The sequence below is a fragment of the Duodenibacillus massiliensis genome (genome assembly GCF_928721995.1).
GTDB classification, from domain to species: Bacteria; Pseudomonadota; Gammaproteobacteria; order Burkholderiales; family Burkholderiaceae_F; genus Duodenibacillus; species Duodenibacillus massiliensis.
The window spans coordinates 2,115,861-2,173,531 of sequence record NZ_OV788642.1 but is presented as its reverse complement, the minus strand read 5'-3'; the positions used below and the strand labels follow the sequence as shown (position 1 = coordinate 2,173,531).

General features: G+C 57.7%; 45 protein-coding genes, 2 tRNA genes and 3 rRNA genes (2 of these 50 cut by a window edge). 17 read left to right on the top strand and 33 right to left on the bottom strand.

The features are described from left to right. Window positions 1-96, bottom strand: the 5' portion of a protein-coding gene (locus NXF97_RS09980; protein ID WP_274955874.1) for a hypothetical protein. The gene continues 1,113 nt to the left of window position 1, outside the view; the window shows 96 of its 1,209 coding nt (coding positions 1-96); the start codon lies at window positions 94-96; the stop codon falls past the left edge of the window. A 27-nt stretch (window positions 97-123) separates the two neighbouring features. Beyond that, a complete protein-coding gene (locus NXF97_RS09975) occupies window positions 124-639 on the bottom strand; it encodes a hypothetical protein (protein ID WP_274955873.1) in 516 nt (171 codons plus the stop codon). A 189-nt stretch (window positions 640-828) separates the two neighbouring features. On the opposite strand from NXF97_RS09975, the gene NXF97_RS09970 reads away from it, so the two are divergent. Continuing rightward, entirely contained in the window at window positions 829-2,328 is a 1,500-nt protein-coding gene (locus tag NXF97_RS09970; RefSeq protein ID WP_274955872.1) for a C69 family dipeptidase, read from the top strand. 259 nt (window positions 2,329-2,587) lie between these two features. Here NXF97_RS09970 and NXF97_RS09965 read toward each other — a convergent pair whose 3' ends face one another. Then, on the bottom strand, window positions 2,588-3,991 hold the full coding sequence (locus NXF97_RS09965; RefSeq protein ID WP_274955871.1) for a flavocytochrome c: 1,404 nt from the start codon (window positions 3,989-3,991) through the stop codon (window positions 2,588-2,590). Window positions 3,992-4,090: 99 nt separating this feature from the next. Then, the gene (locus NXF97_RS09960) at window positions 4,091-4,924 is read right to left on the bottom strand and encodes a hypothetical protein (RefSeq protein WP_274955870.1); all 834 of its coding nucleotides are present in this window, start codon (window positions 4,922-4,924) and stop codon (window positions 4,091-4,093) included. A gap of 531 nt (window positions 4,925-5,455) precedes the next feature. Here NXF97_RS09960 and iscB point away from each other — a divergent pair. Next, entirely contained in the window at window positions 5,456-6,733 is a 1,278-nt protein-coding gene (iscB, locus tag NXF97_RS09955) for an RNA-guided endonuclease IscB (protein WP_274955869.1), read from the top strand. A 27-nt stretch (window positions 6,734-6,760) separates the two neighbouring features. After that, window positions 6,761-7,027, top strand: a complete 267-nt coding sequence (locus NXF97_RS09950) for a cytochrome c3 family protein (protein ID WP_274955868.1) — start codon at window positions 6,761-6,763, stop codon at window positions 7,025-7,027. Between the two features lie 98 nt (window positions 7,028-7,125). Here NXF97_RS09950 and ansB read toward each other — a convergent pair whose 3' ends face one another. From ansB to NXF97_RS09935, 3 genes are all read right to left on the bottom strand, one after another. Then, a complete protein-coding gene (gene ansB / locus NXF97_RS09945) occupies window positions 7,126-8,175 on the bottom strand; it encodes an L-asparaginase 2 (protein WP_274955867.1) in 1,050 nt (349 codons plus the stop codon). A gap of 266 nt (window positions 8,176-8,441) precedes the next feature. After that, window positions 8,442-8,786 carry a hypothetical protein gene (locus NXF97_RS09940; RefSeq protein WP_274955866.1) on the bottom strand — a complete coding sequence of 115 codons (345 nt, stop codon included), beginning with the start codon at window positions 8,784-8,786 and terminating at the stop codon, window positions 8,442-8,444. 3 nt (window positions 8,787-8,789) lie between these two features. Beyond that, window positions 8,790-10,043 (bottom strand): hypothetical protein, encoded by a 1,254-nt coding sequence (locus tag NXF97_RS09935; RefSeq protein WP_274955865.1) that lies wholly within the window; start codon window positions 10,041-10,043, stop codon window positions 8,790-8,792. A gap of 236 nt (window positions 10,044-10,279) precedes the next feature. On the opposite strand from NXF97_RS09935, the gene bcsA reads away from it, so the two are divergent. The 5 genes from bcsA to NXF97_RS09910 are packed head-to-tail and all read left to right on the top strand — an operon-like array spanning window position 10,280 to window position 20,977. After that, window positions 10,280-12,886 (top strand): UDP-forming cellulose synthase catalytic subunit, encoded by a 2,607-nt coding sequence (bcsA, locus tag NXF97_RS09930; protein ID WP_274955864.1) that lies wholly within the window; start codon window positions 10,280-10,282, stop codon window positions 12,884-12,886. A 21-nt stretch (window positions 12,887-12,907) separates the two neighbouring features. Next, the gene (gene bcsB / locus NXF97_RS09925) at window positions 12,908-15,115 is read left to right on the top strand and encodes a cellulose biosynthesis cyclic di-GMP-binding regulatory protein BcsB (protein WP_274955863.1); all 2,208 of its coding nucleotides are present in this window, start codon (window positions 12,908-12,910) and stop codon (window positions 15,113-15,115) included. Further along, window positions 15,115-16,224 (top strand): cellulose synthase complex periplasmic endoglucanase BcsZ, encoded by a 1,110-nt coding sequence (gene bcsZ / locus NXF97_RS09920; RefSeq protein ID WP_274955862.1) that lies wholly within the window; start codon window positions 15,115-15,117, stop codon window positions 16,222-16,224. The genes bcsB and bcsZ overlap by 1 nt, the downstream gene beginning before the upstream one ends. Window positions 16,225-16,233: 9 nt before the next feature. Continuing rightward, on the top strand, window positions 16,234-17,862 hold the full coding sequence (bcsG, locus tag NXF97_RS09915) for a cellulose biosynthesis protein BcsG (RefSeq protein ID WP_274955861.1): 1,629 nt from the start codon (window positions 16,234-16,236) through the stop codon (window positions 17,860-17,862). Next, window positions 17,846-20,977: a cellulose synthase subunit BcsC-related outer membrane protein gene (locus NXF97_RS09910; protein ID WP_274955860.1), complete on the top strand. Its 3,132-nt coding sequence runs from the start codon at window positions 17,846-17,848 to the stop codon at window positions 20,975-20,977. The genes bcsG and NXF97_RS09910 overlap by 17 nt, the downstream gene beginning before the upstream one ends. A 33-nt stretch (window positions 20,978-21,010) precedes the next feature. On the opposite strand, the gene panD is transcribed toward NXF97_RS09910, so the two are convergent. From panD to NXF97_RS09875, 7 genes are all read right to left on the bottom strand, one after another. Then, a complete protein-coding gene (panD, locus tag NXF97_RS09905; RefSeq protein WP_022373079.1) occupies window positions 21,011-21,400 on the bottom strand; it encodes an aspartate 1-decarboxylase in 390 nt (129 codons plus the stop codon). A gap of 23 nt (window positions 21,401-21,423) precedes the next feature. After that, the gene (gene panC / locus NXF97_RS09900; RefSeq protein WP_074009004.1) at window positions 21,424-22,269 is read right to left on the bottom strand and encodes a pantoate--beta-alanine ligase; all 846 of its coding nucleotides are present in this window, start codon (window positions 22,267-22,269) and stop codon (window positions 21,424-21,426) included. Window positions 22,270-22,281: 12 nt separating this feature from the next. Continuing rightward, window positions 22,282-23,139 (bottom strand): 3-methyl-2-oxobutanoate hydroxymethyltransferase, encoded by an 858-nt coding sequence (gene panB, locus NXF97_RS09895; protein WP_274955859.1) that lies wholly within the window; start codon window positions 23,137-23,139, stop codon window positions 22,282-22,284. Window positions 23,140-23,147: 8 nt separating this feature from the next. Continuing rightward, window positions 23,148-24,191 (bottom strand): DNA polymerase III subunit delta, encoded by a 1,044-nt coding sequence (locus NXF97_RS09890; RefSeq protein ID WP_274955858.1) that lies wholly within the window; start codon window positions 24,189-24,191, stop codon window positions 23,148-23,150. Continuing rightward, window positions 24,182-24,817, bottom strand: coding sequence for a dTMP kinase (tmk, locus tag NXF97_RS09885; RefSeq protein ID WP_274955857.1), 636 nt, complete (start codon window positions 24,815-24,817; stop codon window positions 24,182-24,184). The genes NXF97_RS09890 and tmk overlap by 10 nt, the downstream gene beginning before the upstream one ends. Window positions 24,818-24,847: 30 nt before the next feature. Continuing rightward, window positions 24,848-25,936, bottom strand: coding sequence for an endolytic transglycosylase MltG (gene mltG, locus NXF97_RS09880; protein ID WP_274955856.1), 1,089 nt, complete (start codon window positions 25,934-25,936; stop codon window positions 24,848-24,850). Between the two features lie 112 nt (window positions 25,937-26,048). Continuing rightward, window positions 26,049-26,522: a CYTH domain-containing protein gene (locus NXF97_RS09875; RefSeq protein WP_274955855.1), complete on the bottom strand. Its 474-nt coding sequence runs from the start codon at window positions 26,520-26,522 to the stop codon at window positions 26,049-26,051. A gap of 171 nt (window positions 26,523-26,693) precedes the next feature. On the opposite strand from NXF97_RS09875, the gene NXF97_RS09870 reads away from it, so the two are divergent. The 3 genes from NXF97_RS09870 to NXF97_RS09860 are packed head-to-tail and all read left to right on the top strand — an operon-like array spanning window position 26,694 to window position 30,984. Next, window positions 26,694-27,572 (top strand): YgfZ/GcvT domain-containing protein, encoded by an 879-nt coding sequence (locus tag NXF97_RS09870; RefSeq protein WP_274955854.1) that lies wholly within the window; start codon window positions 26,694-26,696, stop codon window positions 27,570-27,572. 2 nt (window positions 27,573-27,574) lie between these two features. Beyond that, window positions 27,575-28,411, top strand: coding sequence for a type I methionyl aminopeptidase (gene map, locus NXF97_RS09865; protein ID WP_022373086.1), 837 nt, complete (start codon window positions 27,575-27,577; stop codon window positions 28,409-28,411). Window positions 28,412-28,419: 8 nt separating this feature from the next. After that, window positions 28,420-30,984, top strand: a complete 2,565-nt coding sequence (locus tag NXF97_RS09860) for a [protein-PII] uridylyltransferase (RefSeq protein WP_274955853.1) — start codon at window positions 28,420-28,422, stop codon at window positions 30,982-30,984. Between the two features lie 58 nt (window positions 30,985-31,042). On the opposite strand, the gene NXF97_RS09855 is transcribed toward NXF97_RS09860, so the two are convergent. The 7 genes from NXF97_RS09855 to NXF97_RS09825 form a co-directional block, all read right to left on the bottom strand. Then, complete coding sequence (locus tag NXF97_RS09855; protein ID WP_022373088.1) at window positions 31,043-32,359, bottom strand: citrate synthase; 1,317 nt, start codon at window positions 32,357-32,359, stop codon at window positions 31,043-31,045. Window positions 32,360-32,696: 337 nt separating this feature from the next. After that, window positions 32,697-32,811: ribosomal RNA gene (gene rrf, locus NXF97_RS09850) — 5S ribosomal RNA — on the bottom strand. Between the two features lie 158 nt (window positions 32,812-32,969). Further along, window positions 32,970-35,852: ribosomal RNA gene (locus NXF97_RS09845) — 23S ribosomal RNA — on the bottom strand. A 265-nt stretch (window positions 35,853-36,117) separates the two neighbouring features. Beyond that, window positions 36,118-36,193, bottom strand: a tRNA-Ala gene (locus NXF97_RS09840). Window positions 36,194-36,214: 21 nt separating this feature from the next. Further along, a tRNA-Ile gene (locus NXF97_RS09835) sits at window positions 36,215-36,291 on the bottom strand. An 87-nt stretch (window positions 36,292-36,378) separates the two neighbouring features. Continuing rightward, window positions 36,379-37,912: ribosomal RNA gene (locus NXF97_RS09830) — 16S ribosomal RNA — on the bottom strand. The 16S, 23S and 5S rRNA genes sit together here with 2 tRNA genes alongside, the layout of an rRNA operon. A gap of 352 nt (window positions 37,913-38,264) precedes the next feature. Beyond that, window positions 38,265-38,711, bottom strand: coding sequence for a DUF1178 family protein (locus NXF97_RS09825; RefSeq protein WP_274955852.1), 447 nt, complete (start codon window positions 38,709-38,711; stop codon window positions 38,265-38,267). A gap of 346 nt (window positions 38,712-39,057) precedes the next feature. Between NXF97_RS09825 and NXF97_RS09820 the strand changes: the two genes are divergently transcribed. Then, on the top strand, window positions 39,058-39,519 hold the full coding sequence (locus NXF97_RS09820) for an META domain-containing protein (protein ID WP_022373691.1): 462 nt from the start codon (window positions 39,058-39,060) through the stop codon (window positions 39,517-39,519). A 55-nt stretch (window positions 39,520-39,574) separates the two neighbouring features. On the opposite strand, the gene polA is transcribed toward NXF97_RS09820, so the two are convergent. Next, entirely contained in the window at window positions 39,575-42,325 is a 2,751-nt protein-coding gene (gene polA / locus NXF97_RS09815; protein WP_274955851.1) for a DNA polymerase I, read from the bottom strand. A gap of 230 nt (window positions 42,326-42,555) precedes the next feature. Between polA and NXF97_RS09810 the strand changes: the two genes are divergently transcribed. From NXF97_RS09810 to NXF97_RS09800, 3 genes are all read left to right on the top strand, one after another. Next, window positions 42,556-42,984, top strand: coding sequence for a hypothetical protein (locus NXF97_RS09810; protein ID WP_074009013.1), 429 nt, complete (start codon window positions 42,556-42,558; stop codon window positions 42,982-42,984). Between the two features lie 21 nt (window positions 42,985-43,005). Then, window positions 43,006-43,983 carry a homoserine kinase gene (locus tag NXF97_RS09805; RefSeq protein WP_274955850.1) on the top strand — a complete coding sequence of 326 codons (978 nt, stop codon included), beginning with the start codon at window positions 43,006-43,008 and terminating at the stop codon, window positions 43,981-43,983. A gap of 62 nt (window positions 43,984-44,045) precedes the next feature. Further along, window positions 44,046-44,867: a BPSS1780 family membrane protein gene (locus tag NXF97_RS09800; protein WP_074009015.1), complete on the top strand. Its 822-nt coding sequence runs from the start codon at window positions 44,046-44,048 to the stop codon at window positions 44,865-44,867. Here the strand turns inward: NXF97_RS09800 and rfbB are convergent. The 3 genes from rfbB to NXF97_RS09785 are packed head-to-tail and all read right to left on the bottom strand — an operon-like array spanning window position 44,837 to window position 47,128. Next, on the bottom strand, window positions 44,837-45,847 hold the full coding sequence (gene rfbB / locus NXF97_RS09795; RefSeq protein WP_274955849.1) for a dTDP-glucose 4,6-dehydratase: 1,011 nt from the start codon (window positions 45,845-45,847) through the stop codon (window positions 44,837-44,839). The two genes, NXF97_RS09800 and rfbB, sit on opposite strands and share 31 nt — an antisense overlap. Window positions 45,848-45,857: 10 nt before the next feature. Then, on the bottom strand, window positions 45,858-46,550 hold the full coding sequence (locus NXF97_RS09790) for a nitroreductase family protein (RefSeq protein WP_274955848.1): 693 nt from the start codon (window positions 46,548-46,550) through the stop codon (window positions 45,858-45,860). 11 nt (window positions 46,551-46,561) lie between these two features. Beyond that, window positions 46,562-47,128, bottom strand: coding sequence for a nitroreductase family protein (locus tag NXF97_RS09785; RefSeq protein ID WP_022373698.1), 567 nt, complete (start codon window positions 47,126-47,128; stop codon window positions 46,562-46,564). 149 nt (window positions 47,129-47,277) lie between these two features. Here NXF97_RS09785 and rfbC point away from each other — a divergent pair, with 149 nt between their 5' ends. Next, window positions 47,278-47,832, top strand: coding sequence for a dTDP-4-dehydrorhamnose 3,5-epimerase (rfbC, locus tag NXF97_RS09780; RefSeq protein WP_274955847.1), 555 nt, complete (start codon window positions 47,278-47,280; stop codon window positions 47,830-47,832). On the opposite strand, the gene proC is transcribed toward rfbC, so the two are convergent. Continuing rightward, complete coding sequence (proC, locus tag NXF97_RS09775; RefSeq protein WP_074009233.1) at window positions 47,829-48,635, bottom strand: pyrroline-5-carboxylate reductase; 807 nt, start codon at window positions 48,633-48,635, stop codon at window positions 47,829-47,831. The two genes, rfbC and proC, sit on opposite strands and share 4 nt — an antisense overlap. 139 nt (window positions 48,636-48,774) lie before the next feature. Here proC and NXF97_RS09770 point away from each other — a divergent pair, with 139 nt between their 5' ends. Beyond that, entirely contained in the window at window positions 48,775-49,629 is an 855-nt protein-coding gene (locus NXF97_RS09770) for a sulfurtransferase (protein WP_274955846.1), read from the top strand. 6 nt (window positions 49,630-49,635) lie between these two features. Here NXF97_RS09770 and dusA read toward each other — a convergent pair whose 3' ends face one another. From dusA to nusA, 7 genes are all read right to left on the bottom strand, one after another. Further along, window positions 49,636-50,673: a tRNA dihydrouridine(20/20a) synthase DusA gene (dusA, locus tag NXF97_RS09765; RefSeq protein ID WP_274955845.1), complete on the bottom strand. Its 1,038-nt coding sequence runs from the start codon at window positions 50,671-50,673 to the stop codon at window positions 49,636-49,638. Window positions 50,674-50,705: 32 nt separating this feature from the next. Continuing rightward, on the bottom strand, window positions 50,706-51,110 hold the full coding sequence (locus NXF97_RS09760) for a YchJ family protein (RefSeq protein WP_274955844.1): 405 nt from the start codon (window positions 51,108-51,110) through the stop codon (window positions 50,706-50,708). Window positions 51,111-51,119: 9 nt separating this feature from the next. Continuing rightward, the gene (gene typA / locus NXF97_RS09755; RefSeq protein WP_022373703.1) at window positions 51,120-52,967 is read right to left on the bottom strand and encodes a translational GTPase TypA; all 1,848 of its coding nucleotides are present in this window, start codon (window positions 52,965-52,967) and stop codon (window positions 51,120-51,122) included. A gap of 29 nt (window positions 52,968-52,996) precedes the next feature. Then, window positions 52,997-53,911 carry a tRNA pseudouridine(55) synthase TruB gene (gene truB / locus NXF97_RS09750; protein WP_022373704.1) on the bottom strand — a complete coding sequence of 305 codons (915 nt, stop codon included), beginning with the start codon at window positions 53,909-53,911 and terminating at the stop codon, window positions 52,997-52,999. Between the two features lie 10 nt (window positions 53,912-53,921). Further along, a complete protein-coding gene (rbfA, locus tag NXF97_RS09745; RefSeq protein WP_274955843.1) occupies window positions 53,922-54,311 on the bottom strand; it encodes a 30S ribosome-binding factor RbfA in 390 nt (129 codons plus the stop codon). An 11-nt stretch (window positions 54,312-54,322) separates the two neighbouring features. Then, window positions 54,323-57,283, bottom strand: a complete 2,961-nt coding sequence (gene infB / locus NXF97_RS09740; protein ID WP_274955842.1) for a translation initiation factor IF-2 — start codon at window positions 57,281-57,283, stop codon at window positions 54,323-54,325. A 125-nt stretch (window positions 57,284-57,408) separates the two neighbouring features. Next, a protein-coding gene (gene nusA / locus NXF97_RS09735) for a transcription termination factor NusA (RefSeq protein WP_274955841.1) crosses the window boundary here: on the bottom strand, window positions 57,409-57,671 show its end. 1,222 nt of this gene lie beyond the right edge of the window; the window shows 263 of its 1,485 coding nt (coding positions 1,223-1,485); its start codon lies beyond the right edge, outside the window — the gene reads right to left on this strand; its stop codon occupies window positions 57,409-57,411.

Sequence of the window (57,671 nt, the reverse complement as noted above, 5' to 3'; positions counted from 1 at the left end):
GCGTGCATCGGAGAAGTAGGTCTCCAGTGCACTTTCCTGATCCTCTCCGGTTTTCAGGCCCAGCTCGATGACAAAGGACGGTGTGCGCGATTTCATAGCGGCTGAATATGCCTTAAGCGAAAACTATGTGCATGGTTTGGCTGCGTTTGCTCCAAGATTAAAAAATTTCGAAAGCCCGCATTCCTCCCGGGGCTCAAGCCCCGGGCTTCCTGCGGGAAATTCTGTGAGAGACTGAGGTTTCGGCTTGTTTGTTTTCTCGATGTTGGCGATGTACATCGGATTGCGGCCCATGGCAAGTGACATTGCCCTTCGGCTCATTCCGAGCGACTTCCGAAGGTTCGTAATCCATACGATCCGCGGATCAAGTGCTTTCTCTTCAGCGGCCTTGCCGTAGTAATCAACATCAGCCTTGTAACCGGCCGCGAGGTCCGGATCAATGCCGGAAATACCGGCAAGAGCGCTGAGCCGAAACATGCTTATTTCTCTCAGCCGTGCCGTACCTTTGCTGACGTAGTAGCGAAGATAGCCCTTACCGACCTCGAGCCTTTCTTCGAGTTTGGAGAGATCCTCAAGCCCGTGCTTCCTGATGAAAGCATTAAACGCCTCAGCACTTTTTGGGTACGTCCGTTTCTTTGGCATAGCGACCCCTCCTGCATACAAACATCTGATTCACAAAGGATTTTACAGGAGAAGCCGGGCCTGTTTCGAAGTTTCAGCTGAGTTGCCCACTGCCACACCTCCCTTCCGGGTACGGTCCAAGCACTGAGACAAACGTATGATTAGAATAGCTTAGGTTGTTTTGCTTATCTTTATTTAGAGAGGGTTGAAATGAAGCTCAATATGGTCGCCGCCGCACTCGCCGCGGCCTTGGTCTCGGGTGCAACGCTTGCCTGCACCACGGTTCTTGTCGGTTCGGAAGCCACCTCGGACGGCTCGGTCTTCATTGCGCGTTCGGTCGATTCGAGCGCACTCAATCCCTCGCTTCTCATCATGCACCCGGCAGCCGTCAACAAGACCGGTGCCGTGTACCGCGGGTCAGACAATTCGAAAAAGGAAACCTTTGAGTATCCGCTGCCGAAAAAGTCGCTCGGCTACTCCACAGGCCCGGACTGGGATTCGATGCGCTACGGCGGCTGCGGCTTTAACGATGCCGGGCTCGGTGTCTCCGCCACGGAATCGATCTACGCCCGCGATGATGTGTTAAAGCTCGACCCCCACACCAAGCTCGGCATCAAAGAGCGCGATATCACGGACGTGATCCTAGCGCAGGCCAAGACCGCCCGTGAAGCCGTCAAACTTCTCGGCCGGATCGTGGAAACCCAGGGCGCCGGTGAAAGTTTCGGTGCGGGGTTTGTGGATAAAAACGAGGCCTGGTACTTTGAGGCGGGTTCCGGCCACCAGTGGCTTGCGCAGCGCCTTCCCAAAGACAAGTACTTCGCTACAGGAAACCAGGGACGGCTGCAATCCTACGATCCCAAGAACCCTGACTTCATGGCCTCCAAGACCCTTGTGAGCTGGGCACAGGAACACGGCTTTTATGACCCCGCCAAAGACGGCGCCTTTAACTTTGCCAAGGCCTACATCCGTAACGATGAGCGCGACCTCACGTACAACTACCCCCGCGTCTGGCAGATTCAGAAGATGCTCACACCGTCACTGAAGCAGAACATCACACAGGGGACAACCTTCCCCGTGTTTGCAACGCCCGAAAAGAAGGTGACGCTTGCGGACATGAAGGCGATCCTGCGCAATCATTATGAGGCGGGCGAACTCATGAGCCACGACCCGTATTCCAAGGGCTTAAACAGCAAGGAAGAGTACCGCCCGGTGAGCGTCTTCCGTGCGCAGAACACCCACATTCTGCAGGTGCGCCCGGATCTGCCGCAGGCTATTGCCCAGATTAACTGGTTTGCGCTCGGCATGTCCGACCTCTCGGTCTATGTACCCTTCTACCAGGGGCTCTCAAAATTCCCGACAAGCTACACGGCTGCGACCGATGAAGCCGATGACGTGAGCGCCTACTGGAAATTCAGAAAGCTGCAGACACTGGTGATGACGGACTATCCGACGCTAGCGCCGATCGTCAAAAAAGCATTTGCCGAGTTTGAAGCCGAGACCGAGAAAAAGCAGGCCCGCTTTGAAGCCAAGTACGTGAAGCTCGTCAAGACCGATCCGAAGGCCGCCGCGAAACTTCTTGACGACTTTAACCTTGGGATCGCGGAAGACGCCGTGGCACTTGCAGGGCGCCTCACCAACAAGGTCTACACCCAACGTACGAAGGACATTCAGGCCACGGTTCCCTTTAAGAACCGCAAGAAGAACGACTGAGTCTGTTACGGCTGTCACGCCCGGTTTCTGTCGGTCCGATGACTCTCAGAAACCGGTTACACCTACAGCACAGAGAACTCAGGAGGCAGAGACCGGCGTTCATTAACCCCTGGCCCCGTCCTCCCGGGTTCCTCTCTTTTCAACGGGCTTAACCGCTCCTGATCAGTCAGGCATCAGGAACACGGATACCGAAGAACGGCAGCGGGTTTCAGCGCCGTATGGCTCACGAACCCCGCCCGCCGTCCGCACCAAAGCCTGCTTAGTGAGCCTTGGCGTAGGCTGCCGCATCCTTACCGGCAATACGCCCGAAGGTCACGATATCAGCCACCGCGTTACCGCCGATGCGGTTGCCGCCGTGCACGCCGCCCGTGACTTCACCCGCAGCAAAAAGCCCCGGAATGCTCTTACCGGCCTTGCTCTGCACTTCCGCCTTGGTGTTAATCGTGAGACCGCCCATCGTATGATGAATCCCCGGCGTGATCTGCGCGGCATAGTACGGCGCCTTATCCAGCGCAATCACCATTTCGGGACGCCCGAAAGCGGTGTCTTTCTGCGTGTCGTAGGCCTTCTTGTAGGCGGCAAACGTGGCTTTGAGCTTCTTTGCGGGCACCTTGATCTTCTGGGCGAGCTCATCGAGGTTCTCAGCCTTCACAGAGTAGCCGTCCTTGTAATAGCCGCGGGAGAGCTTGTTGCTATCAAAGATGCTCTGATCGTAGATGAGGTAGGCATAGCCGCCGGGCTGCTTCAAAACATGCTGGCTCACGACGTCGCGGGTGAGAAGTTCATTGCAGAAGCGTTCACCCTTTTGGTTCACCATAATCGCGCCGCGGGCACGCATGGATTCGGAAATCAGGTGACCGTCGCGCTTAATGACGGTCGGATGGATCTGAATCTGTTCGATGTCGGTAAGCGACGCACCGACGTCTTCACCGAGCTTAATGCCCTCGCCCAAAGCGCCCGGGTGGTTTGTGGTGGAAAAGCCCTTCAATTCCGGACGGTACTTCGTCACCATCGCCTGATTGGCGCCGAAGCCGCCGGTCGCAAGCACCACGGCCCTTGCGTCAATCGTCTTCACGCCGTCTTCGGTCTTAACCTCAACCCCGGCAACCGCGCCGTTTTTCATCACGATTTTGACGACCTGGTTTTCAGTGCGGATGGCAATCCCGTCCTTGGCCGCGCGCTCGGTGAGCACACGCAGGATTTCAGGGCCCACAGCCGAGCCGTCACAGGGGCCGTGACCGCGGGCAATGGACTGACCGCCGCCGCGGCCCTTGCGGAAGCAGAACTTCGCGCCAAGGTCTACGAGCCATTCTTCCGCGTACTTCGCGTTTTCCGTGAGAGTCTTCAGCAACGCAGGGTTATTGAGATTATGCCCGCCCTTCATCGTGTCCTTGTAGAAGAGCTCAGGGCTGTCCTGCGTCACTCCCGCTGCGAGCTGCTGCTTGGTGCCTGCGGCATTCATGCCGCCCGAAGCAAAATTGGAGTTGCCGCCGATGTAGGCCATCTTTTCCAGAACCACAACCGTAGCGCCGGACTCCTTGGCCGTAATGGCGGAGGAAAGACCTGCGCCGCCTGAGCCCACGACAACAACGTCAAAACCTTCGGCCATGGCGAAGGTGGAAACGGCGGAAAGCGTCAGAAACGCGATGTGTTTTAACTGCATATGATGGCTCCTTCTTTGGTTACCGGATCCGGATGATCCGGAATTTATAATTATCCTCATTTTGCCCAATGCCTGCAGGGAATTTCACGCGTTTTGCGGTCAGCGTTGCTCTGTCTTCGGGACTACAGCGGGCTTACCGCTCTTACGCGGCACTATCACGGCAAAGTTGTAAACGTGATCCTTATTGATCACCACCTGCGGCGTGTCCTTCCCGTCAATCCTGTAGGACGGCACGTAGGCGTACATGCCGGCCGTCATGTGCTTTTGCAGGCCTATCACAAAGTCATGCTGCAGTCTGACTTCATCCTCAACGTTATCTGCTTCGTCCACAAAGAGCGGCCCGAAATGACTGTCTGTGTAACCGAGAAATGCCATCCAGGCGTCTTTCTTACCGTCACCGCCCAATGCATCGGGCACGATGCCTGACTGAAAGAGCCAAGTTTCGTCAAAAGACGGCGTATATGAGGAGTACGGCACCCACTCCACGCGGCACACGTCCTCGCGCTCCGTTGCGTCCGTCACCTTCGGACAGCCTAAAGTCTCATTTTCCAGGGGTTGCCAGATATAGTTCCAGTCAAGGCCCCAGTTGGACTCCCGGAAGAAATTCACCCAAATCGGGCCGACACGGGTAAAACCGAAATCCACGGCGGTTTTGGCTGCCACCTCGACAAATATCTTCGCAGCAAAGAGGCGTGCGTGCTGAGCATCCTCACCGGGGTACTCCGGCTTATAGCCTTCAACACGCACCTTCTTGACTTTGGAAAACACATACCAAAACTTAAAGTTTTCCGTGGACGGACTGGTGTTGACGCGTTCGACATACTCGGTGCTGCCGCTCCCGGAGGACAGAATGCCGAGCAGAAGGCCTACGCCGAGGCCGGCACCGATTGACGGACTGTTGTTCCAGACGCCGTCCAGGGAATCGGCCACCATAAAGCCCGAGGCGATGGAAACGCGCCCTTCACCTGAACGTTTCTCTTCTGCCGGCTTAACAGCGGCCTCTTCCCGCGCCCTCCTGATTAGCGATTAGGAAGTATTTTGACAGAGAGGGCCACCTTCGGGATTTGCCAATAGTCAAATTTAAGCCTGGATTAAGAGGCTCATTTTGCGCAAAATTCGCTCCCGTTGCGGCACCCCGACCGCAGCGCATAACAAATTCCAACAGAAGTCCGGAGAACAACGTCAACTACCCCTGACTGAAGTCAGAGGCTTGGCAACAAGTCTTGGTTGACTAGCCTCAGTCCGTTTTCGGACGGACTCCGTTGGTTGGGAATCCGTTCCGTCGCAAGACGGGACGCAAACAGGCACCGCGGGATGTCGATCCTAGTCCCGCGCTCTGCGGTCTGCGGTTAAAAGCTCTGAGAGGTAGGAGCAGTGCTTCAGACAACAAACCCCTTCCAACATTGGCGAAGGATCACCACCGACCGCAAGGTCGAGCAGACGGAGCCCGCGAGGTATCCGTCAATGGAGAACACTTTGAAAGTTTTTGTGTTGAATATGCGCGGGCAACCGCTCATGCCGTGCTCCCCGCCCAAGGCGCGTAAGCTCCTTCGGGCCGGGAAGGCCGTGCCTGTGCGCCGAACGCCCTTTGTGATTCAACTGACGGTGCCGACGGGCGAAACCAAGCAGCCGATCACCTTGGGTGTGGATGCGGGCTACAAGCACATCGGCCTGAGCGCAACGACCGCCAAGGAAGAGTTGTTGGCTTCCGAGGTCGAACTGCGGCAGGACGTGACGGGCTTGCTCTCGGATCGCTTGGCACTTCGCCGCGCCCGACGCAACCGCAAGACCCGCTACCGTGCGCCGCGTTTTGATAATCGCGTTCGATCAAAGCACAAGGGTTGGCTTGCGCCGTCCGTGGAGAACCGCATTCAGGCGCACATATCGCGCATTGAAGCGGTTTGCCGAGTGCTTCCGATCACCAAAATCGTGATTGAAACCGCATCCTTCGACATTCAGAAGATCAAGAATCCCGAAGTCGAAGGCACGGACTATCAGCAGGGCGAGCAGCTTGGCTTTTGGAACGTGCGCGAATATGTGCTGTTCCGCGACGGTCACGTTTGCCAAGCCTGCAAAGGCAGATCGAAAGATCTGATTCTCAACGTGCATCACATTGAGAGCCGGAAAACGGGAGGCGACGCGCCGGGCAACCTCATCACGCTGTGCGAGGCGTGCCACAAGGCGTATCACGCAGGCAAGTTGAAGCAGTTCAGTCCCCGGCGCGGCGCTTCTTTCAGGGCAGAGACTTTCATGGGCCTTATGCGTTGGACGGTGCTCAACCGCCTGCGCGAGCGCCATCCCGAATTGCCTGTCACGAATACCTACGGGTATCTGACCAAACACAAGCGCATCGTCGCGGGCTTGCCGAAGACGCATTGCGCGGACGCTTTCTGCATTGCCGGCGTCCTCGACGCAAAACGTCGGGGCGAATACCTGTTTCAGAAACAGACGCGCCGCCACAATCGCCAGATCCACAAGCTGACGATTCTCAAAGGAGGTGTGCGCAAGCGCCATCAGGCTCCGTACCTAGTGCACGGCTTCAGGCTCTTTGACAAGGTGCTGTGCAAAGGGGAAGTCGGCTTTATTTTTGGCAGACGCTCCTCGGGTGCATTCGATGTGCGCCGTCTGAACGGTACAAAGATTTCTGCCGGTATTTCGTACAAGAAACTTTCGCTTCTTGAGAAGCGAAAGATGTTTTTAACTGAACTGAGAAAGGAGGGCCGCGATTCCTCCCGCGTCTGAAGACGCGGGTTTCCTCGCGGAATTTCTATGAATTTCCGCCTGATCGTTTTGGCCTGCGCAGGAGCCGCCTTTATGGCCGGTGCCGCTCAGGCTGCACCCCTTGCAGACCGCCATATCGGCCGCGGTCTGACCTGCGACAAATGCCATACGCCCGCGCCCCCGACAGTGAAGTTTGAAAACTGCCTGCAGTGCCACGGCGGCGTTGATAAGCTCATCTCCCGCAAGCCCGTGCATGCCGTTTTGAAGAACGGTAAGCCCAACTGCGGTATGTGCCACAAGGGCCACAAGGAATAATTTTTCCGGCTGCTGCCCACACAAAAATTCCCCTTTCCGAAACCGGTCAGGGGAATTTTTTTTGACGTCAGAAATCCCGGGAAACCCCGGTCAGACAATTAGTACTGATCGAAGTAGTCCTGAAGCTTCTTGTAGTCGTGGGTCTTCGTAAGGCCCAGCTGCAGCAGGATGCGGGCCTTCTGAGGATTGAGCGTGCCGGAAGACATAAAGCCGTACTTGTTGTCGTCGACTTCCGCGTCCTTGGTGGTGGCGCCCGTGGGAACGCGCGAGCTTCTCACAACGGCGATACCGTTCTTGGCGGCCTTTTCAAGCACCGGGAAGATGGACTTATGGATGTTGCCGTTACCGACACCGGCGTTCACGATGCCTTCGTAGCCGGCGTTCACAAGCGCCTTCACCTGCACGTCTTCCACGCCGCCGTGGTTATAGACGATACCGACCTTCGGGAGCTTCGTGAGGTTATCGACCTTAAAGGGCGTCTGGTAGGTGTGCTTGCGCAGGGGCTTACTTTCGTAGGTGACCTTGTTGTTGAAGATCGTGCCGACCTTGCCGAAGTTGCCGGCGATGAAGGTATCGGGCTGCACGGTGTTGGACTTCAAAACGTCACGGGCACCGACAACGATGTTGTTCATCGCAACGACAACACCCTGTTCGGCCGTCGCCTTCGTGGAAGCCACGAGCACGGCGTTATAGAGGTTACGCGGACCGTCCGCACCGAGACCGGTCGAAGGAAGCATTGCGCCCACGAGCACCACGGGCTTCTTGCAGCGCAGCGTGAGGTTGAGGAAATACCCCGTTTCTTCCATCGTGTCCGTGCCGTGCGTGATCACAAAGCCGTCATACTTGCTACAGTCGGCGTTGATGGTCTTATTGAGTTTGAGCCAGACGTCATCGGTCATGTCCTGAGAACCGATCTGCACGACCTGCTTGGGAACGATGTTGGCGATTTCGGCAAGCTGCGGAACAGCAGCCACCAGGTGGTTCACCGAGACCTTGCCCGCGGTGTACGAGGACCCCGTTGCGGAATTACCGGCGCCGGCAATCGTGCCGCCCGTGGCGAGCACGGCAATGTTGGGCAGGCCGGCAACCGAAACGGACACACAGGCAGCGGCAGCGGCGGCTGCCATCATGGTCTTAACTAGCTTCATCTTCTCACTTCTCCGATGTAGGCATCCTTTGTGAGCGGACGCCTTCGTGGTGTTTTCCGCCGGACAAAAGGGAAGGTTCCGGCAGAGCTTGAGCGCCCGGCGGCTGGCCTCATCTGAGACACCCGGCGGGGAAATGCCGGGGGGCCCGTTAAGACTTATCCGCAAAGCGTTGTGTCGACGCAAAAATCTACGCCGTTCACCTTAGCAACGATACGATAAAGCGCGGCGCACCGCAAAGAAAATTACGATTTTTTTTTCGGATTCTTCTAAACAACCCGCGCTTGAAAGCGCGGGGTTTCCTGACACAGTGCAGGCTTTCCCGTAACAGCCAAGGTTTTTGAGGCCTTGTCTGCCCGGGCGTCCCCTGCACCACAGGAACATTTAAAACGCAACCGCTCTACGGGTACAGGCTTCATCAGCTCGATCCGTCGGTTCCGGCGAAGGACTGCTTCGTCTTGCCGATTCGCTGGTTTGTACCGCACTATCGATCCGGCGTTCCCTGAGACTTGTTTGTGCCTCGCAAGCGCTGATTGCTCAGCCTTCAGATCGTAGCTGTCAGTGGCGGGATCCGCGAAATACAGGTTCATGGCGGCCGCGACATCGCGGTCCATGTACTAGCCCGTATCTCCCAACTGATGACTTCTCTCCCAAAGAGCCTTCTTACGGTACGTTCCCGTTTCGGGATCGTGCTGACTCGGGCGCAGTTTCCGGGGACTGACTTCCACCACACAACAGCCGGCGCTTTCAGCCTTACTTGTCATCCGGGTTATCAATCCTGCAATACCGCTTTTGCCCAAACTCTTGCCGTATCCGGCTCTCTGAAATGCTTTGTATGAGTTCTTCTCCACAATGACGGTGCCGGCCCTGCCGAACACCTGGTTAATCACTTCGCCGTGCAGGCAACGGCGGGTTTGCGCCTGGCGGCGGTACAGATCCGCAAGTTTTTCCTTTGTTGCCTTATAGGTCTTGGATTCCTTCCAGACAATCTTTTTTCCGGCGGCTTTAACGGTGCCGTCCGCGTTGTAGCACTCCCGATTCGTGTCTCTGCGGGAGCGGTCCATGGCACGTAAAAGACACGCAATCTCCTTTTCCTGAGAGACAGTGCCCGCGCTCACCAAAATCTTTTGCTGCCACTCGGGGCTGTAAAAAGTCATGGTCCTCGGGCCCGGGTCAACAGCCACCTTGAGATCCTTGGGAGCATAAACGTGCTTGACGGGCGGTACGCCTTCGACAATGAGCTGAACAAAGTAGCGCATACGGCCGCGGATCATCCGCCGGACAAGACGGCAGTATTTGACACGCTTAAAGCCGGACGGATCTGTTGCTGAAAGAAGCGCTTCTTTCTGCCAGGCATCCGGCTCTTCAGCCTTTATCACCAGATCCAAAACCTCGAGCGTCCACGTCTTAGCCTTCCAACGCAACCCTGTTTTGTTTGATTTTCCCTCTACGCTGTGCAAGCCCCGTTTAGCACTCTTAAACCGCGGCTGACCTCCCTGATGAAGCAACCAGCGCTCAATGCCCTGCCAGACACGTGTGGCAATTTTCTGCGCTTCGTTGATGCCGATGCGCTTTGTAAAGCCGCCCTTGGCACGGTGCTCTTTCACGACATCATGCAGGGCATACTCGGAAAGGCGGGCGGACTTCTGAATTTCCTTAAACCGCTTGTTGCGGTCTTTGCCCTTGGGCATCGCGGCCGTCAGCTTCCATGCTTCAGTGCTTTTCATGGCGCGCACACGTTTCTTTGCCGTTCCGAGAACAGCATTGAAGAGCTGGCGTGCATCGGAGAAGTAGGTCTCCAGTGCACTTTCCTGATCCTCTCCGGTTTTCAGGCCCAGCTCGATGACAAAGGACGGGGTGCGCGATTTCATAGCGGCTGAATATACCTTAAGCGAAAACTATGTGCATGGTTTGGCTGCGTTTGGGCCAAGATTAAAAAAATTTCGAAAGCCTGCATTCCTCCCGGGGCTCAATCCCCGGGCTTCCTGCGGGAAATTCTGTGAATAACAGGTGCGGGCCGTAACAAACCTTTAAGAATCGGCCCTGAAACGGCCCCCGCCCACGTAAAATGGCGGGTCAACGCGATTTTTCAGTTCCGGCCACTCCCATGCAGTTTTCCTTGTTTTCCTCGGTCTGTGAGGCCGGGCGGCGTCGTTTAGCCCTGTGGCTTGCCGCCGGCACCTCCAAAGCCGCCGCCTGTGTGAATCTCTTTTTTCTCGCCGCGGCCTGGCTGATTCTTCCCTTGGAAAAAGATCCCTGGAAGGGTATTCTCGCGCGCTTTTCCCGCGTGCTCCCCGATCCCGCCAAGGGGGCGCTTCTTCCCCTGGACGCCCTGCGTATCGTCATTGAGTTTGTGTGGCTTACCCTTTTCCGACAGCCCGCGGAAGGAACGACCCGGTTTGTTGCCTGGGTGAAGGCCGCCCTGCAGGGGTTTTGGGCGAAACTTGCGCGCGCAGGCGACATCTTTGCCGAAAAAGGCCGTCAGTTCATTAACCGCAGTGACGCCGAGATGGACTCGGTGGAAGCGCGCGGCGCCCATTTGTCGCCTGCGGTGCGTAAAGTCCTTCTCTGGACCGTGGGGCTTGTGTCTTTCGGGCTTGCGCTTTTAACGATCACGCAGCCCTTTGACCTTGAGGGACAGGTGCTCTTCCTTTCGGCGATGCTCGTTCTGGCGGTTCTCATCGTACAGATTCAGGCGCGCCTGCCCCTGATGCTTCTTTTCGTGATTTCGATTGTGGTCTCCGGGCGCTACCTCTGGTGGCGCTGCACGACAACCATCAGTCCGGACTCCTGGATCGAAATTGTGCTCGGGCTGATTCTGCTTGCCGCGGAAATCTACGCCTTCCTCGTGATGGTGCTCGGGTACTTCCAGGTCTGTTGGGTTTTGGACAGAAAACCGGCGCCCCTGCCTGCGGACCGCAGCACCTGGCCGCACGTTGACATCTTTATTCCGACCTATAACGAGTCCTTAGACGTCATTAAGCCCACGGTTTTTGCTGCGCTTAACCTCGACTGGCCCAAGGAAAAACTCCACGTTTATCTGCTGGACGACGGCTCGCGCCCGGCGTTTGCCGACTTCATGCGCGAAGTGGGCGCGGGCTACATCAAACGCAAAGAACACAACCACGCCAAGGCCGGCAACATCAATCACGCGATGACCGTGACAAACGGCGAATTCATCACGATTTTTGACTGTGACCATGTGCCCTCCTGCGACTTTCTCTTAAAGACGATGGGGTGGCTTGTTGCCAACCCCAAAATTGCGCTCGTTCAGACGCCGCATCATTTCTATTCGCCCGATCCCTTTGAAAAGAACATGCATCTTGAACGCGCAATGCCCATTGAAAACGCGCTCTTTCACGACTTTATTCAAAAGGGGAACGACACCTGGAACGCCACGATGTTCTGCGGGTCCAGTGCCGTGATGCGCCGCAAGGCGCTCGAAGAAGTCGGAGGCATTGCCGTTGAGACCGTGACGGAAGATGCGCACACGTCTTTGAAACTCAACCGCCGCGGGTGGTCCTCTGCCTTTATTGATACGCCGGTTGCCTCGGGGCTTTCCACCGACAACCTCGCCGCGCACATCGGACAGCGCATCCGCTGGGCGCGCGGCATGATTCAGATTTTCAGGCTGGACAATCCCCTGTTGGGCCGGGGCCTTACGCTGCCGCAGCGGCTCTGCTTTTTTAACGCCATGCTGCACTTTTTCCACGGTCTGCCGCGCATCATCTTTCTGGTGGCGCCCCTGCCCTACATGTTTTTCGGCACCTACGTGATCTACGCGACGGCAGCGTCCATCTTTGCCTACGTGCTGCCGCACATGATTCACTCGGCCTTAACCAACCAGCGCCTGCAGCGCGGCCACCGCTATCCTTTCTTAAGCGGCGTCTACGAGACGATTCTCTCCTGGTACATCCTGCTGCCCACAACCGTTGCGGTGATCTTTCCGCACAAGGGAAAATTTAACGTGACCGCCAAAGGCGGCACCATCGGCCAAAAGTATCTTGACTGGCATATTTCGGTTCCCTACCTCATTTTGCTCGGGTTAAATGCCGCGGGGCTTGTGGTGGGTATTTTCAAGGCCTTTATGAGCCCCAATCCCGAATATCTGACGCTTGCGATCAATATCGGGTGGATCGCGTACAACCTCATGATTTTGGGCGCCACGATGGCCGTTGCCGTGGAAGACGTGCAGCCCTATAAGTTCCCGCGCATTGCGCTCAGAATCCCCGCGCCCGTGACGCTCCCTGACGGCCGCATCATCAACGCGCAGATGACCGAGTACTCTCAGGATACGGTCTGCATTGCGCTTGATAATCCGGCCGAAGCTGAAAGTCTTTTGGCCGCCAAATCTGCTTTCGTGACGCTTTCAACCGACGGGCAGGACTACCGCTTTGCGGTGACGCCGTCGCTATTTAAAGCGGGCGACCGGGTCGAACTCACATTAAACCTCACGACACTGCGCGAAGAAATTGAATTTAACCGCTGCACCTTTGCGCGCCGCGGTATGTGGGCAATTGCCCCCGAAGGGCACGTTGACGACCGGTTCCTCACCGGGTTCGTGCGGCTTGGGAAACTTGCCCTTTACGGCTTTGCCTCCATGATCGAATTTCTGCCGGGACGCTTAGGCGTCATCCGCACCGCCTGCCGGTGGCTTGCGAGCTTTGCGCCGCGAAGCCTCAAAGCGGGCAGCAACACAACCCTTAATCCGTGACCTCGTATGCGAACAAAGAAAATGCAACTGATCCGCAAACTTGCCGTTGCCGCACTTCTGCAAACAGCTCTCGCGGCCGGCGCCGCCGACGTTCTTCCGGCCGCCGCCCCCGCCGTGCCCGCTGCCGCCGACGCCGCGGCCGTCATGTCCGCCTCCTACCCCCTTCTGGACCTTGTGCCCGGAGGCGCAGTGCAGACCGTGCGCCTTACAGGCACCAACGGCACGCAGTACTTTGACTTCGGCGTTCGTAACGATGAGTCGGTGACGTCCGCCAAGCTCAAACTCGTCTTTACCGCTTCCCCGTCGCTTTTGGCGGAAACCTCGCAGTTAAACGTCTACTTAAACGGGCAGCTGCAGGATACGGTGACGCTGAAAAAAGACCTCACCGGCAAAAGCGTGCAAAGCGAAGTGACGCTTAATCCCAATTCGATCCGCGAGCACAACCAAATCTCGGTGCAGTTTATCGGGCACTATCAGCCCGTGTGCGAAAACCCCACGAACGAAGCGCTGTGGCTTACGTTGGATCCGGCTTCAAAACTCACGGTTGAAACGGAACGCCTGAGGCTTTCCAACGACCTCGCCCGGTGGCCCGCGCCCTTTATTCAGGCTTCAGGCACCAAGCCCACGGTGCTCCCCATTGTCTTTGCGGGTGATCCCGACAACGAAGAAAAGACCGCGGCCGCGGTGTTTGCCTCGGCTGCCGGGAAACTCGCGGGCTGGCGTGGCATTGACTTTCCTGTCTACTACAACACCGTCCCCCCGGAAGGGCACTTCATTGTGTTTGCCGCGGACAACAAACGCCCGGCCTTCTTAAAGGATATGGCCCCGGCTTCGGGCCCTGAAATCCGGATTGCGGACGCGCCGGCAAGCCGCTACGCCAAGATGCTCGTTGTGTCCGGCAAAACCACCAAGGACGTGGTGACGGCCGCAAAAAGTTTTGCCACAAGCGAACACGTTCTGATCGGCGAGCGCCTCCGAATCAAGGACTACAAGGAACCCGCAGTGCGCGACGCTTACGATGTGCCGCGCTGGATCAAAACGGACTCCTCGGTCGCGTTTTCGGACCTGATGGAATACCCGGGACAGTTAACGGCCAAGGGGCAGACGGCTCCCGCGGTGCATCTGCCCTTAAGGCTCCCGCCCGACCTCTACCTCACGGGCGGCAACGATCTGACGCTTAACCTCCGGTACCGCTACACTAAGCCCAGCGTCGGCGACACCGCGCAGCTTCGCGTGCTCATCAACAATTTCCTTGTGGATTCCGTCAACTTGAGCGACAAGGACAGCCGCGGGGAAAAGACGGTGCACCTCCCCTCCTTTGAAGGCGCCTTAAAGCCGCGCGCGGAAAAAGCGCTTGCTTTGGGAGCAGTGAACGACCTCCGGTTTGAACTCAATTACTCGCAGTCTTTTTCGGAAGGCACTCTGCAGAACTGCCGTTCGGTGGCCTTCCTGCCGCACCAGCTTGAGATTGAACCGGGGTCCGTGGTAAAACTCGCCGGGCCCTACCACTGGACGGAGCTGCCGAACCTCTCGCTTTTCACGCAGACGGGGTTCCCCTTCTCCAAGTACGCCGATCTCTCGCAGACCGCGCTTGTGACGCCCAAAAATGCAACGCCCGCCGAAGTGACCTCCATGCTTAACGCCGTGGGGCGCATTGCGGCGGTCACGGGCCTTGCCGCCGTGCACATGACGGTTTCCGACAACCTCAAAGACCCGGCGGTGCGTGACAAAGACATTCTCTACACGGGAAAACTCCCCGACGGGGAACTTGCGGACTTTAACGAGCAAAGCGCCCGGGCGCTTACCTCGCACCTCGCCGACACGTTCAGTAAGGGTGAAGTCACAGAAGGCGCTGCCGCGAAAGAAAAAACCGACGATGCGGGCGCAGGCGTCATCGTCAGTTTTGAGTCGCCCTTTACTCAGGGCCGCACGGTCGTTGCACTTTTAAATGAAGGCGAACGCGGGGGCTACGAACTCAACACGCGCCTGGCTGACCCCACGGCGCTTACGCAGGCCGCCGGAAGCGTCTCCGTTGTCACCGAAGGCAAGACCCTTTCCTTTGACACGGGCTCACACTTTATGAGCGGCAACCTCCCCTGGTACTGGCGCGTCTGGGTGGCGGTGAGCGACCATCCCTTCATCCTCATTATCTGTGCCGTTTTGTGCGCCCTCATCGTGGGAACCGGCATTTTCCGCTTTATGCGCCGTCAGATTAAGGAGCGTGCCTGATGCGACTCACACCGTTTGTTACCGCGGCAGCGGCCGCCCTGATGTTTGCCGCCTCGGCTCACGCCTCCTGGGATCTCTGGGACAAAATGAAGGCCGTCGGGATGGAAGACGCCCGTGTCGTTGACTACAGCGACTCTCGTTCGATCACCACGAGCGAAGGGCAGTCTTATGCGCTCTTTTTTGCGCTCGTTGCCGGTGACCGCGACACCTTTGAAAAAATGGTGAAGTGGACGCAGGACAATCTCGCGGGCGGCAGGCTTGATAAAACCCTGCCCGCTTGGCTCTGGGGCGCAACGGGGGGCGACGGTGCCGCCCGGCGCTGGGGCATCATCGACACAAATAATGCCGTTGACAGCGACATGTGGATTGCGTACTGCTTACTGGAAGCCGGACGCCTCTGGAACCGGCCCGACTACACGGATAAGGGTAAGCAGATGATGGCACTGATTGCCAAAGAGATCCGTGATGTTAAAAACGTCGGCAAAGTCCTTCTGCCCGGGCGCATGGGTTTTGAAACGAAGGACACGGTGAAACTTAACCCCAGCTACTACCCCTTGTTTATCCTGAGGCGCTTTGCCGAAATCGACCCCATGTGGAACGCCGTTTTTGACGGGTCTCTCAGAGTGCTGCTGCGCTCAGCCCCCAAGGGCTTTGCTCCGGACTGGGTGCGGTTTGACAAAGAAGGGCGCATCGTTGAAATGCAGGACCCGGACAACGCGATCGGCAGCTATAACGCCATCCGCACCTATCTTTGGGCCGGCATGATGAGTCCGAAAGACCCGGCCTACGCGGTTTTAAAGCGTCAGTTTCAGCCGATGGTGGAAGCGGCGGTGACGCTCGGAGCACCCCCGGAGAAAGTCAATCTCAATACACTCGCGATGAACAAGGCCGGCAATCCCGGGTTTGCCGCCTGTATTCTGGAACTTGCCGAGCGCACGCCCTCCGCACAGAAAGCGGCTGCGAGGATCCGCACGATGCTTACCGCCATGCCCGTTCAAAAGGACAACTACTACACCAACATGCTCATTCTTTTCGGTCTCGGGTTTGACTACCGGCTCTTTGCCTTTGATGAAAACGGGCGCGTGTGGTTTCCGCGCGCGGCAAAGTAAGGAGGCGCGATGACAGAGAAAGTAACGACGGTTTCCTCCCTCTTTGAGAGCCCCTTTTTACGGGGCCTTGGGTGGTGGAACGTCTTTTTTGCCTGCGAGTTTGCGCTTGCGGCCTGCGACTACTTAAGCCTCAGTGTTCTTTATAACGCGCTGCTCTTTTTCGTGCTGCTTCTGCCGGTTGCAAACCGAAAGATTTCGATTGCCCGGCAGGTTCTCGCGGCCGCGGGCGCCGCGGTGCTCGTTTATTCCGAAAGCTGGCTCCCCGGTTTAGACAGCATCACAAGTAACGCCGCCAACATCGCCGGGTTTTCCGCGAGTTACATCAAAGAACTGCTCTGGGACTTTGTGAACTTTGAGATGGTCGGCTGGGGCATCGTGATTGCGCTTGCCTACCTCGTGCTCAGAAACTGGATCCGGCTTTCCGTTGTCACCGTCCTCTATTTTGTCGGCTTTGTACTGACGCCCTATCTCTGGAACGCCGTTAATCCCCCGGAAACGGAAACGCCGGAATTGGCTGCCGCCGACACAACAGCAGCGGAAAGCAAAAAAACGGCTGCGGGCGCAGCTGACTCCGCGACCATCACGAAGTGGCTCGCGGCCTTTCATGAGTATGAAAAGGACCGTAAGGCGCAGCTCCCTGAGGGGCTTTCCGCCAAAGACACGCCCTTTGACATTGTGATCATGAACATCTGTTCGCTCTCCAACGACGATCTCGCGGTGAGCGACCTCACAAACCACAGTGTCTTTTCGCGCTTTAACCTCATTTTCGACCGGTTTAATTCGGCAACGTCTTATTCGGGCCCGGCAACGCTGAGGCTTCTAAACATGGCCTGCGGTCAGCCCTCGCACGACGATCTTTACGTCTCGCGCCCCGAATGCCAGATCATGAACCGGCTCGACAAACTCGGCTTTAAGCAGCATCTCTATCTCGACCACAGCGGCGACTACGACGACTACCTCGAGACGTTGAGAAACAAGGCCGGACTCACCGCGCCCCTGGAAAGCGACAAGCGCTATCCGATCCGCTACATGGGCTTTGACGATGAGCCTTTGGCCGATGACCTTGCCGTGTTAAGAGACTGGAACCGCCGCACGGCGCGTGAAAAGGGAAGAAGCGTCACGCTCATGAACTTCATGGCGCTTCATGACGGCAACCGCCTGCCGCGCCACGCCCACTGGGAAAACTTTAAGCCCCGCGCAAAGATTTTCCTTGATCAGCTGCAGGCCTTTATGCGCGATATTGAGCGAAGCGGCCGCAAGGTGATGCTGATCGTCGTGCCCGAGCACGGTGCTGCCGTAAGAGGCGACCGCGTGCAGACCGCGCGGCTGCGTGACATTCCGAGCATGCGCATCACGCAGGTGCCGACGATGGTGAAGTTTTTCGGTCTTAAGGAACTTAACAGCAAGACCGTGCATGTCACCGGGGACACGAGTTACCTCGCTTTGGGCGCACTGATCGGCAAAGTCCTTGAGACGAACTTCTACTCCTCCCCCAAGGGCACGGTGGACCTTACGGAACTGGCTGCAGAACTGCCGCAGACCAATCCCGTCTCGGAAAACGCCCAGTCGGTTGTTCTTACCTATAAGGGCCGCGACTACTTAAAGCGCGGTGATAACTGGGTTGTCTATCCCAAGTAAAAAGCGCGGGGCCGGATTCTACGGCCCCCTGCTTTCGGTCCCCGCCCGCGCCGGACTCACGGTCCTGACGGCTGCGCTCGTCCTTTGCGCGCCGGTGTCCGCGGGCGCTGCGGACGCTAAACCCGATGCGGCCCAACTCATTGACCGCGTCATCAACGCGCACCGCGCAGGGCACTTTCAGCAAGCCTCTGATGCTGTCGATGCGCTCATTGCCTTACGGCCCGCGCGCGCGGACTACCGGCTTGAAAAGCTGCGTTTGACAGCACTTACCCCGGGCGAGAACAAGCCGGGGTTAAGCCCTCAGCTTGAAATTCTCTGCAGCAGCAATGACGGCCGCGTCTGTGAGCAGGCCCGCTTTGTCGCGCAGTTAACCCAACCCCGTTATGCCGAGAGGCTCAGGCGCATTTTTGCGCTCGAAAAAGACGGGAAATACGCCGAAGCTTTAGCTGGTTACGACGCGCTTTTCGGGGGCGCACCGGGCGAAAACGGCCTGATGGTGCGTTACTGGCGCAATATGCTGCATACGCCCCGCGTGAAGGACGCGGAAGCCGCGCTTGCGCTCTTGGCAGGCACGGCGCCCACCGATCCCTTAATCGGCCGTCGGGCCGCCTTTGAACTCAAAACCTTCCGGCTTAACCGCCTCTCGGTAAACGGTCTGCGTGACATCGTGAACCCCAAAAAACGCCAGAGAGCCGCGGAAGACTTAAGCCTCGCGCTTTTAACGGCGCCCGAGGACAGCCGCGCCAAAACCTGGCGTAAGGCGCTCGATGAAGGCATTTTCCGGATTGCGGTTGAAAAGGCGAGGGACGCCGTGAAAGCCCGGGAACTCGCGCAGGCTGAAAGCTGGTACTTACGGGCGCTCCCCGCGGCGCCCGCCGCCCGCAAGACCGGCGTGATGCTTGATCTTGCCGACATCGCGCGGCAAAAGGGGGAGTACGGAAAAGCCGGAAAACTCGTTGAGAGGGCGCTCTCCGGAAAGAACTCAAGCGCAGAACTCAGGCGCGAAAAACTCGACGCGATCTACGCTGAAGAGTTGGCGTCACTTGCGAACATCTACGAAAAAAACGGCAATCGCCCGCTTCTGATTTACGTTTTGCGTAAGCAGATCAATCTGGTGGGCGAAACGCCCGTTTTGGTGCGGCGCCTTGCGCAGGCCTATCTCGCCGAAGGCGACAAAACCCGCGCCCTTGCGCTTTTTGAGTCCGGAGACAAAAAGCGCCTTGCGTCCGCCGCCTGGGCCTACGCCTATGCGGTGACGCTTTACGGCGCGGAAAAACCCGATGACGCGATTGATGTTCTCACGAAGGCCGAAGGTAAGCGCCCCGAGCACCTCGCGTTTTTAGAGCGCCTCATCACCGAGCGCACCATCCGCACCGCCAAAGCCCGCGCCAACCGCGGTGAATGGCAGCAGGCCTTAAAGGAACTCAATACCCTCACGACGGCAACGCCTGACATCACAAGCCTCAGGGCGGACTGGGCAAGCCGCACGCCGGATAAAGAAGAGGCCTTGAGGCAGTACCGGCGCCTTTTTGACGAACCGCAGTTTACGGTGGAAGCGCACCTTTCGGCCGCAGCGATTGCGCTTGAGCTGGGGCGCGCCGATGATGCCGCAGGCCTTTTGGACAGCATGACTTCGGACCCCCGCAACCGCATGACGATTGCGCAGGTCAGGAAAGCCGTGGCAACCTACGGCAAACTCGGCCGCACGGCCAAGGTGCGAGACCTCTACAAAACCTACTCGCAGAACATCCCCGCGGCCGTTAACCGCGACTACGCGCTCTTTAACCGCGACAAGGCCGCCTGGCTTCAGGAAAGAGGCGACACCGAAGGGGCACTCACCGCCTACCGGCAGGCCTTCGTAAACGCCGGCCTTACCGCAGCCTACCCGGCCGACGACCGCGACTTTACGCACGCGATGTTGTCGCCCGATACCGAAGACGACTGGATGCGATCGGCCTTAAGGCTTCACTCCTCGCTTCTTTACCAAAACGACAATGTGATCGTCACGACGGGCTACCGCAAGGTCCACGATGAAGGCACCCCGGGGTATTCGGACACGCGCGCCGATATCGGCATGGTGCAGATGATGATGCCCGCCAAGGGCGGCACGCTCACGATCCGCAGCGACACGGTACGCTACGACATGGGGGCGCTTGTTCCCGGCGAATGGGAGTCGATGACGGGGACCTGCTTTTCCGGGGGCTGCAATCCCGCGGGCGGCAAGACCCGCGCCACCGGAAGCCTTATTGCCGCGGCGTGGGACAACGGCGTCTGGGCCTTTGATATCGGCACCACCCCGATTGGTTTCCACTACACCGACATCACAGGCGCCCTTTCCTACAGCTTTAACTGGGGAGACACGAGTCTTACGGCAGAGGCCTACCGGCGCGCCAAAGACGCGTCGCTTTTAGCCTACGGCGGGCAGCGTGACCCCGCAACCGGCAAATGGTGGGGCGGCGTACGCCGTACGGGCGTGTCGCTTTCGGCTTCGCGCGATGACGGTACCGGAATCGGCCTCTGGGGCAAGATTTCCGCCGAAACCATCCGCGGACGAAACGTCGCCGACAACACCAGCTGGCAGGCAATGGGCACGGCCTACACGCGCCTTATCAGTAAACCCAACCATGAGTTCACACCGTCCTTATTTGTGATGCTCTGGGGTTTTGACAAGGATTTAAGCGGCTATACGTTCGGCCAGGGCGGCTACTATTCACCCCAGCGCTATGTGGGTTTCAACATTTCCTTAAACGATACGGGCCGCACGGAAAACTGGACCTGGCGAGTGACCGCCACCGCGGGGCGCTCTTACGCCAAAACCGAAGGCATTGCCCGCTATCCGCTCCCCGGAAGTATTCCGGCCTGGCAAAAACCCAATATGTCGGATTTGACAAGCGTAAGTTCCACTTCCGCGGACTGGAGTAACAGCTGGTCGGTGCAGGCCAACCTTGAGCGCCGCCTCGGCAGCCACGTCTCGGTGGGGGCCGCCGCCGGCATTTCGCGCGCCCCCGACTACAACTACCGCTGGGGGCTTGTGTATCTTCGCTGGTACATGCGAAGCTGGGAAGGAAACCTTCCGATGCCAGTACCCCTTTTGGTCCCCTACTCCGAGCGATAAAAAAAGCGCCCTTAACTCGGGCGCTTCAGGATCTTACTGGTCCACAAGCCTGCCGTGCTTTTCGTAGTGCGTCACGCGCACGGGGCGGTTGGCGTCATCGACAAACACGACTTTGGGCTTAAAGCTCTGCGCCTCTTCGGGCGTTACCTGCGCGTAAGCCATGATGATCACCTTGTCGCCGGTGCTCACGCACCGCGCCGCAGCGCCGTTTAGGCAAATGACGCCGCTTCCGGCCTCTCCGGCAATCACGTAGGTCTCAAGCCGCTCACCGTTATCGACGTCGGCAATCTGCACCTTTTCGTATTCGAGGATGCCCGCGGCGTCCATCAACGTCCGGTCAATCGTAACGGAGCCCACGTAATTAAGTTCAGCCTGCGTCACACGGGCCCGGTGGATTTTGCCCTTGAGCATTTCGATGAGCATTTGTCTTTTCGTCCTTTGCGGGCTTATCCCGCGTACACGAAGTTATCGATGAGGCGCGTCTTCCCGATATAAACGGCCATCGCAAAAAGCGTGCCGGGCCGTACGGTCGTCACCGGTTCAATCGTTGCGGCGTCCACCGCTTCAACGTAGTCGATTTTTGCCAGAGGCTCGTCTTCAATCACCGCCTTCATCGCACGGATAATCGTGGCAACATCGGTTTCACCGGCTTTGCAAAGGGCTTCGCCCTTAGCCACCGCCCGGCTTAAAACGAGCGCCGCTTCTTTTTCCTTATCCGACAAATACGTGTTGCGGGAAGATTTCGCAAGGCCCGAAGCCTCACGCACGATGGGGCAGCGCACGATCTCAACGTCAAAATTAAGGTCCCGGACCATGCGCTCGACAATCGCCGCCTGCTGCGCGTCCTTTTGACCGAAGAAGGCCTTATCGGGCTGCACGATGTTAAAGAGCTTCCCGACAACCGTGCACACGCCCTTAAAGTGAATGGGGCGCGTTTTGCCGCACAGGCCCTCGTTTAAGTGCTCGGGCACAATCCACGTGCTGAAATCCGGCGCGTACATCACTTCGGGCGTCGGGTGAAACACCATGGCGCAACCGTTTTTTTCCAGCAACTCACAGTCGTGCTTAAAGTCCCGGGGGTAGCTTGCGAGATCTTCGTTCGGCGAAAACTGCACGGGGTTCACAAAGACCGAGGCAACCACACGGTCACAGAGCGAAACGGCCTTTGTGATGAGGCTTGCGTGCCCTTCGTGCAGATACCCCATCGTGGGCACAAGCCCCACCGTGAGTCCCTCTTTTTTCCAGGCGCGCACCTGTGCGCGCACTTCTTCAACTGTCTGAGCAATGATCATTTGCACTGTCCGTTAATTGGTCTTCGGACCGTCTTCAGGTCCGTAAAGTGTCTTCATTGTTTTTTGAGCCGCACCAAACGTGTGTTCGGGGCCCGGAAACGTGTTTGCCTTCACTTCGCTCACGTAACCGTTAAAAGCGTCTTTTAAAACCGTTGCGGTATCGGCCCAGCGCTTCACAAATTTGGGTGCAAAGTCCGTAAAAAGCCCCGCCATGTCCTGCCACACAAGAATCTGACCATCACAGGCCGCACCCGCGCCGATTCCGATCGTGGGAACCCTCAGCGCCTCAGTGACGGCACGGGCGGCAGAAGCGGGCGTACATTCAATGACGACCGCAAAAACCCCGGCTTCTTCAAGGGCGAGCGCGTCGTCCACCAGACGCCTGACGGCCTCTTCGGTTTTGGCCTGCACGCGGTAGCCTCCGAGGGCGTTCACCGACTGCGGCGTGAGCCCCAGGTGCCCCATCACCGGGATCCCGGCCCTCACGATCGCCGCGATTTCTTCAGCGTAGTCGCTGCCCCCTTCAAGCTTTACGGCCTGGGCGTGCCCGTCTTTCACGAGGCGTCCAGCGTTAATGACCGCATCGCGCACCCCGGTCTGATAACTCATAAAGGGCATGTCAGCCACGACAAATTTGTCCGGCGCCCCGCGCACCACCGCCTGCGTGTGCCGGATCATGTCTTCCATTGTGACGCTTAAGGTGTCGGGGTAGCCGAGCATCACGGTGCCCAAGGAGTCCCCCACCAAAAGGCTGTCAACGGCCGTGGTGTTCATGAGCTTTGCGGTTGAATAGTCGTAGCAGGTGAGCATGGCGATGGGTTCCCCCGCCGCCTTCATCCGCGCAAAGTCCGTTACTTTAAATCCTGCCATTTGTCACCCTACCTTGCTGCCGGAGCGATCGCTCTCAGGTACGCCAGAAGCAGCGCTTCAAGAATGAGTTTGGGCGAAAGGGGATGGTCGCTCACGCGGCAGACGTCTCTCACGGAATTAATCCACATAAAGAGTTTTGCGGCATCCATCCCCTGCGCGATCTCACGGAGCACCTGTCCTTCTTCCGTAAAGTACCGCGGTGCGGCGCCGTTAAAGGCTGCCGCAAGATCCCACGCCCAGCGCGAAAGAAAGACGGAAACCGCCTGAAGCGTCATGTCGCGCGTGACGGCGTTAAGGGCCGCGTCCGCCCCCGCGCGGCGTCCCGCACGCAAAAACGCCAGAAGCTTTTCACGCTGCTCATCGGTGACGATGCGCTTTACATCCTTTTCAAAGACCGCGAGAGGCATGCCGCCCGCAAGCGCGAGCGACTTTTCCGGGTGATCGACGTGCTCATGTTCCAGCCAGGCAAGCGCCTCGGCGTGCGTGGGCATATCGGCCCTTAAAAGCCGGCAGCGCGAGCGGATGGTCGGCAGCACAAAGTCGATGCCGTCGGCTACCAGCAGAAACACCGTGTTTTCCGGGGGCTCCTCGAGGTTTTTAAGTAAGGCTGCCGCTGCTTCGGCTCTCAGCTGATCCGCGGGGTACACAAGCACCACGCGCAGGCCCCCTTCGTTTGTTTTGAGGCTGAAGATTTCCGCAAGCCGCCGCGTCTGGTGAATGAGAATTTCGCGGTACTGGGTTTTGCGGTCGCTTGCGGCGTTATCCGGTTCCTCAAAGGGAATGTCGCGCGGCAGCGCCTCAGCTTCGCTTACCACGTAGACCAAGTCCGGATGGGCGTAAGACGCAGTCAGGTGGCAGCCCTTACAGTGTCCGCAGGGCGTGCCGTCCGCGGCGGGCGACGTGCACATAAGGCTTTTTGCAAACGCATGCACCAGTTCAAACGTGCCGATCCCGCGCGGCCCGTAAATCAAAAGGCCGTTGGGAAGCTTTCCGCGCATCCCGTTTAAGGTGTCCGCGAGGTGCTTTTGCCACGGAAAAACCGCTAAAGCCATGCCGCCGCCTCCTTTAAAACCGCAGCCGTCACCTCAGTCTGAGGGCGCGCTGCGTCCACCACGCAAAAGCGTTCGGGGCTTGCCGCGGCACGCGCGAGATACGCCTGCCGCACGCCCGAGAAAAAGCCGGTGCTCAATTTTTCAAAACGGTCGGCTTCGCGCGCGCCCTTAAGGCGCTCGGCGGCCTTCACAGGATCAATGTCAAAAAGCACCGTCACATCCGGCTGCAATGTCCCCTGCACGAGTTTTTCAAGGGTCTCGACAACAGCGGGATCGATGCCCTTACCTCCCACCTGATAGGCGTAGGTCGCATCCGTAAAACGGTCGGAGAGTACCCAGTCGCCCCGGGCAAGAGCCGGTTCAATGACTTGGGCGATATGTTCGGCGCGCGACGCGAAAAAAAGCAGGGTTTCGGTTAAGGGCACCATGTCATCCGCAAGCAGCATCGCCCGGATTTTTTCTCCGAGAACGGTACCCCCGGGCTCACGCGTGCGCACCACGCGGATTCCCTTTTCACGCAAAAACGCCTCACAGGCGTCGATCTGGGAGGTTTTTCCCGCGCCGTCAATGCCTTCAAACGTAATAAAACGGCCGCGGCCGTTTGTGTCCGCACTGATCTTTGTCATAACCCGAATCTCCGGCGTCCCGACCAACGCTCAGCGCCGGTTGCGCTGATACTTGTTGACCGCCTGGTTGTGATGCTCCAGAAAACGCGAAAACTGTGTGGTCCCGTCGCCGCGCGCCACAAAGTACAGAAACTTCGATTTGGCCGGATTTAACGCCGCGTCAATCGAGGCGTAGCCCGGCATGGCAATGGGCGTGGGCGGCAGGCCGTAGTTGCGGTAGGTATTGTAAGGGCCGGGGCGCTGCAGGTCTTTCTTACGGAGGTTGCCGGCAAAGTCTTCCCCGAGCGAATAGATAATCGTGGGATCGGTCTGCAGGGGCATTCGCACCCGCAGCCGGTTATGAAAAACCGAACTCACAAGATACCGGTCCTCGGGGTGCGCCGTTTCTTTTTCGATGATGGAAGCCAGAATGAGGGCCTCATAGGGCGTTTTGAGTTTAAGTCCCTCGGCGCGCTTGTTCCAAAGCGTCTGGAGAACTCCCTTTTGCCGCTGGTAGGCCATGCGGTAGACCGCAATGTCGGTTGTCCCGGAATTAAATTTGTAGGTTTCCGGCGCAAAAAGGCCTTCCGCGGAACCTTCGGAGGCCCCGATGGCGGTAAGTAATTCGCCCTCTGTCATCTCCGCGGTCGTCACCGTAATGTCGGGATTACTTTCCACGGCCTTTCTGAGTTGCCAGATGGTCATGCCGTCGGCGATACGGATGCTTCCGGCTTCCACCGCGCCGGTGGCGAGCTTATCGATCACGGCCTTCATCGTCATGCCGTCGGTGAAGCGGTAGCGTCCGGCGTGAATGCTTAACGCCCCGTGAATACGCATGGCGGCCACAATCTGATCAGCAGACGTCTTAAGTCCGGCTTCCACCAACTGCGCGGCCGCAACGCGCGCCGAAGTCCCCGGCACAATCCGCACTTCCAGTGTGCGGGAGGCTGTATCCACCGGAATCGGCCGCTCGGCGTACCAGTAAACGACGCCGCGCCAGGCACAGGCCGCAAGGATGAGCGAAATCACAAGGGCCGCCGCGGCTCCCGTAAGCACCGGGCGCGCCGAAGCCCACGCCCAAAGCGCCCTGGCTTTGGTGCGTGCCGCTTCTGCGTAAAGTTTTAACTGTTGCTGATCCAAGACCGCGCCCGCTACTTAAAAAACCGCACGAAAAAATGTGCCTGCGCATTGTAGCGGGCGCGCAGGACGCCTCTGCGCCAAAAACAAAGTCGGAAACAAAAGAAAGTAGAACCTATGCCCAGCGCGTGTAGGGAGTCTTCGCGAGATTACTGTTGTAGTAGCGCGCCTCGCCCGAGACTTCTTTTCCGAGCCACGCGGGCTTAACAAAGGTCGTACCCTCTGAGGGAAGTTCAATCTCCGCCGTGACAAGCCCCGCATTCTCCCCTTCAAAAACGTCAATCTCCCAGGTGAGCCCCTCTCCGGCCGGCACTCTGAAACGGGTTTTCTTCACAATACCGCCGCATGAGAGCGTCTCAAGCATCGTAAGCACGTCACCGGCCGGAATGTCATACTCAAATTCGGCCCGGGAAATCCCGGTGTTGCGCCCCTTAACCGTCAGAAACCCGCAGTTTCCCGCCACCCGCACCCGCACGACGGCGCGCTCTGTATCGGCAAGATAGCCCTGCGCCATGACGGTACCGGCGTCGGCGTCGCCCCTCCAGGCATCACTTTTCACCAAAAATTTGCGTTCGGTCTCAACACCCATCGCCAGCCTCGTTTCCAAAATCTTTGCAACACGGCATTACAGCACGGTTTCCCGCGCTTTGTCAGCGCTTTGCGCGGGTACAATCTCAGCACCAAAAATCATAGGCAGGACACGTTTCCGGAAACCCTCGTTTCCGGGCTTACGCCTCCGGCGAAACTCAATTTTTCAGTTATGAGTGAAACAAACCTTTTAAAGGGCGCTGCGGATCTGTCGGCATCCGTTGCCCTGTTGCGCTTCACCGGCGAAGACCGTGAGGCGTTTCTGCAGGGGCAGCTCACCAACGACGTGAGGCACCTTACCGCGGACTCCCTGATGACAGCAGGCTGGTGCTCCCCCAAAGGCCGGCTTCTCGCGGTCTTTCAGTTGTATAAAGACAATGACGCGGTCTACGCCTTCACGGCGCGCGAAACGCTGGACACGACCGTTAAGCGCCTCAGAATGTACATTCTGAGAAGCAAGGTGAAGGTTGAAGAAGTAAAGGACCTCACCGTTGCCGGGATCGTGGGAGACGTGCCCTCTGATCTTCCGACAGTGAAATGCTTTACCCAAACGTCGGGAAGCCCCGAAGCACTTGATGCTCTCGGGCTTACCTCAGGCCGCGCCCTCGCACTCGTTAAAGCCGACACGGAACTCACGGGCAGCGCCGAAGCTTATTGGTCCGCAACGGCGGCCGCGGGCGTTCCCTTTATTGTTTCGGCCACAAGCGACAAATTTGTCCCTCAGGCCGTGAACCTCGAGTGCATCGGGGGCGTGAGCTTTAATAAGGGCTGCTACACCGGTCAGGAAATCGTCTCCCGCGTGGAGCACATCGGTAAGACAGCACGGCGCGCCGCGCTTTTTGCCTGCGGTAAGGCACTTCCCGCAGGAAGCGACATCACCGATGCCGGCGGCACCGTTGCCGGCACCGTGGTGCTTTCAGCGGCCGCAGGCTCCAAGGCCGCAGTGCTTGCGCAGGTCGCAGCCGACAAAACCGCTGACACATACCGAGCGGGCGAGGCGGTGCTCACGGCTCTTTCCCTTCCCTACAGTTATTCCCGCAGCGATAAGTAATCATGGCAGACATTCACATCAATACCCCGGAAGAAATTGAAGGCATGCGGCGCGTGGGCCGCAAGGCAAGTGAACTTCTGGACTTCATTACCCCGTACGTCAAGGCAGGCGTCACGACGCTGGCTCTCGATAAACTCATGCTTGAGTACACGGTGGACGAACTCAAATGCAAGTCCGCATGCCTCAACTACGCCCCCAAGGGCTGCATTCCCTATCCGGCCGCGACCTGCATTTCCCCCAACCACGTGATCTGTCACGGGATTCCGAGCGAAAAGAAGGTTCTTAAAAACGGCGACATCGTCAACATCGACATCACGATCGTGGACGAAGACGGTTACTACGGCGACAACTCCCGCATGTTTGAGATCGGTAAGCCCACGATTGCCGGCCACCGTCTCTGCGAAGCGACGTTTGAATGCATGTGGAAGGGCATTGAAGCCGTTCGCCCCGGCAACTGCTTTAACGATATCGGCATTGCCTGCCAGAAGTACTGCGATTCGCTCGGTTTAAGCGTTGTGAAGGAATACGGCGGACACGGTATCGGCCGCCACGTCTTTCACGGGGACCCGCATGTGAGCCACTCCCCGATTGCAACGCCCACGGCGGAATTCAAACCCGGCATGATCTTTACCATTGAACCGATGGTTAACGCCGGGCGCCGTCACATCATGGACTTAAACGACGGCTGGACGGTGGTCACGAAAGACCGCTCGCTTTCGGCGCAGTGGGAGCTTGAGGTGCTTGTCACCGAAACCGGTTACGACATCCTCACCGTGAGCAAAGGCTCGCGCGAAGCGCCCGCCTGGGTTAAGGGCTGGAAAAAGCCGCACTTTGACTGATCACGACGATGGCCGCGCCCGCTGATACCACCGCCCGTTTTGTCACACTGCGCCGGGAGCTCGGCGAGCAGTTTTTAAAAAATGGACGCGTCTCCGCCTATCTCAAATGCCACACAACGATCATTGACCGTTATGTGGCCGAGTGCGCGCAGAAGGCGGGCCTCACCGACGCCAGCGCCGTTGTCGCCGTCGGGGGCTACGGGCGCGCGGAAATGTTTCCCTTTTCCGATATCGACGTCCTCGTTTTAATGCCCGAAGGGCACGATGCGGCCACAGACCTTGCAACGGAACACTTCGTCACCGAACTCTGGAACCTGGGGCTTACGGTGGGAAGCGTTGTGCGTACCCCCCGGGAAATGCGCGAAGAGGCTAAGGGCGATATATCCGTTGCAACCGCCTTTCTTGAAGCGCGGTTTCTCTTTGGTAACCGCGCGCTTTTTGACAAAGTGAACTCCGATTTTCTCAAGGAGCTTGACGCGCGGGCGTTTTTCCGCCGCAAGATGCTTGAGATGCGGCAGCGGCACTTAAGAAGCGAAGACAGCCCATACGCGCTCGAACCCAACATCAAGGAAAGCCCCGGGGGCTTACGTGACCTTCAGGTCTTTTTGTGGTGCGCGAAAGCTGCGGGCTGGGGCGCCAACTGGCGGCAGCTTGCAGCCGCGGGCCTTATCACCGAAACCGAAAGCTACCATCTCGGGCAGTGCCAGCACTTTTTAAATGCCCTGAGAATCCGGCTGCATCTTCTCGCCAACCGTCACGAAGACCGGCTCGTGTTTGACGTGCAGACGCAGCTTGCGGTAAGCGCAGGCTACAAAGACACCGCGGGTTTGAGCGCAAGCGAAGAGCTCATGAAGCGCTACTACCTCAACGCCAAAAACACGGTGCAGTTAAACGCGGTGCTGCTGCAGGCAATTTCCGACAAGCTCTTTGACCGCGGGGAAATGAAGGCCGTTGCAATCGACGGCGTCTTTACCGCGCGCGGCATTTATCTTGACATTGTCTCGGAAGACGCTTTTTACGGCGATCCCCGCAATATCCTCAAAGCCTTTTACGTCTACGCGCAGCACCGGGAATTAAAGGCGATGTCAACGCGGCTGTTGCGTGCGCTCTGGCACTCCCGCTACAAAATCGATGCGGCCTTCAGAAACGACCCCGAAAACAAGGCGCTCTTTATTTCAATTCTGAAGTTGCACTACGGGCCGTACCACTGCCTCAAGAACATGAACACCTGGGGCATTTTGGGGCGGTTTCTCCCGGTCTTCCGGCGCATCGTGGGGCAGATGCAGCATGACCTCTTTCACGCCTATACGGTGGACCAGCACACTCTGCTCGTCGTCAAGTACTTAAGGCGCTTTGCCCACTCCTCCTACGCTCATGAATTTCCGCTCTGCTCCCAGGCAGTAAGCGAACTCCCCGAGCCCTGGCGGCTTACGGTTGCGGGGCTTTTTCACGACATCGCCAAGGGCCGCGGGGGAAATCATTCCGAACTCGGCGCAAAAGAAGCGGAGAGCTTCGGCGTGAGCTTTGGGCTGACGCCCGAAGACACCGACTTTATCGTCTTTCTCGTGCGTGAGCACCTCACGATGAGCCACACGGCGCAAAAAGAAGACATCAGCGATCCGGAGGTGGTGCAGCGCTTTGCGGCGCTTGTGAAGACCCCGGACCGGTTAAACGCGCTTTTTGCGCTTACGGTTGCTGACATCCGCGCCACGGGCCCCAAGGTCTGGAACGCCTGGAAGGAGCAACTCTTGGAGGACCTTTACCGCAGCACGATGCGGGTTCTCTCGGGTGAAGCCCGGGACTCAAGCCGCGCCACGGTCTTTGCCCGGCGGCGCGATGAGGCCTGCCGGCTGGTGGACGCCGAAGGCATTCCCGCCTTCGTGCGCGACGCCTTCTGGAAGGAATTAAACATCGTTTACTTCCTGCGCCACAACCCCGAAGACATTGCCTGGCACACCAAGGAACTGGCATGGGCACCGAGCTTTCCCTACCCCGTGGTGCGCTCGCGCGTTGCGCAAAACGGTGCAGGCATTGAAGTGCTCGTTTACGTCAAGGACCAGGAAAACCTTTTTGCGCGCGTGGTCTCCTACTTTGAGCAGCAGGGCCTCTCGGTTCTTGACGCCCGCATTCACACCACGGCCCACGGCTGGGCGCTGGATACGTTTCTTGTGCAGGACCGCAGAAACCGCAGCGACATCGACTTTTTCGTGAGCCAGCTGCAGGTGAGCCTTGCGAAGGTCATAGCAGATGCCAAGCCCCTTCCGGAACCCAAGACCGGGAAACTCTCGCGCAGGGGCCGCAACTTCCCTGCGCCCCCCTACGTCTCAATTGAACGCGATGAATCCAACCACGGCTGGATTCTGCAGATTGCCGGCAACGACCGCTTGGGGCTTCTCTTTGCTATCGCGGTTGTCTTAAGCCGGAACGGCGTAAGTCTTGCGACCGCCAAGATCGCTACGTTAGGCGAGCGCGTTGAAGACGTCTTTCTCATTAACGGCCGGGTGCTTGAAAACGAAGAGGCCTTAATCCGCATCGAAAACGAACTCATCGATGCGCTCAATAACGCCAAATAGCAAAAAGGCAGAGATCGGAAAAATCTCTGCCTTTTTCGTTACCGGTTAAACCTGACGGTTACTTACGGTCCGCAAGATCCGGAACGTCGCGTTCCGTCGCGCCCGTAAAGAGCTGACGCGGACGGCCGATACGGTAAGCCGGATCGTCAATCATCTCATTCATCTGGGCGAACCACCCCACGGTGCGGGCGAGCGCAAAGATAGCAGTAAAGAGCGGCACTGGAATACCCAAAGCCTTCTGCACGATACCGGAGTAGAAGTCCACGTTCGGGTAGAGGTGACGCGAGATGAAGTAATCGTCTTCCAGAGCAATCTTTTCAAGCTTCATCGCGAGGTTAAAGATCGGATCGTTGTGAAGGCCCAGTTCATCGAGCACCTCGTGGCAGGTTTCACGCATGAGCTTGGCGCGCGGGTCGTAGTTCTTGTAGACGCGGTGCCCGAAGCCCATGAGGCGCACGCCGGAGCTCTTATCCTTCACCTTATTAATGAAGTCACCGATCTTTTCCACACCGCCTTCGGCCTGGATCTTATAGAGCATGTTAAGCGCTGCTTCGTTGGCGCCGCCGTGCGAGGGCCCCCAAAGGCACGCCACGCCGGCCGCAATCGCCGCAAAGGGGCTTGTGCCGGAACTTGCGCACAGACGCACGGTCGAAGTGGAAGCGTTCTGTTCGTGATCGGCATGCAGAATAAAGATGCGGTCAATGGCGCGCGTCATCACATCGTTACCTTCGTATTCCTCACAGGGAATGGCAAACATCATGCGCATGAAGTTGGCGGAATAGGAAAGACCGTTCTTCGGATAGACGTACGGCTCGCCGATCGAGTACTTGTAGGCCATGGCGACCAAAGTCGGCATTTTGGCAATCATCTGCACGGCAGCCATACGGCGCTGGTCATCGTCCAGAAGGTTGCTGCTCTTCGGGTAGAACGCGCTCATAGCGCCCACCAGGCCCGTTAAAACAGCCATCGGGTGCGCGTCACGGCGGAAACCGCGAAGGAAGAACTGCATCTGCTCGTGAATCATCGTGTGATGCATCACGAGGTCGTTGAATTCAGCCTTCTGATCGGCGTTGGGGAGTTCCCCGTTTAAAAGCAGATAGCAGACTTCCAGAAAGTCGCACTTTTTGGCGAGCTGCTCAATGGGATAGCCGCGGTACAGGAGTTTGCCGGCATTACCGTCAATGTAGGTAATCGAACTGCGGCAGGCGGCGGTAGCCATAAATCCCGGATCGTAGGTGAACTTGCCGGTCTGCTTGTAAAGGGTCGAAATATCGATTGCATCAGGGCCGACACTGCCCGTCAGAACGGGAAGAGTTACGGACGGTGTACCGTCAGAGAACTCAAGTTTGACGGACTTATCACTGACCTCTGCCATGGACTGTTTCCTCCAAATAAATAGCGTAGGGCGTTCCGGTGAACGCGCCCCGTTTCACCAAACAATAGAGATATCGGGCGCAAACGCAAGAGCCTTTTGAAGCTCGTTACGAATTTAGAAAGAATCTTCTAAGCGTTATCCCGATAAAAAAGTGACGATCTCCGGGTCATGGGAGGAAAGCTGTAGGAAGGTCTGCAACACTTTTGAGTGACCGGCACAAGACAAAAATTCACCGTAACCTTTGGACTTGCTGCGGGGAAAATCCGAAGAAGGAAAAAGTTACAGGCAAAGAAAAACCCCCGAGACCGTTTTGATCCCGAGGGTTTTAAATGGAAAAGCCCGGCAGTGTCCTACTTTCACTGGAAATACAACCAACTATCATCGGCCCAGAAGCGTTTCACTGTCCTGTTCGGAATGGGAAGGAGTGGTACCGCCACGGTATGGCCGCCGGGCAAAGCCTGTTGTCTCAGAAGTTCATCAATTGAACTCCCGTGACGAAGTCTTTGCAAAAAGAAGTAAGCGTCGGAACGCGATTATTTGCATTCACTGCGCTTCAAAATCCATTGTCCGTTTCTCAACTGCCTTACATTAGGCTAGGCAGCACGGTTATAGGATCAAGTCTCACGAGCAATTAGTATCAGTCAGCTCAACGCCTCACAGCGCTTGCACTCCTGACCTATCAACGTCCTGGTCTCGAACGACTCTTCTGGGAGGTCTAGCCTCCGGGAAGACTTATCTTCAGGCAAGTTTCCCGCTTAGATGCTTTCAGCGGTTATCTCTTCCGCACATAGCTACCCGGCTGTGCCACTGGCGTGACAACCGGTACACCAGAGGTGCGTCCACTCCGGTCCTCTCGTACTAGGAGCAGCCCCCGTCAATCTTCCAGCGCCCGCGGCAGATAGGGACCAAACTGTCTCACGACGTTTTAAACCCAGCTCACGTACCTCTTTAAATGGCGAACAGCCATACCCTTGGGACCGGCTACAGCCCCAGGATGAGATGAGCCGACATCGAGGTGCCAAACACCGCCGTCGATATGAACTCTTGGGCGGTATCAGCCTGTTATCCCCAGAGTACCTTTTATCCGTTGAGCGATGGCCCTTCCATTCAGTGCCACCGGATCACTATGACCTGCTTTCGCATCTGCTCGACTTGTCGGTCTCGCAGTCAAGCACGCTTGCGCCATTGCACTATCAGCACGATTTCCGACCGTACCTAGCGTACCTTTGTACTCCTCCGTTACCCTTTAGGAGGAGACCGCCCCAGTCAAACTGCCTACCATGCACGGTCCCGGAACAGGTTTACTGTCCGCGGTTAGAACCTCAAACAAATCAGGGCGGTATTTCAACGTCGGCTCCCCAAAGACTGGCGTCCTCGGTTCTCTGCCTCCCGCCTATCCTACACAGATCGGTTCAAAGTCCAATGCAAAGCTGCAGTAAAGGTTCATGGGGTCTTTCCGTCTAGCCGCGGGGAGATTGCATCATCACAAACATTTCAACTTCACTGAGTCTCGGGAGGAGACAGTGTGGCCATCATTATGCCATTCGTGCAGGTCGGAACTTACCCGACAAGGAATTTCGCTACCTTAGGACCGTTATAGTTACGGCCGCCGTTTACCGGGACTTCGATCAGGAGCTCTCACCCCATCACTTAATCTTCCGGCACCGGGCAGGCATCACACCCTATACGTCGACTTTCGTCTTTGCAGAGTGCTGTGTTTTTAGTAAACAGTTGCAGCCACCTATTCTCTGTGACCTCTTCATGCTCGGAGTGTTTCACTCTTCACACTACAAAGGCACACCTTATCCCGAAGTTACGGTGTCAATTTGCCGAGTTCCTTCTCCCGAGTTCTCTCAAGCGCCTGAGTATATTCAACTCGCCCACCTGTGTCGGTTTACGGTACGGTCGACATTAAGCTATAGCTTAGAGGCTTTTCCTGGAAGTTCATCCCATCACTTCACTGCAAAATGCAGCTCGATGCTTTGTCTCGGAGATTCGCCGGCGGATTTGCCTGCCGGCCTCCTACACGCACAAACCGGGACATCCAACACCCGGATGATGCTCAAAACTCCGTCCCCCCTTCGCACTTAACGTCGGTGCAGAAATCTTAATCTGCTTCCCATCAGCTACGCTTCTCAGCCTGGCCTTAGGGGCCGACTCACCCTGCTCCGATGAACGTAGAGCAGGAAACCTTGGGCTTACGGCGAGCGGGCTTTTCACCCGCTTTATCGTTACTCATGTCAGCATTCGCACTTCTGATACCTCCGGCATGCGTTACCACACACCTTCGCAGGCTTACAGAACGCTCCCCTACCACTTGTACTTGCGTACAAATCCGCGCTTTCGGTTACAGACTTAGCCCCGTTACATCTTCCGCGCATGAGGACTCGATCAGTGAGCTATTACGCTTTCTTTGAAGGATGGCTGCTTCTAAGCCAACTTCCTGACTGTCTTAGCCTTCACACTTCGTTTTCCACTTAGCCTGTATTTGGGACCTTAAACGGCGGTCTGGGTTGTTTCCCTTTTGAGTCCGGACGTTAGCACCCGGTGCTCTGTCTCCCGTGATTCAACTTCCGGGTATTCGGAGTTTGCCATGGTTTGGTAAGACGCCATGTCCCCCTAGCCATAACAGTGCTCTACCCCCCGGAGTCAGTCACGAGGCACTACCTCAATAGTTTTCGGGGAGAACCAGCTATCTCCAGATTTGTTAAGCCTTTCACCCCTAACCACAGCTCATCCGCCGGTTTTGCAACACCGGTCGGTTCGGTCCTCCAGTGTGTGTTACCACACCTTCAACCTGGCCATGGTTAGCTCATCTGGTTTCGGGTCTACGCCTTACGACTCTATCGCTCTGTTCGAACTCGCTTTCGCTGCGCCTCCCCTACTCGGTTAAGCTTGCCGCAAAACGTAAGTCGCTGACCCATTATGCAAAAGGTACGCAGTCACCCCGTAGGGCTCCTACTGTTTGTATGTATGCGGTTTCAGGTTCTATTTCACTCCCCTCCCGGGGTTCTTTTCGCCTTTCCTTCACAGTACTGGTTCGCTATCGGTCGATCATGAGTATTTAGCCTTGGAGGATGGTCCCCCCATCTTCGGACAGGATGTCACGTGTCCCGCCCTACTTATCGTCTTTTTAGTACCATGCACCGGACTTCGCATACGGGGCTGTCACCCACTGTGGCCGGCCTTTCCAGACCGTTCTGCTGTCACCATGCATTATCAAAAACTAGGCTGCTGCGGTTTCGCTCGCCGCTACTGCCGCAATCTCGGTTGATTTCTTTTCCTGCAGTTACTTAGATGTTTCAGTTCACTGCGTTCGCCTCACAAACCTATGTATTCAGTTTGTGATACCGGTTACCCGGTGAGTTTCCTCATTCGGACATCTGCGGATCAAAGTCTTTTTGCCGACTCCCCGCAGCTTTTCGCAGGCTTACACGTCCTTCATCGCCTATGATCGCCAAGGCATCCACCACATACACTTAGTCACTTGATCCTATAACCCTGCAGCCTTTTGCCCGCAGAGTATTCACGTGACTGATTTCGTAACGTGCTGTTCTCTTGGTTAAATCGTTGAGATTCTCGTTCAATGAAGATTTGAAACTCAGTTCAAATGCAATCACATCCCGTTTCAGCGTCTCATCAACACTGAAATTGAACGCTTTACTTCTTTTTCCAAATTTTTAAAGAGCTCGGTGCATCTTCATACTGAAGACACTCCGTTTAAAAACTCTCATACAAGAGCTTTTGAACTGAATGTCTGGTGGAGACAAACGGGATCGAACCGTTGACCCCCTGCTTGCAAAGCAGGTGCTCTCCCAGCTGAGCTATGCCCCCGCGTGTTTCATGCACTGCGTTTGGTGGGTCTTGATGGACTCGAACCATCGACCCCCGCCTTATCAAGACGATGCTCTAACCAGCTGAGCTAAAGACCCAACCGCATTACAACTTCAACAGACTCAACCGATAAGTGTGGGAACTTCCTTCTTTTACTGCAGTTCCTTTTCAGAAACATTCTCTAGAAAGGAGGTGATCCAGTCGCACCTTCCGGTACGACTACCTTGTTACGACTTCACCCCAGTCATGAAACCCACCGTGGGCGCCGCCTTCCTTGCGGTTGGGCAAACGTCTTCTGGTGAACCCCACTCCCATGGTGTGACGGGCGGTGTGTACAAGACCCGGGAACGTATTCACCGCGGCATGCTGATCCGCGATTACTAGCGATTCCGACTTCATGCAGTCGAGTTGCAGACTGCAATCCGGACTACGATCGGTTTTCTGGGATTGGCTTCACCTCGCGGCTTCGCTGCCCTCTGTTCCGACCATTGTATGACGTGTGAGGCCCCAGCCATAAGGGCCATGAGGACTTGACGTCATCCCCACCTTCCTCCGGTTTGTCACCGGCAGTCTCATCAGAGTGCCCTTTCGTAGCAACTGATGACAAGGGTTGCGCTCGTTGCGGGACTTAACCCAACATCTCACGACACGAGCTGACGACAGCCATGCAGCACCTGTGCTCAGGTTCCCTTGCGGGCACTGCCTCATCTCCGAGGCATTCCTGACATGTCAAGGCTGGGTAAGGTTTTTCGCGTTGCATCGAATTAATCCACATCATCCACCGCTTGTGCGGGTCCCCGTCAATTCCTTTGAGTTTTAATCTTGCGACCGTACTCCCCAGGCGGTCTGCTTCACGCGTTGGCTTCGTTACTGAGAATTAAATTCCCAACAACCAGCAGACATCGTTTAGGGCGTGGACTACCAGGGTATCTAATCCTGTTTGCTCCCCACGCTTTCGTGCATGAGCGTCAGTTGCGTCCCAGGGGGCTGCCTTCGCCATCGGTGTTCTTCCACATATCTACGCATTTCACTGCTACACGTGGAATTCCACCCCCCTCTGACGTACTCCAGTCGGACAGTCACAAATGCAGTTCCCAGGTTAAGCCCGGGGATTTCACATCTGTCTTACCCAACCGCCTGCGCACGCTTTACGCCCAGTAATTCCGATTAACGCTCGCACCCTACGTATTACCGCGGCTGCTGGCACGTAGTTAGCCGGTGCTTATTCTTCAGGTACCGTCAGCACTCCGGCATATTACTCCGGAGCTTTTCGTCCCTGACAAAAGCGGTTTACAACCCGAAGGCCTTCTTCCCGCACGCGGCATGGCTGGATCAGGGTTGCCCCCATTGTCCAAAATTCCCCACTGCTGCCTCCCGTAGGAGTCTGGACCGTGTCTCAGTTCCAGTGTGGCTGGTCGTCCTCTCAGACCAGCTATTGATCGTCGCCTTGGTGAGCCTTTACCTCCCCAACTAGCTAATCAATCATCGGCCGCTCCGTCTGCGCCGGGCCTTGCGGTCCCCGGCTTTCACCCTCAGGTCTTATGCGGTATTAGCCATCCTTTCGGACGGTTGTCCCCCACAAACGGACACGTTCCGATGTATTACTCACCCGTTCGCCACTCGCCATCAGAGAGCAAGCTCTCCATGCTGCCGTTCGACTTGCATGTGTAAGGCATGCCGCCAGCGTTCAATCTGAGCCAGGATCAAACTCTTCACTTGAATCCTGCTTTTTGGTCGTACTCAAATCACTCGCAGAAACTGACTGAGATAAATCTCAATCATTTCTTTGGCTTAAAGTCTGAGTACTTCCGATTTTTTTGCGTTTCCATGAAGAAACTGCATTTTTCAGAAGCACCCACACTTATCGGTTCGTCTGTTTCAGATTTTTAAAGAGCGTTTGTTGCCGTTTCGTCGGCGACAAGGTTGCGTATACTACACAACCGTTTTTCGTTTTGCAAGTCCCTCGGAAAATTTTTTTGTTTTCTTTCGGCTTTGCGCCTTCGTCTTAACGGCGAAGGGTGCGCATTATGAGCGCGCGTAAAAACGCTGTCAATAACTTACGGGAAAACACCTAATTCAAAGTCTTCCCGGCAGACTCCGGCAGCGGCACCACGCCGATCCCTTCTTCGACGAGCTCCCGGGCTTCCTTTCTTGTGCACATGCCTTTGATGAGGCGCTGCGGCATGGCGCCGCGGTACATGGCCCGGGCCTGACGCGGAAAATCCTCCCCCACGTCAACCGCAGACTCCGCGGCTTTCCGGACGCCTGCAAAAAAGCGTTCGGCAGCCTCGCGTACGACACTCTCTTGAGCAGAAACTGTTCTGTCGGCGTCTTCTGAAGCAGAAACGTCAGCTCCGATGTGCGCGGCCGTGGGCATGCGCTTAACATCGCTTGTTTCGCAGTACGGACAGACAACAAGGCCGCGCGCGAGCTGCCCGTTGCAGTCTTCAAGGCTCGAAAACCACGCTTCAAAACGGTGGCCGTGTGTGCAGCTCATGTCAAAAATCTTGATGCTCATCGCTTGTCTTTCCCGTATACCTCACGCATTGTAGTCGGGCCGATACCTCATTTTTCAGCTGGAAAAAAGCGTCAGCGAAATGTATCCGCAGCCGCCCGTCTATTGCCAACTGCAACAGGAACCCCCCGCGGTTAACAAACTGTTGCGTTCACTGACAGTCGGTTTCAGCAGGCGGGCTCTCCGTCCTATAAAGTGCGTCTCCGAGGAAAGGACAAATCCTCGAGTGATTCTCCTTTGGTTACTTTTTTCCGGCAGAAGTTCTTCGAGCTTCTGCCGTTTTTTTTCGCGTCGGGCCCGCTGCGCGATACACTCACGGGCAAGAACTTTTTTGAGAAGGAACCGCCAAGTGTCCAATTTTCCGCGTCTTATTCTCGGACTTTCCGCCGCAGGCCTGATTCTTGCGGGCTGCAGCTCGTTTCCTGCCATGACTGACAAAGACAATACGGCCGCAGCTGCCAGCGAGGCTCTTCAGCTCACCGACACGAGCTGGATGATGAAACTGCCGAAAAACTCCCAGTGCGATGTGCCGCCGATGATTGAGTTCGGCGAAAAACAAGCCTCCGGCGACATGGGCTGTAACCGCTTTACTGCCTCTTACAGCGTTGACGGCACCAAAATTCAGTTTGACCAGGTCGCAGCCACCCTGCGCATGTGCGGCCCGGAATACATGAAGCTTGAAGACCAGATGCAAAATCTTCTCAATGCCGCGCGTTCGGCCAAGCAGACAAAAACCGCCCTCACCTTCTTTGATGAAGACGGCAAAGAAATCCTGACGCTTGTACCTGAAGAAGCCGGCGCCTGCGAATAAAGAGCGCTTTTAAGTCAAACGCCGACGGTTGGCCCGCCGGCGTTTTTCTTTGGGATTAATGCGCCGCTTCCCAGTTGTCGGCCACCCCGACCTGCGCGATCAAAGGCACCGAAAGCGAAGCCACAGAAGCCATCAGCCGCGGAAGCGCTTCAGACACGGCCGCCACTTCTTTTTCCGGCACCTCAAGCACAAGTTCATCGTGCACCTGCAGAACCATGCGGCTTTCCAGCTTATTTTCGGTAAGCCACCGGCTCACCGCAGTCATCGCCATCTTGATGAGGTCGGCTGCCGTTCCCTGCATCGGGGCGTTAATGGCCGCGCGCTCTGCCGCGGCACGCATCTGCGCGCGGGCACTGCGGATATCGGGCAGCCACAGCCTTCTGCCGAAAGCGGTCTCAACAAACCCGTCGCGGTGAGCGGCCAGGCGCGTCTCTTCCATGTACTTGGCGACTTTGGGATAGCGGGCAAAGTACTGCTCGATGTAGTTGGCGGCCACAGACCGCGCCACGCCGAGGTTTTGCGCAAGCCCGAAGGCGCTCATACCGTAAATGAGACCGAAATTGATGACTTTAGCCATGCGGCGCTCGTCCGCGGTCACATTTTCGGGCGCCACGCCGAAGACTTCCGCCGCGGTCGCCCGGTGAATGTCTTCCCCGTTACGGAAGGCTTTAAGAAGCCCTTCGTCACCGGAAATATGCGCCATGATTCTCAATTCAATCTGCGAGTAGTCGGCCGAAATAATCCGGGAGCCCGCGGGCGCCACAAAGGCCTCACGGATTTTGCGGCCCTCAGGGGACCTCACCGGAATATTCTGCAGATTGGGGTCCGAACTTGCGAGGCGCCCGGTGACGGCCGTTGCCTGACCGAATGTCGTGTGAATCCGGCCGTCGGCGGGATCTGCCATCAGCGGGAGCTTATCCGTGTAGGTGCCCTTGAGTTTCGTGAGACGCCGGTAGTCCAGAATGAGTTTGGGCAGCGGATAATCAAGCGCCAGTTCAGTGAGAACTTCTTCGTCCGTCGAAGGCGTTCCCGAGGCCGTCTTTTTCTTCACCGGAAGCCCGAGCTTATTAAAGAGGACGTCGGCAAGCTGCTTGGGACTTGCGGGATTAAAGGGGGCGCCCGCCAATTCCTGAATCTTGGCTTCAATCCCCTCGATTTCTTCGCCCATCGCAGAAGACAATGCCTTGAGTTTTGCGATGTCAACGTCTACGCCCGTGCGCTCCATTTCCCCCAAGACCGCACAGACCGGCAGTTCAATGGTTTCATAAATGCGCGTGAGGCCGGCGTCCGCGGCCATCCGGGACTTCATGACGGCAGCAGCCGTTCTCAGACACGCCGCTGCCGTCGTGAGAAACGCCCCGACAGCGGCTGCGGACATTTGAGACACCTTCTTTTTCTGCGCGCCTTTACCCAGGAAATCCTCTTCCGAGGGAAGCGCCACGGCACAGTAGCGGGCCGCAAGTTTCTGCAAATCGTGCTTTAAATGCGCTTCAAGGACGTAACTCATGAGCATCGCATCACCCGAAGCAGCACATTCGGTAATGCCGAAGTTTCTTAACACGTGGCGCGCGTACTTGAGGTCATGCATGACTTTCGGCGCGTCCGACGCAAACCAGGGCGCAAGGCGCTTTATGTCGTGAGCGGCGAGGTTTTTGCCTTCTTCGTGCGTCACCGGCAGGTAATAGCGCTCCAGAGGCGTTACCGCGAGACCGATCCCAACCGTCACATCATGCAGGGGATTCATACGGTCGGTTAAAAGCGTCACCGCAACCGGCGGCTCCTGAGGCTCAATACGGGTAAGACGCGCGATGAGTGCATTGAGTTTTTCCGCGTCATCCACGGTTTCAAAACTTCCCGCCTGCGCGGGATCCACCGCCACCGCGTCCGCCGTGTCAGCGGGCGCCGCAAAGAGATCCGTCTGAACCGGAGCAACCGTTGCCGCAGCCGCTGCCTTTGATTTGGGTTTGCCGGTTTTTGCCGCTCCCGCGCGCATCTCCCAGCGCGTGAAAAAGGCGGTGAGTTTTTCTTCGTCCACCGCACCTGCCACGAGCTCTTCGGGCTTAGACGGCAGTTCCACGGCACAGTTAATCGTCACAAGCTTTCGGGCCGTTTCCAGAAACGGCAGCCCCGCGCGGAGGTTTTCGCCGATCTTGCCCTTCACTTCCCCGGCGTGCGCAACGAGGTTGTCAAGGCTCCCCCACTCGTTAATCCATTTGGCGGCGGTCACCGGTCCGCACTTATTGATCCCGGGGACGTTGTCGACTTTGTCACCCATGAGCGCCAGGTAGTCGATGATCCGGTCCGGAGCCACACCGTACTTGGCCTTGACGCCCTCAGCGTCCAAAACCTGGCGCGTCATGGTGTTCACAAGCCGGATACGTCCGTCCACAAGCTGCGCGAGATCCTTGTCGCCGGTCGCAATAAACACGTCCCAGCCGAGAACGTCCGCGCGTTTGGCGTAAGTTGCGAGCACATCGTCGGCTTCAACGCCTGCGATCTGAATCAGGGGCCAGCCGGACAACCGGACCATTTCCATGATGGGCTCAATCTGCACCCGCAGGTCATCGGGCATCGGCGGGCGGTTGGCTTTGTAATCGGCAAAAATCGCGTGGCGGAAGTTTTTCCCGGGCGCGTCAAAAATGCAGGCTTTGTAGTCAGGCTGAACAAGAGAAGCCACATTCTTGAGCATCCCGTTAAAGCCCTTGATGGCGCCCGTGGGCTCCCCGTTACTCGTCATCAGAGGGGGCAGCGCATGGTAGGCGCGGAACAGATAGTTGGATCCGTCGACAAGCAGAAGTCTGGGCATGGTTCACTAGAAAAATAGGTTTGTCCGCGCGATTTTAAAGCGCGCCCGCCTCTGTCCGAAAACGCAATTCGCGCGCTTTCGGGAAAAATGCGTGTTCTATTGAGCCCGTGCATGATGCGGCAGGGCCCGCGAGTGCATAATAGATCTAACGAAATGACCGGCCGCGGCGTTAAGCCCGAAGCGGCCCCTTAAAGCAATACCGGCGGCACAGGTCCGCCAAAGGAAGTGCCATGCGCCTCACACTTTTCACTGCACTGATGCTTGCGGCAGTCCCCGCTCTTGCCGCGCCCCTTGATGCGCCGCCCGCCTTTACCGGTAAAGCCGTTGAAGCGCAGCCGGTAACGGAGCCCGCAGCCAAAGCCCCTGCGGCCGACGGCTATAACGATCTTGCCCCCACCGAGGAAGACATGCGCCGCGCGCGGGCCGAGCGGCGTCACCAGTATTCGAGCCAGCCCGAACCCTATATTTCGCCCCGGGGCACCAAGATTGAGGAGCTCCATGACCAAAACAACCGTCTCACGGAGGTCCGTGTGACCCCGGGCACCACGGAAATTCCCTACACGATGAAAAACCGCAGCGACCGTCCAATTGACAACCGTCCGGGCGCTGATCCCCGCAGCACGCTTGATACGCCGAAATTCATTCAGTTCGGCTGGTAGCAACCAACCTGATTTTGTCCTATGGCTGTTTTTACAACAATTACCGAAACCGATGCACAGGAAATCCTGCGGCACTTCAGCATCGGCCCTCTGACCAGTCTGAAGCCCATCACAAGCGGCATTGAAAACACCAACTATTTTCTCGATACGCCGCAGGGACACTGGGTACTGACCGTCTTTGAAAAGCTCACCCCCGATGAGCTCCCCTTTTATCTGGAGTTCTGCGAGCACTTAGCGGGAAAAGGCTGCCGCGTGGCCTGTCCGGTGCGAACCTCTGACGGCAATCTTTTTGACTTCGTTCACGGCAAGCCCTACAGCATCGCCAACCGGCTTGAGGGTACGGACGTGCGCACGATGGGCGTGGCGGAGTGCCGTTCGATGGGACGGCTTCTTGCGCAGATGCATATCGCGGCCCGGGACTTTCACCGCTTCCAGGAAAACCTGCGGGGTCTGAGCTGGTGGCAGGAGACGGTTCCCAAGCTCAGGGACGTGGTAAGCGATGAGATCTACACGATGCTTACCAAAGAGCTCGCGTTTCTGGAAACGCAGGTGACGCTTCCCGCCTACCGCAGGCTTCCTGTGACCGCCTGCCACTGCGACCTCTTCCGTAACAATGCGTTAATCATGAACGCGGGAACGGATGCGGCTGAAGTTTCCGGCGTCTTTGACTTTTACTTTGCGGGCTGCATGCCCTGGCTCTACGACCTTGCAGTGACCGTGAACGACTGGTGCGTGGATGAGGCGACCGGACACTTCAATCCCGTGACGCTTAAAGCCTTTATGGACGCGTATAACGCCGTGCGGCCCCTCACGGCCGACGAAAAGGCAATGTGGCGCACGTGCTTAAGAGGTGCCGCAATCCGCTTCTGGATCAGCCGCCTCTACGACTTTTATAAGCCGAGAAAAGCGAGCCTCTTAAAGCCCCACGATCCGACGCACTTTCAGAGAGTGTTACACAATCGGCAGACGTGTGAGCTCTATTGGCCCGCGTCAAACTGATAAGCTACGATCAAAGAGCCGGAGACACTCTCTCCGGCCGTTTTTTTCTGTCCACTTTTTCAATGAACGACACCAATCACTCCAGACATCTCGGGCCCGCGGCGGGCTGGCTTTGGTTTCAGGCGGGGCTCGCGGCCGTGCGGCGCGAACCCCTGTCACTCGCGGTCGTCGCGATTTTTTACATGTCGACGATGGCCATTCTCTCGATCCTGCCTGTGGTGGGGTCGCTTGCGGCATCGCTTTTTATGCCCTTCGGGACCGTCTTTCTCGGGCGTGCGGTCAAGGTGACCATGCAGGGAAAGCAACCCGGGTTTGCGCTTTTGGCGGAAATCTTTCGTGATGCCCGCCACCGCCGGGCACTTTTTAACGTGGGCCTGGTGTTTGCCGTGGCGCTGTCGCTCACAAACCTCGTTTTTGACTGGCTTGCCGCCGATGCCGTTGCGCAGTGGGGGTCGCTTGAAAACGGGCGGCTTGACTGGTCAACGGTCTCGCAGCACATCCCCTACGACGCCATGATTGCCGCGGCCGTCATCTACATTCCGGCACTGATGGCGACGTGGTTTGCGCCGCTTCTTGTCTCTGAAAAATCGATGAGCGCCGGAAAAGCCCTCTTTTATTCCTTTTTCGGGTGCCTCAGAAACATCCTTGCCGTGATTGTTCTCGGGGTCGTTCTTTCGGTCGCAATCGGCGTTGCCGCAGCGCTTCTCGTCTTTCTTATTTCCTTTCTGGAACTCACGGGCTCAGAAATGTTTCTCATCACGCCCTTTGCCTTTATCGCGTCCACGATCACGTACGCGTGCTACTGGCCGATGTATCAGACGCTTTTTGAAGCCGTAGGTAACCGTGACCTCAGTCAGACGGCCGCAAACCAGCCCGATCTCTGAGCGTACCAGGTGACGGTGGCCTTAAAGGCCTCAGCAAAATCCGCCGACGCTCTCCAGCCGAGCTCCCGGCGGATTTTTTCTGCCGTAAGTGCATAGCGCCTGTCGTGCCCCGGGCGGTCCGTGACAAACCTGATCTGACCGGCGTAAGAGCCGGAAGCCTTCGGGCGCAGCGCGTCAAGCGTTCGGCAGATAAGACGAACGAGCGTAAGGTTGTCGACCTCGTGACAGGCGCCCACGTTATAAACCTCACCCACGCGGCCGCGCGAGAGCACTGCGTCAATGGCGGCTGCATGATCTTCAACGTAAATCCAGTCTCGGATGTTGCTGCCGTCGCCGTAGACCGGAAGGGGTTTTCCTGCAAGTGCCCGCCCGATCATCAGAGGAATCAGTTTTTCCGGATACTGATACGGCCCGTAATTATTGGATGAGCAGGTTGTGAGAACAGGCAGCCCGTAGGTTTCAAACCAAGCCCGCACAGCATGCCCGGCTGCGGCCTTGGAGGCGGAGTACGGCGAATTGGGTCGCCAGGGCGTCGCCTCGGTAAAAGGCGCTTCGCCCGGATTCAGTGACCCGTAAACCTCATCGGTACTCACGTAGAGAAACCGAAAGGCCGCCCGCTTTTCTTCAGAGAGTTTTTCCCAGTAATTCTGAGCGGCGGTTAAAAGCGTGACGGTCCCTTGGACATTGACGTCAAAAAAGAATGCCGGGCCCGTGATCGACCGGTCCACATGACTTTCGGCGGCCATGTGAATGACCGCGTCGGGCTGAAAGCGCGCAAAGAGGTCACAGAGCAGCGCGGCATCGCGGATGTCACCCTTTACAAAGTGATAATCGTCACGCGCCTCAAGACTTTTAAGCGCCGCGGGGCGCGCGGCGTAGGTAAGGGCATCGAGGTTCACGAGGGGGCCGCCCGAGAGCCTGAAGTGCCTCAGGATATAGTTCACCCCCACAAAGCCCGCACCGCCCGTAACGAGAATCACCGCACTCTCCTTAAAGCGCCAGATCCAGAAGCGACTTCGGTTTATACCCGATCGTCTGGATGCAGACCGGGGTCTGGTGTTTGGCAAGGCCCAGGGTCTCAGAAACCTTATCCGGGTCAAAGGTCATGCGCACAAGGCAATTCAAGGTGAGCGCCGCACAGGCCATATAGACGGCCTGCACCTTCACACCGACGTCGAGAATCCGCGCGCGTTCAAGCGCCACATCGGCTTTTTCCGAAAGTTCCGGCTTATCGACGTAACGGATGACGTTTTTGGCCATTTCCGTCACAAAATTTGTGGCGCGGTCGTTTGAAGCTACATAGACAATATGCACCGGCGCGTTTTTCACAAGGGGCTGCCACAGGCACAGGTCCTTACGGCGGTCGTGGTCCTTCACAAAAACGAGGGCCGAATTCTTTGCGTCCCAGAGCCATACGCCGTTTGCCTTTACGACGTAAAGGTCAATTTCCTGCCAGTTCATCGCTGAGGGCGTCGTGCGGCGCCCGTCTTTGCGGTTGATGCCGTCAGCGGCCCAAAGAACTGCGGCGAGGTCCTCGTCGCTTACCGTCTCATCGGAAAAATCGCGGCTTGTGCGGCGCTTTTCAAAGACTTCGGTTAAAGGCATCGTCATCACGCGGGGCGCGGCCAGACGGCGCATCGGCGGCTGCGGCGCCGCGGGCTTTTTGCGCTTTAAGGAGACCATACGGATTTCCTTTACGCGGCAAAGCCGAGCGTGACGCAAAGAAGGGGCGTTGCGTCCTCGCCCAAGGCCCGCGTCAGTTTCTCTGCGTCAAAGGAGCCGCGCACAACGCTTCCCAATCCCACCGCCACACAGGCAAGCTGCGCGGCCATTCCGCAAAAGCCCGCATCGTACTTCACGTAGTCTTCAATACCCGCCGCCTTTTTGTTGTCCGCGGCAATCACGAGCGTCACGGGCGCGGTTTTCACAAAGTCCTGATCGGTGGTGGAATCCGCACGGGCGTCGCCCGCGTGCGTGCAGACAAGTGCGTTTTTCACGGGGTCATAGCGCCAGACGCCTTCACTGTCCAAAACGTACGCCGTCATTTCCCGCCTGTCCATCGTTGTGGGAACCGTAAGCTTTCCTTCAGCTGACGACGTCCCGCACGTGCACCAGAGCACGTGCGCGAGAATCGAAGCGTCCACTTTCTGATCGGAAAATTCCCGCACGGAACGGCGCTGGCCGACCGCGGCAATCAGTTTCATGTCCGCTGCAATCGGTGCCGGAAGTTCCCGCACGTCCCCTCTTTTGAGTGTCTGCATTTGTCGTGTCCTTCGCTGCGGCACCGGCAAAAGCACGGTGCCCTGTAAATGTTGCGGCAATTTTAGCGGTCTGCCGTGCCTTGCTCCTTGTCTTAAGATTATGCGGCGTACCGCGTTTACCCATATGCGTTTTTCGGATTTTCTCTGCCATGCCGCCCGTCGTTGCCGCCACGCTGTTTCCCGATGTTTTTGTCCTTGAGCCTGCGCGCTTTAAAGACAACCGCGGCGAATTTCTAGAAGTCTTTAACGCAGAAGACTTTGAAGCGGTGTTGGGGCTCACGCCCGCATTTGTGCAGGATAACGTCAGCGTAAGCCGCAAAAACACCGTGCGGGGCCTACATTGGCAGGCTGCCCCTCACGGACAGGGAAAACTTGTGACCTGCGCGACCGGCACCGTCTTTGACGTAATTGTCGATATCCGCCCCGAGTCGCCTGCGTTTCTTACGGCACGCACCGTGGTGCTCTCGGGCGAAAACCGCCGGGTACTCTGGATTCCCGCGGGCTACGCCCACGGCTTTGCAGCGCTTGAAGACAACACAACGGTTTTCTACAAAGTGACGCACAAACGGGTCCCGGCGGCCGAGCGCACGGCGCTTTGGTGCGATCCGGCGCTCGGTATCCAATGGCCGGTTGCGGCAGCCGATTCGGTCATGTCTGAAAAAGACCGCCGGGCCGCACCGCTTAGAACCGTTCTCGGGCTTTAAGAGAACATTTCGCTCATTTCTTTGGAGCGCGCCGCACAGGCCTTGACGGCCGCCTCCACCGTGCCGCGAAAATCGTGCGCTTCAAAGGCTTCGATGGCCTTGGCGGTGGTGCCGCCCTTACTTGTGACGTTCGCCCTTAACTGCGCAAAGTCTTCGCCGGACTTGCGCGCAAGTGCCGCGGCACCCTCCACGGTGGATAACGCCATTTCGTGCGCATCAGCCGGTGTCGCTCCGCCCTTCACGAGCGCATCCGCCAGGGCTTCCATAAAAAGAAAAACGTAGGCGGGGCCGGAACCCGGGCCCGAAGTCACAAGGTGCAGGCCGTCTTCGTGAGTAAGGTCCTTTACCTCACCCACGCTCTCCAAAACGGCATGCGCGGCTTTTCTTGCGTCTTCATCAACGTCAGAAGGCACATAAAGGCCGGAAAAGCCCTTTAACACCATGGCAGGCGTGTTGGGAATGGCACGCACGATGCGTTTGTGGTTAAGCCACGCTCTGAGAACCTCGAGCTTAACGCCCGCGGCAACGGAAAGCACAAGCGCCTTTTCGCTCACAAAGGGTTTGAGCGTTTCACAGCAATCCTTGAGCTTCTGAGGCTTCACGGCAAGCACCACAACGTCCGCCTTTTTAAGCCACTCTCCCGCCCCCTCAAACCCCACGGCACCGTAAAGCGCATGGAGTTTTTCGCGCTTTTCCGGATGCGGGTCACTTACCCAGATCGTTTCACCGTTGACGCCCTTGGCATGCATGCCGGCAATCATGGCGCCCGCCATGTTTCCGCCGCCGATAAACGCAGTATTCACTTCGTGCTCTCCCGAAAGGTTGTTGTATGGCTGGTCATTGTAGGACGCCCGCCGGGAAAAACTGCGTACACTTAACGCATCATCAGCGCCCGCAGACACTTCCCGTGCGCACCGTCTCCTTTTTTGAGGAAATGACATCATGTCCGAATCACCGCTTATTTCGGTTAAAGAGCTCGAGGCCGAACTCTCTGACGACAATCTTCTCATTCTTGACGTGCGCGCAAGCCTCACGGACCCGGCTGAGGGCCGCAGACTCTATGAGGCGGGCCACATTCCCGGCGCGCGCTTTACCGACTTGGAAAACGATGTCTCTGGCTGCCGCTCGGGCACCAACGGCCGGCATCCGCTGCCGGATTCCGGGCGCTTCTGCGTCAATATGCGGCGTCTCGGCTTAAATCCCGCAAGCCGCGTGGTGGTCTATGACCAGGGGGATTGCAACTTCGCGGCGCGCCTGTGGTTCACCCTGCGGTGGGTGGGCTTTAAGCACGTGCGGGTTTTGGACGGCGGCTGGGCCACCTGGGAAAAGGCAGGGATGGCGGTGCAGACCGAAGAGCCCGCGTGGGAACAAGGCACCTACCGCGCCACCGCGCCCTTAGAGCGCGTCTTTGACGATGATTTTGTCGAAAAGAACCTCGCCGAGCACGGGCCCTATGTGCTCGTTGACGCCCGCTCGCACGAGCGCTTTATCGGGCAAAACGAAACGATGGATCCCGTCGCAGGCCACATTCCCGGGGCGTTGAACCGCCCGTCAGCGGAAAACATCGGCGAAAACGGGCTTTTTAAGGCGCCCGAGATACTCAAAAAAGAATTTGAAGCCGTGCTTGCGGGCCGCGCAACTGAGAACGTCATCAACTACTGCGGTTCCGGCGTCACCGCCTGCTGCAATCACCTGGCGATGCGCGTGGCGGGCTTAAAGGACGCGGGCGTTTATGTCGGAAGCTGGTCTGAGTGGGTCGCAGACGAAAACCGTCCGGTTGCAACGGGCGACAACTGACCGGCCTTAAAACTCATCATCATCAAAACGGGTGTTTGTGAGATCAGGCTCCCGCCACCCGGCCCGCGCATAAGCCTCATGAAGCACCTCGGTGCCGAAGGCCTTGTAAGCCGCGGGGTCTGATAACGTCCGCCGGTAAGCTTTGGCACCGGCAAGCCCGTTTAAAAGCCCGAGCATATGCCGCGTCGTTCCGCGTAACGCAAGGGGATCCGCGGGCACCTTTTCCTTGAGATAGGCCGTCATCCGGTCGATGATTTCGGAGCGCGTCACGGCCCGCACCGTTTCGTCTCCGAAAAGCCGGGCGTCGACGTCCGTTAAAATCCACGGATTCTGATAGGCCTCACGCCCCACCATCACGCCGTCACAGCCTTCGGCAATGATTTCTTCGGCGGTTTCAAGGGTTTTCACGGCACCGTTTACGCAGATCACGGCCTCAGGATAATCTTTTTTGAGCGCATAGGCGTAGTCGCGCTTTAAGGGCGGCACCTCACGGTTTTCCTTGGGGGAAAGGCCCTTGAGCCACGCCGCGCGCGTATGCACGATAAAGACGCGGCAACCCGCGTCAAAAAGCGTGCCCACAAAGTCACGCACAAAACCGTACGAATCCTCTTTATCGACGCCGATGCGGTGCTTGACGGTGACGTCGATATCGACGGCGTCACGCATCGCCTTAAAGCAGTCAGCGACGAGCTTGGGTTCGAGCATGAGGCACGCGCCGAAACTGCCCCGCTGCACGCGCTCAGAGGGACAGCCGCAGTTAAGGTTCACTTCGTCGTAGCCGCGTTCGGCAACCCACTTTGCGGCCTGCGCGAGTTCCGCGGGGTCACTGCCCCCCAACTGACAGGCAACGGGGTGTTCAACCTCTGAAAACCGCAGCAGCCGGTCACGGTTACCGTGCACGAGCGCGGGTGAGGTAATCATCTCCGTGTAAAGCCTTGCGTGACGCGAGAGCGACCGGTGAAACACGCGGCAGTGCGTGTCCGTCCAGTCAAGCATCGGGGCAACACAAAAGCGCCAGCGGCGGGAAAAATCGGCGTCAGGCATAAGCTTTACGAAGAAAAAGGAAAGACTAACGGTCAGGACTTGTCGGGAAACGTCCCGTCAACATAAATCCACACGCCGTCCCGCTTTTCAAAGCGGGAAATCTCGTGCATGCGGAAAGCCCCTTCACGGGTGCGGCCGCGGGCCACAAATTCCACGGTTCCTTCCGTGGGCGTCTGAAGCGCCGCGTTTTTGACGGTCAGCCCGAGCCACTTCACTTTATCAGCCCCCTCCATGGGGTCTGCAGGGTATGTCTCAGGCGCCCAGGTAGCGCGGATCCAATTTTCACGCCCGAGAACATAGGCACTGTAGCGTGAGCGCATGAGTTCTTCGGGCGTCTCAGGGGTTTGGCCCCCGTCAAGAAAACGCCCGCAGCAGGCGGCAAAGTCCTTGCTGCTGCCGCAGGGGCACAGTGTGTCGGGCGTTGTCTTTTTAGTCATGACGGCAAATTAAAGCGTCATTTCATCGCGTTCGGCACGCGAAGCACGGCGGCGTTCGAATTCCTTCAGCCAGCGCTTTCTCAGGCGGATGGTCTTCGGGGTGATTTCCACGAGTTCGTCGTCGTTAATGAATTCCACGGCGCTTTCAAGCGTGAGCTGCACCGGCGGCACCAGGCGGATCGCTTCATCGGTGCCGGAAGCACGGATGTTGGTGAGCTGCTTGCAGCGGATGGGATTCACAACGATGTCGTTTTCACGGGAATGTTCGCCGATGATCATGCCTTCGTAGAGGGCATCACCGGGGCTTACGAACAGACGGCCGCGCTCCTGAATCTTCCAGAGCGCATAGGCAACGGCGTTACCGTCATCCTGGCTGATGATCGCGCCCGAGCGGCGTTCACCGACCTCACCCTGCTTGATGGGACCGTAGTCGTCAAAGACGTGGCTCATGATGCCCGTGCCGCGGCACATCGTCATGAACATCGACTGAAAGCCGATGAGGCCTCGGGCCGGAATACGGTATTCCAGACGCACACGGCCCTTACCGTCGGGCTGCATATCCTGCAGATCGCCCTTGCGGCGGCCGAGTTCTTCCATGACGGCGCCCTGATGCTCTTCTTCGACGTCCACCGTGAGAAGCTCATAGGGTTCCTGCTTTTCGCCGTTAACCATTTTGAGCAGTACGCGCGGACGGCCCACAGCAAGTTCGTAGCCTTCGCGGCGCATGTTTTCAAGCAGGATCGTGAGGTGCAGTTCACCGCGTCCGCACACTTCCCAGACCGTTTCGTCCGCGGTCGGCCGCAGACGCATGGCGACGTTACTCTTCAATTCACGTTCCAGACGTTCACGGATCTGACGCGAGGTGACGAACTTACCTTCGCGGCCCGCCAGGGGCGAGGTGTTCACCATGAAGTTCATGGTAAGCGTCGGTTCGTCGACTTTAAGCATCGGAAGGGCTTCAGGGGCCGCGGGGTCGGTGATCGTCGTACCGATGTTGAGGTCTTCAATACCGTTCACGAGCACGATGTCGCCTGCCTGCGCGAAGTCCACAACCTTACGGTCAAGACCTTCAAACTGCAGAATCTGATTGACCTTGGCGGGCTTGGGGGTGTCCTCCGGCCCGTTCATGATCACAACGTTCTGACCGGCTTTGAGAATACCGCGGTGCACACGGCCGATACCGATTTTGCCCACGTAGCTCGAGTAGTCCAGAGAGCAGATCTGAAGCTGCAGGGGCGCTTCGGTGTTGTCTTCACGCACGGGGACGTACTTAATCACCGTGTCAAAGATCGCGCGCATGTTGCCGATCTTTTTGAGTTCTTCGACGTTGTCGGTGTAACCGGCGTAGCCCTCAAGGGCCGAGGCGTAAATCACCGGGAAGTCGAGCTGATCTTCGGTGGCGCCGAGTTTGTCAAAGAGGTCAAAGGTCTGGTTCACAACCCACTCGGGGCGGGCACCGGGGCGGTCAACCTTGTTGATGACGACGATGGGCTTAAGGCCCGCTGCGAGGGCCTTGCGCGTCACAAAGCGGGTCTGCGGCATCGGGCCGTCCACCGCGTCCACGAGAAGCAGCACGCCGTCAACCATCGAGAGCACGCGCTCGACTTCACCGCCGAAGTCCGCGTGCCCCGGGGTATCGATGATGTTGATGTGCACGCCTTCGTATTCGACGGCGCAGTTTTTCGCCAGAATCGTGATGCCGCGTTCCTTTTCGATGTCACCGCTGTCCATCACGCGCTCATCGACCTGCTGGTTGCTGCGGAAGGTTCCCGCGCACTGCAGCAACTTGTCAACCATCGTGGTCTTACCGTGGTCAACGTGAGCAATGATTGCAATATTGCGAATAGCTCTTGTCATTTTGTGTGTCTTCCCGAGTTCGTCCCGCTTCAGGACGGGTCATTGTCTGTGTTTCTGATTAATCGGTACGGGTGAATGACGCCGCGTGCGTCGACCTTCACCACGCCCAGTAACTTCATTTCAGGCCCGTAGGCCCGTGCCTCACCGCGCACGGCACTTTTTAATGCCAGACGCTGTCCGTTTCTCAGACGCTCGGCGCCTGCGGCATCAAGCGTCACCGAGGGCAGCGTCTGCAGCAGAAAATCCGCTCCCTTTAAAAGCGCGCGGCGTTCTTCAATTGTCTGATTCTTGTCGTCAACCGCCGCAAACGGCACGGCGTCGGCGATTTTTAAGTCTCCCACTTCTGTGCGGCGCAGGGCCGTCAGATGCGCGTAGCAGCCGAGCCTGCGGCCGATATCGTCGGCCAAAACCCGGATGTAGGTGCCCTTCGTCACACGCACGTCAATGACGGCCTTATCCCCCTCAAAGGCCAGAAGCGTGAGGCTTTTGACCTCAACCTTACGGGGCTTACGCTCCACTTCAATACCCTTGCGGGCGAGATCATAAAGGTTTTTTCCGCCGTGCTTGACGGCCGAGTACATCGGAGGCACCTGTTCGATGACGCCGGTGAATTCCCCGAGAACCTTTACGAGTTCGTCTTTTGTCGGACGTTTGCTGCTGGTTTCCGTCACCGCACCGGTTTTATCCATCGTATCGGTGGCGGCGCCGAACGTGAGCTCAGCCTCATAGCGCTTGTCGGCGTGCAGCAGGTCTGAGGAATACTTTGTGGCGTTTCCGAACGCAAGCGGCAACAGGCCGCTTGCCATCGGGTCAAGCGTTCCGGTGTGCCCCGCTTTTTTGGCGTTAATGAGCCTGCGGGTAAGCTGCAGGGCCCAGTTTGAGCTCATCCCTGCAGGCTTATCCAGCAGCATCACGCCGTCAATATCGTCACCCTTTGCGCCCATCGCCGCCTCTTTATTCGGTCTTGCCTTCAGAGGCTTCGTTGCGCCGGGTTTCCTGCATTGCCTCTTCAATCACACGGTCCATGGCAAAACCGCGCGCCACACTTTCGTCCAAAACAAAGTGAAGCGTCGGTACCGTATGGATCGTGAGCTTTTTATAGATGAGGCTTCTTAACATCCCCGCGGCCGCATTCAGACCCTCGCGGCACTTTTCCTCGTCGCACCCGATGGTGGTGAAGAAAAGTTTCGCGTGCGCGTAGTCCGGTGTGATCTCACAACCCGTGATCGTCACCAGTCCCACGCGCGGATCGCGCACGTTCTGCGGAATGAGTTCGGCAATGTCGCGCGCGATCTGGTCGGCGACCCTCAGCGCTCTGCCCGGCTTTTTTGCTTTAACAGCCATCAGCATCCACCTCAGAGCGTACGGGCCACTTCGGTGACTTCGAAGATTTCAAGCTGGTCGCCCACCTTGATGTCGTCGTAGCCCTTAAGCGACAGACCGCATTCGTTGCCGGCCTGCACTTCGCGCACATCGTCCTTGAAGTGTTTCAGAGACGCAAGCTCCCCGGTCCAGATGACGACGTTGTCGCGCAAGAGGCGCGCGGACGCGTTTCTGCGCACCACGCCTTCCATGACGCGGCAGCCGGCAATAAGGCCCACCTTCGGAACGCGGATCGTCTGACGGATTTCGAGCATACCGATCACCGTCTCGCGCTTTTCCGGCGAGAGCATGCCGCTCATGGCCGCCTTCACATCATCGACGGCGTCGTAGATGATGTTGTAGTAGCGCATGTCAATGCCGTCCTGCTCCGCGAGCTTACGGGCCGCAGCATCAGCGCGCACGTTAAAGCCGATGATGACGGCTTTGGAGGCCGCAGCAAGGTTGACGTCGGTTTCGGAAATACCGCCCACGGCACTGTGGACAACCTGAACGCGCACTTCGTCGGTGGAAAGCTTCGTCAAAGCGTGCACCAAGGCTTCCTGAGAACCCTGAACGTCGGCCTTGATGATCAGAGACAGCGTCTTTACTTCCCCGTTATTTTCGCCGGAGAAGAGGTTTTCAAGTTTTGCGGCCTGCTGACGCGCAAGCTTCACGTCACGGTACTTGCCCTGACGGAAGAGCGCGACTTCGCGGGCCTTGCGTTCGTCCGGAACCACAATGAGTTCGTCGCCTGCGGCCGGGACGTCGGAGAGACCCTGAATTTCCACGGGAATCGAGGGACCGGCGCTCTGCACCTGCTTGCCGAGTTCGTTCACCATGGCGCGCACGCGGCCGAAGGCCTGGCCCGCCAGAACAATATCGCCCTTCTTTAAAAGGCCGGACTGAACGAGAACGGAAGCGACGGGGCCGCGGCCCTTATCCAGTCGGCTTTCAATGACGATACCCTTGGCGTTACCCTGATCCGGGGCTTTCAATTCAAGCATTTCTGCCTGCAGCAGAACGTTTTCAAGGAGTTCATCCACGCCCTTACCGGTCTTGGCGGACACCGGGCAGAACGGCACGTCGCCGCCGAAACTTTCAGGAATCACTTCGTTCTGAACGAGTTCGTTCGTAACGCGTTCAACGTTGGCTTCGGGTTTATCGATCTTGTTGATCGCAACGACCATCGGAACGCCGGCAGCGCGGGCATGCGCAATGGCTTCCTTGGTCTGGGGCATCACGCCGTCGTCGGCTGCGACCACCAGAATCACGATATCGGTTGCCTGCGCACCGCGGGCACGCATGGCGGTAAAGGCTTCATGCCCCGGGGTATCCAAGAACGTGACGATGCCGCGCGGCGTTTTCACATGATACGCACCGATGTGCTGCGTGATGCCGCCCGCTTCACCCGCGGCAACCTTGGCGCGGCGGATGTAGTCCAAAAGCGACGTCTTACCGTGGTCAACGTGACCCATGATCGTGACGACCGGGGGACGGGGCACGGCGGGGTACTGCTCGGCACCCTCTTCGATTTCACCCAAGAGCGCTTCCGGATCGTCGGCCTTGGCGGCAATCGCCTTGTGGCCCATTTCTTCAACGAGAATCATGGCCGTATCCTGATCAAGCATCTGATTGATGGTGACCATCTGGCCCATCTTCATCAGAACCTTGATGACTTCGGTGGCCTTCACGCTCATCTTGTGCGCGAGATCGGCAACGGAAATCGTCTCAGGCACGCTCACCTCACGCACAACGGGTTCCGCGGGCATCTGCTGCACGCTTTGCTCGTGATGGTGCTGCTTGCGGCTGCGGCCTCTCCAGTTGTCATCTCCCGAGTCATCGCCGCCGCGGGTCTTGATCGTGCGGCGCTTCTGACCTTCGTCATTCCAGCCGCGGTCGTTGTTGCGTTCGCCCTTGCGGCCCTTGCCGCCCTTTTTGGGCTCGTCGTTGCGGTCACCGGAAGCCGCCTTTGCGGGCTTGGCTTCGGTCTTTTTCTTCGCTTCAGCCGGCTTAGCGGCAGCGGCCGTTTTTTCCGCATCCTTGCGGTCGTTCTTATCGCCGCGGTCGGCCTTTGCCTTTAAAACGGTCTTGGGCTTAGAAAGCATCTCGCGGATTGCCGCGGCTTCTTCCAAGGCCTTTTTGCGGGCCGCGTCACGACGGGCCCGTTCTTCAGCCGAAACCGCAGTTTCTTCTTTTTCCGCGGCCTTCGGGGCCACGCGCTGAGCGGCAGCCTGTGCACGGCGCTTTAATTCCTGATCGAGCTTTTCGCGCTCGGCCTTTTCCCGCTCCGCCTTTTCACGGGCGGCCTTGGCGACAGCCTCTTCACGAGCCTTGCGGCGTGCGGCCTCTTCGGCAGCGCGCTCGGCAGCCGCGGCTTCGCGGGCCTTTTCTTCGGCGGCGGCCTTTTCGGCGGCAGCCTGCTCGGCAGCTTCCCTGGCGGCTTTTTCAGCAGCAGCCTTCTGAGCCTGCTGAGCCTTGGCTTCTTGAGCGGCCTTGGCGGCTTTTTCCGCTTCCGCGGCCTTCACGGCTTCCGCGGCCTTTGCGGCGTCGTTTTCGGCCTGCGCTGCCTGCGCCTGCTTTTCTTCCAGAGCGCGGCGTGCGGCGGCTTCGGTTTCCGCGCGCGCAGCGGCAATGGCGCGGGCTCGCTCATCGTCCTGACGGGGCAACTTCACGAAGACGCGGCGGCGGCGCACTTCCACTTCAATCGTGTGCGCTCCGCCCTGGCCGTCCTTCTGACGGATGGTGGAGGTTTCGCGGCGCTTCACAGTGATCTTGCTGGGACGGTCGGGCACGCGTTCGCTTCTGAGGCTGTCCAAAAGCCGGCGCTTGTCGGCTTCGCTTAATTCGTCGGTCTCGCCCGTCTTTTCAATGCCCGCGGCTTTGAGCTGCGCGAGCAGCGTCTGAGCGGGGATCTTCATTTCCCGGGCAAGATCGATAACCGTATTGTTTGCCATATTCTTTTCTTACTCCTGCCGCTGACCGCACCGCAACCGCGGTTGTTTCCGGTGCCTGCCGCCCGATTGACTCACCGGGCGGCTCACGGCCGTTTTCCTTATCGTTAATCGAACTTGTCCCGGACTCACTCGGCCCAGGAAGCACGTGCCGCCATGATGAGTTTGCTGGCGGCTTCTTCATCAAGCCCCGTCTTTTCGACGAGTTCTTCGGTATCCAGATCACCGAGCTCATCGGCGGTCTTCACACCCGCGCCCACGAGCTTACTTGCAAGGTCATTGTCCATGCCTTCAAGCGCAAAGAGCGAGGGGTCGGCCTGACGGAGGTTCTCCTCACGCTTTAAGGCGCGGGCCAGAAGCACCGTACGGGCCTTTTCGCGCACTTCGGGGA

Coding starts and splice junctions, on each gene's coding strand:
- NXF97_RS09975 (WP_274955873.1), bottom strand. CDS start 639: ATGCCAAAGAAACGGACGTACCCAAAAAGTGCTGAGGCGTTTAATGCT.
- NXF97_RS09970 (WP_274955872.1), top strand. CDS start 829: ATGAAGCTCAATATGGTCGCCGCCGCACTCGCCGCGGCCTTGGTCTCG.
- NXF97_RS09965 (WP_274955871.1), bottom strand. CDS start 3,991: ATGCAGTTAAAACACATCGCGTTTCTGACGCTTTCCGCCGTTTCCACC.
- NXF97_RS09960 (WP_274955870.1), bottom strand. CDS start 4,924: ATGGTGGCCGATTCCCTGGACGGCGTCTGGAACAACAGTCCGTCAATC.
- iscB (WP_274955869.1), top strand. CDS start 5,456: ATGGAGAACACTTTGAAAGTTTTTGTGTTGAATATGCGCGGGCAACCG.
- NXF97_RS09950 (WP_274955868.1), top strand. CDS start 6,761: ATGAATTTCCGCCTGATCGTTTTGGCCTGCGCAGGAGCCGCCTTTATG.
- ansB (WP_274955867.1), bottom strand. CDS start 8,175: ATGAAGCTAGTTAAGACCATGATGGCAGCCGCCGCTGCCGCTGCCTGT.
- NXF97_RS09940 (WP_274955866.1), bottom strand. CDS start 8,786: ATGGACCGCGATGTCGCGGCCGCCATGAACCTGTATTTCGCGGATCCC.
- NXF97_RS09935 (WP_274955865.1), bottom strand. CDS start 10,043: ATGAAATCGCGCACCCCGTCCTTTGTCATCGAGCTGGGCCTGAAAACC.
- bcsA (WP_274955864.1), top strand. CDS start 10,280: ATGCAGTTTTCCTTGTTTTCCTCGGTCTGTGAGGCCGGGCGGCGTCGT.
- bcsB (WP_274955863.1), top strand. CDS start 12,908: ATGCAACTGATCCGCAAACTTGCCGTTGCCGCACTTCTGCAAACAGCT.
- bcsZ (WP_274955862.1), top strand. CDS start 15,115: ATGCGACTCACACCGTTTGTTACCGCGGCAGCGGCCGCCCTGATGTTT.
- bcsG (WP_274955861.1), top strand. CDS start 16,234: ATGACAGAGAAAGTAACGACGGTTTCCTCCCTCTTTGAGAGCCCCTTT.
- panD (WP_022373079.1), bottom strand. CDS start 21,400: ATGCTCATCGAAATGCTCAAGGGCAAAATCCACCGGGCCCGTGTGACG.
- panC (WP_074009004.1), bottom strand. CDS start 22,269: ATGATCATTGCTCAGACAGTTGAAGAAGTGCGCGCACAGGTGCGCGCC.
- panB (WP_274955859.1), bottom strand. CDS start 23,139: ATGGCAGGATTTAAAGTAACGGACTTTGCGCGGATGAAGGCGGCGGGG.
- NXF97_RS09890 (WP_274955858.1), bottom strand. CDS start 24,191: ATGGCTTTAGCGGTTTTTCCGTGGCAAAAGCACCTCGCGGACACCTTA.
- tmk (WP_274955857.1), bottom strand. CDS start 24,817: ATGACAAAGATCAGTGCGGACACAAACGGCCGCGGCCGTTTTATTACG.
- NXF97_RS09875 (WP_274955855.1), bottom strand. CDS start 26,522: ATGGGTGTTGAGACCGAACGCAAATTTTTGGTGAAAAGTGATGCCTGG.
- NXF97_RS09870 (WP_274955854.1), top strand. CDS start 26,694: ATGAGTGAAACAAACCTTTTAAAGGGCGCTGCGGATCTGTCGGCATCC.
- map (WP_022373086.1), top strand. CDS start 27,575: ATGGCAGACATTCACATCAATACCCCGGAAGAAATTGAAGGCATGCGG.
- NXF97_RS09860 (WP_274955853.1), top strand. CDS start 28,420: ATGGCCGCGCCCGCTGATACCACCGCCCGTTTTGTCACACTGCGCCGG.
- NXF97_RS09855 (WP_022373088.1), bottom strand. CDS start 32,359: ATGGCAGAGGTCAGTGATAAGTCCGTCAAACTTGAGTTCTCTGACGGT.
- NXF97_RS09825 (WP_274955852.1), bottom strand. CDS start 38,711: ATGAGCATCAAGATTTTTGACATGAGCTGCACACACGGCCACCGTTTT.
- polA (WP_274955851.1), bottom strand. CDS start 42,325: ATGCCCAGACTTCTGCTTGTCGACGGATCCAACTATCTGTTCCGCGCC.
- NXF97_RS09810 (WP_074009013.1), top strand. CDS start 42,556: ATGCGCCTCACACTTTTCACTGCACTGATGCTTGCGGCAGTCCCCGCT.
- NXF97_RS09805 (WP_274955850.1), top strand. CDS start 43,006: ATGGCTGTTTTTACAACAATTACCGAAACCGATGCACAGGAAATCCTG.
- NXF97_RS09800 (WP_074009015.1), top strand. CDS start 44,046: ATGAACGACACCAATCACTCCAGACATCTCGGGCCCGCGGCGGGCTGG.
- NXF97_RS09790 (WP_274955848.1), bottom strand. CDS start 46,550: ATGGTCTCCTTAAAGCGCAAAAAGCCCGCGGCGCCGCAGCCGCCGATG.
- NXF97_RS09785 (WP_022373698.1), bottom strand. CDS start 47,128: ATGCAGACACTCAAAAGAGGGGACGTGCGGGAACTTCCGGCACCGATT.
- rfbC (WP_274955847.1), top strand. CDS start 47,278: ATGCCGCCCGTCGTTGCCGCCACGCTGTTTCCCGATGTTTTTGTCCTT.
- NXF97_RS09770 (WP_274955846.1), top strand. CDS start 48,775: ATGTCCGAATCACCGCTTATTTCGGTTAAAGAGCTCGAGGCCGAACTC.
- dusA (WP_274955845.1), bottom strand. CDS start 50,673: ATGCCTGACGCCGATTTTTCCCGCCGCTGGCGCTTTTGTGTTGCCCCG.
- NXF97_RS09760 (WP_274955844.1), bottom strand. CDS start 51,110: ATGACTAAAAAGACAACGCCCGACACACTGTGCCCCTGCGGCAGCAGC.
- typA (WP_022373703.1), bottom strand. CDS start 52,967: ATGACAAGAGCTATTCGCAATATTGCAATCATTGCTCACGTTGACCAC.
- truB (WP_022373704.1), bottom strand. CDS start 53,911: ATGGGCGCAAAGGGTGACGATATTGACGGCGTGATGCTGCTGGATAAG.
- rbfA (WP_274955843.1), bottom strand. CDS start 54,311: ATGGCTGTTAAAGCAAAAAAGCCGGGCAGAGCGCTGAGGGTCGCCGAC.
- infB (WP_274955842.1), bottom strand. CDS start 57,283: ATGGCAAACAATACGGTTATCGATCTTGCCCGGGAAATGAAGATCCCC.